This window comes from Streptomyces sp. NPDC001980, assembly GCF_040296885.1.
Classification (GTDB): Bacteria; Actinomycetota; Actinomycetes; order Streptomycetales; family Streptomycetaceae; genus Streptomyces.
Map to the genome: position 1 here is coordinate 228,427 of NZ_JBEOYD010000004.1, position 56,343 is coordinate 284,769.

Annotated in this window: 52 protein-coding genes and 1 pseudogene (2 of these 53 cut by a window edge); 31 read left to right on the forward strand and 22 right to left on the reverse strand. The window is 71.5% G+C overall.

The window, feature by feature from the left end; translation table 11 throughout:
• The 7 genes from ABT137_RS07870 to ABT137_RS07900 all read left to right on the forward strand — a co-directional run.
• Positions 1-663: the 3' portion of a TrmH family RNA methyltransferase gene (locus tag ABT137_RS07870; protein ID WP_351704174.1), read on the forward strand. The gene continues 198 nt to the left of window position 1, outside the view; only the last 663 of its 861 coding nucleotides appear in the window; its start codon lies beyond the left edge, outside the window; its stop codon occupies positions 661-663.
• A 54-nt stretch (positions 664-717) separates the two neighbouring features.
• Positions 718-1,854 (forward strand): sensor histidine kinase, encoded by a 1,137-nt coding sequence (locus tag ABT137_RS07875; RefSeq protein ID WP_351704177.1) that lies wholly within the window; start codon positions 718-720, stop codon positions 1,852-1,854.
• Positions 1,855-2,006: 152 nt separating this feature from the next.
• The gene (gene pheS / locus ABT137_RS07880; RefSeq protein ID WP_351704180.1) at positions 2,007-3,128 is read left to right on the forward strand and encodes a phenylalanine--tRNA ligase subunit alpha; all 1,122 of its coding nucleotides are present in this window, start codon (positions 2,007-2,009) and stop codon (positions 3,126-3,128) included.
• Entirely contained in the window at positions 3,128-5,650 is a 2,523-nt protein-coding gene (gene pheT, locus ABT137_RS07885) for a phenylalanine--tRNA ligase subunit beta (protein WP_351704183.1), read from the forward strand. Before pheS ends, pheT begins: the two co-directional genes overlap by 1 nt.
• Before the next feature lie 270 nt (positions 5,651-5,920).
• Positions 5,921-7,051, forward strand: a complete 1,131-nt coding sequence (locus tag ABT137_RS07890; RefSeq protein WP_351704186.1) for a PP2C family protein-serine/threonine phosphatase — start codon at positions 5,921-5,923, stop codon at positions 7,049-7,051.
• Between the two features lie 211 nt (positions 7,052-7,262).
• Positions 7,263-8,603, forward strand: a complete 1,341-nt coding sequence (locus ABT137_RS07895) for an NsdA family TPR-like regulatory protein (protein WP_351704189.1) — start codon at positions 7,263-7,265, stop codon at positions 8,601-8,603.
• Positions 8,604-8,668: 65 nt separating this feature from the next.
• A complete protein-coding gene (locus ABT137_RS07900) occupies positions 8,669-9,205 on the forward strand; it encodes an NUDIX hydrolase (protein WP_351704192.1) in 537 nt (178 codons plus the stop codon).
• A gap of 7 nt (positions 9,206-9,212) precedes the next feature.
• Here the strand turns inward: ABT137_RS07900 and ABT137_RS07905 are convergent, their stop codons facing one another.
• Both ABT137_RS07905 and ABT137_RS07910 read right to left on the reverse strand, forming a co-directional pair.
• The gene (locus ABT137_RS07905) at positions 9,213-9,470 is read right to left on the reverse strand and encodes a hypothetical protein (RefSeq protein ID WP_351704194.1); all 258 of its coding nucleotides are present in this window, start codon (positions 9,468-9,470) and stop codon (positions 9,213-9,215) included.
• A 221-nt stretch (positions 9,471-9,691) separates the two neighbouring features.
• The gene (locus tag ABT137_RS07910; RefSeq protein ID WP_351704197.1) at positions 9,692-10,552 is read right to left on the reverse strand and encodes a 3-hydroxybutyryl-CoA dehydrogenase; all 861 of its coding nucleotides are present in this window, start codon (positions 10,550-10,552) and stop codon (positions 9,692-9,694) included.
• A gap of 171 nt (positions 10,553-10,723) precedes the next feature.
• Between ABT137_RS07910 and ABT137_RS07915 the strand changes: the two genes are divergently transcribed.
• Positions 10,724-11,956, forward strand: coding sequence for a glycoside hydrolase family 10-like protein (locus ABT137_RS07915; RefSeq protein WP_351704200.1), 1,233 nt, complete (start codon positions 10,724-10,726; stop codon positions 11,954-11,956).
• A gap of 21 nt (positions 11,957-11,977) precedes the next feature.
• Here the strand turns inward: ABT137_RS07915 and ABT137_RS07920 are convergent, their stop codons facing one another.
• Positions 11,978-12,178, reverse strand: coding sequence for a DUF1918 domain-containing protein (locus ABT137_RS07920; RefSeq protein WP_351704203.1), 201 nt, complete (start codon positions 12,176-12,178; stop codon positions 11,978-11,980).
• Positions 12,179-12,191: 13 nt separating this feature from the next.
• Entirely contained in the window at positions 12,192-13,154 is a 963-nt protein-coding gene (locus ABT137_RS07925) for a DMT family transporter (RefSeq protein ID WP_351704206.1), read from the reverse strand.
• Between ABT137_RS07925 and ABT137_RS07930 the strand changes: the two genes are divergently transcribed.
• From ABT137_RS07930 to ABT137_RS07940, 3 genes are all read left to right on the forward strand, one after another.
• Positions 13,153-14,598 carry an aminotransferase-like domain-containing protein gene (locus ABT137_RS07930; RefSeq protein ID WP_351704209.1) on the forward strand — a complete coding sequence of 482 codons (1,446 nt, stop codon included), beginning with the start codon at positions 13,153-13,155 and terminating at the stop codon, positions 14,596-14,598. The genes ABT137_RS07925 and ABT137_RS07930 overlap by 2 nt on opposite strands.
• A gap of 43 nt (positions 14,599-14,641) precedes the next feature.
• A complete protein-coding gene (locus tag ABT137_RS07935; RefSeq protein WP_351704211.1) occupies positions 14,642-15,088 on the forward strand; it encodes a GNAT family N-acetyltransferase in 447 nt (148 codons plus the stop codon).
• A gap of 116 nt (positions 15,089-15,204) precedes the next feature.
• Positions 15,205-15,798: a histidine phosphatase family protein gene (locus ABT137_RS07940; RefSeq protein WP_351704214.1), complete on the forward strand. Its 594-nt coding sequence runs from the start codon at positions 15,205-15,207 to the stop codon at positions 15,796-15,798.
• A gap of 119 nt (positions 15,799-15,917) precedes the next feature.
• Here ABT137_RS07940 and ABT137_RS07945 read toward each other — a convergent pair.
• Positions 15,918-16,355 (reverse strand): annotated as a pseudogene (locus ABT137_RS07945) (DUF6314 family protein); the annotation flags it as partial.
• 181 nt (positions 16,356-16,536) lie between these two features.
• On the opposite strand from ABT137_RS07945, the gene ABT137_RS07950 reads away from it, so the two are divergent.
• The gene (locus ABT137_RS07950; protein WP_351704217.1) at positions 16,537-19,023 is read left to right on the forward strand and encodes an alpha-L-arabinofuranosidase family protein; all 2,487 of its coding nucleotides are present in this window, start codon (positions 16,537-16,539) and stop codon (positions 19,021-19,023) included.
• Here ABT137_RS07950 and ABT137_RS07955 read toward each other — a convergent pair.
• From ABT137_RS07955 to ABT137_RS07965, 3 genes are all read right to left on the reverse strand, one after another.
• Positions 19,010-19,444, reverse strand: coding sequence for a carboxymuconolactone decarboxylase family protein (locus ABT137_RS07955; protein ID WP_351704220.1), 435 nt, complete (start codon positions 19,442-19,444; stop codon positions 19,010-19,012). The two genes, ABT137_RS07950 and ABT137_RS07955, sit on opposite strands and share 14 nt — an antisense overlap.
• Positions 19,445-19,538: 94 nt before the next feature.
• A complete protein-coding gene (locus ABT137_RS07960; protein WP_351704223.1) occupies positions 19,539-20,534 on the reverse strand; it encodes a phosphotransferase family protein in 996 nt (331 codons plus the stop codon).
• 135 nt (positions 20,535-20,669) lie between these two features.
• Positions 20,670-21,578 carry a LysR family transcriptional regulator gene (locus ABT137_RS07965; protein WP_351704226.1) on the reverse strand — a complete coding sequence of 303 codons (909 nt, stop codon included), beginning with the start codon at positions 21,576-21,578 and terminating at the stop codon, positions 20,670-20,672.
• Between the two features lie 81 nt (positions 21,579-21,659).
• Here ABT137_RS07965 and ABT137_RS07970 point away from each other — a divergent pair, with 81 nt between their 5' ends.
• The 4 genes from ABT137_RS07970 to ABT137_RS07985 all read left to right on the forward strand — a co-directional run bounded on the left by ABT137_RS07970 (position 21,660) and on the right by ABT137_RS07985 (position 26,870).
• The gene (locus ABT137_RS07970; RefSeq protein WP_351704229.1) at positions 21,660-22,631 is read left to right on the forward strand and encodes a DMT family transporter; all 972 of its coding nucleotides are present in this window, start codon (positions 21,660-21,662) and stop codon (positions 22,629-22,631) included.
• A gap of 196 nt (positions 22,632-22,827) precedes the next feature.
• Complete coding sequence (locus ABT137_RS07975; protein ID WP_502984488.1) at positions 22,828-25,452, forward strand: YfhO family protein; 2,625 nt, start codon at positions 22,828-22,830, stop codon at positions 25,450-25,452.
• 24 nt (positions 25,453-25,476) lie between these two features.
• The gene (locus ABT137_RS07980) at positions 25,477-26,451 is read left to right on the forward strand and encodes a glycosyltransferase family 2 protein (RefSeq protein WP_351704235.1); all 975 of its coding nucleotides are present in this window, start codon (positions 25,477-25,479) and stop codon (positions 26,449-26,451) included.
• Positions 26,451-26,870, forward strand: coding sequence for a GtrA family protein (locus tag ABT137_RS07985; RefSeq protein ID WP_351704238.1), 420 nt, complete (start codon positions 26,451-26,453; stop codon positions 26,868-26,870). Before ABT137_RS07980 ends, ABT137_RS07985 begins: the two co-directional genes overlap by 1 nt.
• On the opposite strand, the gene ABT137_RS07990 is transcribed toward ABT137_RS07985, so the two are convergent.
• On the reverse strand, positions 26,842-27,636 hold the full coding sequence (locus ABT137_RS07990) for a hypothetical protein (protein ID WP_351704241.1): 795 nt from the start codon (positions 27,634-27,636) through the stop codon (positions 26,842-26,844). The genes ABT137_RS07985 and ABT137_RS07990 overlap by 29 nt on opposite strands.
• A gap of 255 nt (positions 27,637-27,891) precedes the next feature.
• Here ABT137_RS07990 and argC point away from each other — a divergent pair, with 255 nt between their 5' ends.
• From argC to ABT137_RS08025, 7 genes are all read left to right on the forward strand, one after another.
• On the forward strand, positions 27,892-28,920 hold the full coding sequence (gene argC / locus ABT137_RS07995; protein ID WP_351704244.1) for an N-acetyl-gamma-glutamyl-phosphate reductase: 1,029 nt from the start codon (positions 27,892-27,894) through the stop codon (positions 28,918-28,920).
• Positions 28,917-30,095: a bifunctional glutamate N-acetyltransferase/amino-acid acetyltransferase ArgJ gene (argJ, locus tag ABT137_RS08000; RefSeq protein WP_351704247.1), complete on the forward strand. Its 1,179-nt coding sequence runs from the start codon at positions 28,917-28,919 to the stop codon at positions 30,093-30,095. The genes argC and argJ overlap by 4 nt, the downstream gene beginning before the upstream one ends.
• On the forward strand, positions 30,092-30,994 hold the full coding sequence (argB, locus tag ABT137_RS08005; protein WP_351704250.1) for an acetylglutamate kinase: 903 nt from the start codon (positions 30,092-30,094) through the stop codon (positions 30,992-30,994). Before argJ ends, argB begins: the two co-directional genes overlap by 4 nt.
• Positions 30,991-32,187 (forward strand): acetylornithine transaminase, encoded by a 1,197-nt coding sequence (locus ABT137_RS08010; protein ID WP_351704253.1) that lies wholly within the window; start codon positions 30,991-30,993, stop codon positions 32,185-32,187. The genes argB and ABT137_RS08010 overlap by 4 nt, the downstream gene beginning before the upstream one ends.
• Before the next feature lie 7 nt (positions 32,188-32,194).
• Positions 32,195-32,740 (forward strand): arginine repressor, encoded by a 546-nt coding sequence (locus tag ABT137_RS08015; RefSeq protein WP_351704256.1) that lies wholly within the window; start codon positions 32,195-32,197, stop codon positions 32,738-32,740.
• Positions 32,741-32,891: 151 nt separating this feature from the next.
• Positions 32,892-33,479: an RNA polymerase sigma factor gene (locus ABT137_RS08020; RefSeq protein ID WP_351704259.1), complete on the forward strand. Its 588-nt coding sequence runs from the start codon at positions 32,892-32,894 to the stop codon at positions 33,477-33,479.
• A complete protein-coding gene (locus ABT137_RS08025; protein ID WP_351704262.1) occupies positions 33,469-34,215 on the forward strand; it encodes a zf-HC2 domain-containing protein in 747 nt (248 codons plus the stop codon). The genes ABT137_RS08020 and ABT137_RS08025 overlap by 11 nt, the downstream gene beginning before the upstream one ends.
• Here ABT137_RS08025 and ABT137_RS08030 read toward each other — a convergent pair.
• The 7 genes from ABT137_RS08030 to ABT137_RS08060 form a co-directional block, all read right to left on the reverse strand.
• Positions 34,210-36,024: an ABC transporter ATP-binding protein gene (locus tag ABT137_RS08030; RefSeq protein WP_351704265.1), complete on the reverse strand. Its 1,815-nt coding sequence runs from the start codon at positions 36,022-36,024 to the stop codon at positions 34,210-34,212. The genes ABT137_RS08025 and ABT137_RS08030 overlap by 6 nt on opposite strands.
• 76 nt (positions 36,025-36,100) lie before the next feature.
• Positions 36,101-36,268 carry a hypothetical protein gene (locus tag ABT137_RS08035; protein ID WP_351704268.1) on the reverse strand — a complete coding sequence of 56 codons (168 nt, stop codon included), beginning with the start codon at positions 36,266-36,268 and terminating at the stop codon, positions 36,101-36,103.
• A 251-nt stretch (positions 36,269-36,519) separates the two neighbouring features.
• The gene (locus tag ABT137_RS08040; protein WP_502984492.1) at positions 36,520-37,260 is read right to left on the reverse strand and encodes an FAD:protein FMN transferase; all 741 of its coding nucleotides are present in this window, start codon (positions 37,258-37,260) and stop codon (positions 36,520-36,522) included.
• A gap of 55 nt (positions 37,261-37,315) precedes the next feature.
• Positions 37,316-38,101, reverse strand: a complete 786-nt coding sequence (locus tag ABT137_RS08045) for an FMN-binding protein (RefSeq protein ID WP_351704274.1) — start codon at positions 38,099-38,101, stop codon at positions 37,316-37,318.
• Between the two features lie 46 nt (positions 38,102-38,147).
• Positions 38,148-39,530, reverse strand: a complete 1,383-nt coding sequence (locus ABT137_RS08050) for a ferredoxin reductase family protein (RefSeq protein ID WP_217550456.1) — start codon at positions 39,528-39,530, stop codon at positions 38,148-38,150.
• Positions 39,531-39,589: 59 nt separating this feature from the next.
• Positions 39,590-40,081, reverse strand: a complete 492-nt coding sequence (locus tag ABT137_RS08055; protein WP_351704277.1) for an FMN-binding protein — start codon at positions 40,079-40,081, stop codon at positions 39,590-39,592.
• Positions 40,082-40,112: 31 nt separating this feature from the next.
• Entirely contained in the window at positions 40,113-41,468 is a 1,356-nt protein-coding gene (locus ABT137_RS08060; protein ID WP_351704280.1) for a ferredoxin reductase family protein, read from the reverse strand.
• 150 nt (positions 41,469-41,618) lie between these two features.
• On the opposite strand from ABT137_RS08060, the gene ABT137_RS08065 reads away from it, so the two are divergent.
• Both ABT137_RS08065 and ABT137_RS08070 read left to right on the forward strand, forming a co-directional pair.
• On the forward strand, positions 41,619-42,359 hold the full coding sequence (locus ABT137_RS08065; RefSeq protein WP_351704283.1) for a response regulator transcription factor: 741 nt from the start codon (positions 41,619-41,621) through the stop codon (positions 42,357-42,359).
• Complete coding sequence (locus tag ABT137_RS08070; RefSeq protein WP_351704286.1) at positions 42,356-43,852, forward strand: sensor histidine kinase; 1,497 nt, start codon at positions 42,356-42,358, stop codon at positions 43,850-43,852. Before ABT137_RS08065 ends, ABT137_RS08070 begins: the two co-directional genes overlap by 4 nt.
• On the opposite strand, the gene ABT137_RS08075 is transcribed toward ABT137_RS08070, so the two are convergent.
• The 4 genes from ABT137_RS08075 to ABT137_RS08090 all read right to left on the reverse strand — a co-directional run bounded on the left by ABT137_RS08075 (position 43,839) and on the right by ABT137_RS08090 (position 46,995).
• Positions 43,839-44,609, reverse strand: coding sequence for an alpha/beta hydrolase fold domain-containing protein (locus ABT137_RS08075; RefSeq protein ID WP_351704289.1), 771 nt, complete (start codon positions 44,607-44,609; stop codon positions 43,839-43,841). The genes ABT137_RS08070 and ABT137_RS08075 overlap by 14 nt on opposite strands.
• A gap of 101 nt (positions 44,610-44,710) precedes the next feature.
• Complete coding sequence (locus tag ABT137_RS08080) at positions 44,711-45,415, reverse strand: L,D-transpeptidase family protein (protein WP_351704292.1); 705 nt, start codon at positions 45,413-45,415, stop codon at positions 44,711-44,713.
• A gap of 3 nt (positions 45,416-45,418) precedes the next feature.
• The gene (locus ABT137_RS08085) at positions 45,419-46,006 is read right to left on the reverse strand and encodes a pyridoxamine 5'-phosphate oxidase family protein (RefSeq protein WP_351704295.1); all 588 of its coding nucleotides are present in this window, start codon (positions 46,004-46,006) and stop codon (positions 45,419-45,421) included.
• 119 nt (positions 46,007-46,125) lie between these two features.
• The gene (locus ABT137_RS08090; RefSeq protein ID WP_351704298.1) at positions 46,126-46,995 is read right to left on the reverse strand and encodes a hypothetical protein; all 870 of its coding nucleotides are present in this window, start codon (positions 46,993-46,995) and stop codon (positions 46,126-46,128) included.
• Positions 46,996-47,184: 189 nt separating this feature from the next.
• Here ABT137_RS08090 and ABT137_RS08095 point away from each other — a divergent pair, with 189 nt between their 5' ends.
• The 5 genes from ABT137_RS08095 (at position 47,185) to ABT137_RS08115 (ending at position 53,230) form a co-directional block, all read left to right on the forward strand.
• Entirely contained in the window at positions 47,185-48,378 is a 1,194-nt protein-coding gene (locus ABT137_RS08095; RefSeq protein ID WP_351704301.1) for an argininosuccinate synthase, read from the forward strand.
• A gap of 79 nt (positions 48,379-48,457) precedes the next feature.
• On the forward strand, positions 48,458-49,891 hold the full coding sequence (gene argH / locus ABT137_RS08100; RefSeq protein ID WP_351704304.1) for an argininosuccinate lyase: 1,434 nt from the start codon (positions 48,458-48,460) through the stop codon (positions 49,889-49,891).
• A gap of 167 nt (positions 49,892-50,058) precedes the next feature.
• Complete coding sequence (locus tag ABT137_RS08105) at positions 50,059-51,030, forward strand: aldo/keto reductase (protein ID WP_351704307.1); 972 nt, start codon at positions 50,059-50,061, stop codon at positions 51,028-51,030.
• Positions 51,031-51,155: 125 nt separating this feature from the next.
• Positions 51,156-51,707, forward strand: a complete 552-nt coding sequence (locus ABT137_RS08110) for a TetR/AcrR family transcriptional regulator (protein ID WP_351704310.1) — start codon at positions 51,156-51,158, stop codon at positions 51,705-51,707.
• Positions 51,704-53,230: an MFS transporter gene (locus ABT137_RS08115; RefSeq protein WP_351704312.1), complete on the forward strand. Its 1,527-nt coding sequence runs from the start codon at positions 51,704-51,706 to the stop codon at positions 53,228-53,230. Before ABT137_RS08110 ends, ABT137_RS08115 begins: the two co-directional genes overlap by 4 nt.
• A gap of 96 nt (positions 53,231-53,326) precedes the next feature.
• Here the strand turns inward: ABT137_RS08115 and ABT137_RS08120 are convergent, their stop codons facing one another.
• The gene (locus tag ABT137_RS08120; protein WP_351704315.1) at positions 53,327-54,979 is read right to left on the reverse strand and encodes a multicopper oxidase family protein; all 1,653 of its coding nucleotides are present in this window, start codon (positions 54,977-54,979) and stop codon (positions 53,327-53,329) included.
• 208 nt (positions 54,980-55,187) lie between these two features.
• On the reverse strand, positions 55,188-55,859 hold the full coding sequence (locus tag ABT137_RS08125) for a lysophospholipid acyltransferase family protein (RefSeq protein ID WP_089103180.1): 672 nt from the start codon (positions 55,857-55,859) through the stop codon (positions 55,188-55,190).
• Between the two features lie 320 nt (positions 55,860-56,179).
• Between ABT137_RS08125 and ABT137_RS08130 the strand changes: the two genes are divergently transcribed.
• Positions 56,180-56,343, forward strand: partial view of a glycerophosphodiester phosphodiesterase gene (locus ABT137_RS08130; protein WP_351704318.1) — the 5' end (the start) only. It continues 1,021 nt past the right edge of the window; only the first 164 of its 1,185 coding nucleotides appear in the window; the start codon lies at positions 56,180-56,182; the stop codon falls past the right edge of the window.

Here is a 56,343-nt window from a genome sequence, read left to right on the forward strand (position 1 = left end):
GAGCGGTACGCCGACATCGTGGGGGAGGCCAGGACGGCCGGCGCCCGGATCCACCTCGCCTCCGAGGACGTCATCGCCGACATCTCCACCACCGTGACGCCCCAGGGGCTCGTCGGGGTGTGCCGGTTCCTGGACACGCCGTTCGAGGAGATCCTCGCCGCCCGCCCCCGGCTGGTCGCCGTCCTCGCCAACGTCCGGGACCCCGGCAACGCCGGCACCGTGCTGCGGTGCGCCGACGCCGCCGGGGCGGAGGCGGTCGTCCTGACCGACGCGTCCGTGGACCTGTACAACCCGAAGGCGGTCCGGGCCTCCGTCGGCTCGCACTTCCACCTGCCCGTCGCCGTCGGCGTCCCCGTCGAGCAGGCCGTCGCCGGGCTGAAGGGCGTCGGCGTGCGGATCCTCGCCGCAGACGGGGCCGGGACCGACGACCTCGACGACGAGCTGGACAAGGGGACCATGGGCGGGCCCACGGCCTGGGTGTTCGGGAACGAGGCCTGGGGGCTCCCGGAGGAGACCCGCGCGCTGGCGGACGCCGTCGTGCGCGTCCCGATCCACGGGAAGGCCGAAAGCCTGAACCTCGCCACCGCCGCCGCCGTATGTCTCTACGCATCGGCCCGTGCACAGCGCGCCTCCGGAGGGTGCCGTTCCGTCACCGAGAGCTAGTAGGGTGACCAGCTCGGGGGCCTGCTGCGCCGTCTGAGAGGTGGAGTACGGGGTATGAGTGTCGGCACCAGCAACGCGCCGGGGGGCCGCGGCACCGGCCGCGTACCCGCGCCCCGGCACGGCGACCTCACCGGGCTCGGCATCGACCCCGACGAGCTGCCCGACGGCCTGGTGGTCGCCGACGAACAGGGTCTCGTCGTCTGCTTCAACGCCGCCGCCGCCCGCATCACCGCAACCGCACCCGCCGACGCCCTCGGACAGCGCCTGGAGAAGGCTCTCCCCTTAGAGGACCTGGAGGGGCGGCGCTGGTGGCAGCTCACCGACCCCTACGGCGGCCTCGCCATCCGGGTCGGCCAGCCCGAGCGGAACCTGCTGCTGCCCGGCGGACGGGAAGTGCTGGTGTCGGCCCGGTATGTGCGCGCCGAACCCACCGGGCCCGTCCGTCGCGTCGTCGTGTCGCTGCGGGACACCGAGGCCCGCCGCCGTACCGAACGCAGTCACGCCGAGCTGATCGCCACCGTCGCGCACGAGCTGCGGTCTCCGCTGACCTCCGTCAAGGGGTTCACGGCCACCCTGCTCGCCAAGTGGGAACGGTTCACCGACGACCAGAAACGGCTGATGCTGGAGACGGTCGACGCCGACGCCGACCGGGTCACCCGGCTCATCGCCGAGCTGCTGGACATCTCAAGGATTGACAGCGGACGCCTTGAAGTACGCCGGCAACCCGTCGACATAGGCGCGGCCGTCGGACGGCACATCCAGGCCTACGTCGCCGCCGGGCTGCCCGCCGACCGGTTCCTGCTCCGCGTCGAGCAGCCGCTGCCCGCGCTGTGGGCCGACCCCGACAAGGTCGACCAGGTCCTCAGCAACCTCATCGAAAATGCCGTGCGGCACGGCGAGGGAACCGTCACCATTGCCATCACGGCCACGGCGTCCCCGCGCGAAGGGGAGGACGCCGGTACGTCGGTCACGGTGAGCGACGAAGGGCCCGGCATCCCGGAGGAGTCCATGAACCGCGTCTTCACCCGCTTCTGGCGGGGCAGCAAGCGCGGCGGCACCGGCCTCGGGCTGTACATCGTCAAGGGCATCGTCGAGGCCCACGGCGGCACCATCACCGTCGGACGCGCCCCCGGCGGCGGCGCCGAGTTCCGATTTACGTTGCCCGTGAGCGCGCCGGCGTATCTCGCCTGACGGCCCACGGGCTCTTCGTATAGCTCCACCCCGTTAGACTCGGCCTTTGGCACCTTTGTGTCCTTCACACGGCCCAGCAACGGTCACGGGGACCATCCGCCTGGGGGCACCTCCCAGCGTTAGCTGGGGGACAATCGGAAGCACGGGAAGAGATGTCGGCACCGAATAAGTCGTACGACCCTGTCGAGGTCGAGGCGTTGAAACCGGAAGAGATCGAGCGCATGCGGGACGAGGCGCTCGCCGCCTTCGCCGCCGCGGACTCCCTCGACGCGCTCCAGGAGGCCAAGGTCGCCCACACCGGCGGCGCCTCCCCGCTGGCCCTCGCCAACCGCGAGATCGGCGCGCTGCCCCCGCACGCCAAGGCCGCCGCCGGCAAGCTGGTCGGCCAGGCCCGGGGCGCCGTGAACAAGGCCCTCGCGGGCCGGCAGGAGGAGCTGGAGGCCGAGCGCGACGCCCGGGTGCTGGTCGAGGAGGCGGTGGACGTCACGCTGCCCTACGACCGTGTCCCGGCCGGCGCCCGCCACCCGCTGACCACCCTGTCCGACCGCATCGAGGACATCTTCGTGGCCATGGGCTACGAGGTCGCCGAGGGCCCGCAGGTCGAGGCCGAGTGGTTCAACTTCGACGCCCTCAACATCGGCCCGGACCACCCGGCCCGCGGCGAGGCGGACACCTTCTTCGTGCAGGGCCCCGAGGGCGGCACGGAGTCCGGCGTGGTGCTGCGCACCCACACCTCCCCGGTCCAGATCCGCTCCCTGCTCGACCGCGAGCTGCCGGTGTACGTGATCTGCCCCGGCCGCGTGTACCGCACCGACGAGCTGGACGCCACGCACACCCCGGTCTTCCACCAGGTCGAGCTGCTCGCCGTGGACGAGGGCCTGACCATGTCGGACCTCAAGGGCACCCTGGACCACATGGTCCAGTCGCTGTTCGGCCCGGGCATGAAGACCCGGCTGCGGCCGAACTTCTTCCCCTTCACCGAGCCCAGCGCCGAGATGGACATGCTGTGCTACGTCTGCAAGGGCGAGTCCGTCGGCAACCCCGACCGCCCCTGCCGTACCTGCTCCTCCGAGGGCTGGATCGAGCTGGGCGGCTGCGGCATGGTCAACCCGCGGGTGCTCACCGCCTGCGGTGTCGACCCGGAGAAGTACAGCGGCTTCGCCTTCGGGTTCGGCATCGAGCGGATGCTGATGTTCCGCCACAACGTCGAGGACATGCGAGACATGGTCGAGGGTGACGTCCGGTTCACCCGGCCGTTCGGGATGGAGATCTGATGCGGGTCCCGCTTTCCTGGCTGCGGGAGTACGTCGACCTGCCGGCCACCGAGACCGGCCGCGACGTGCAGGCCAAGCTTATTTCGGGCGGTCTCGAGGTCGAGACGGTCGAGCAGCTCGGCGACGGCCTCAAGGGCCCCCTGGTCGTCGGCCGGGTGCTGACCATCGAGGAGCTGGAGGGCTTCAAGAAGCCGATCCGCTTCTGCACCGTCGACGTCGGCACCGCCAACGGCACCGGCGAGCCCCAGGAGATCGTCTGCGGCGCCCGCAACTTCGCCGTCGGCGACAAGGTCGTGGTCGTACTTCCGGGAGCCGTGCTGCCCGGTGACTTCGCCATCGCCGCGCGGAAGACGTACGGCAGGACCTCGCACGGCATGATCTGCTCCAGCGGCGAGCTGGGCATGGGCGACGACGGCAGCCACGGCATCATCGTGCTGCCGCCGGAGACCGAGGTCGGCAAGGACGCCATCGAGCTCCTGGAGCTGGTCGACGAGGTCCTGGACATCGCCGTCACCGCCAACCGCGGCGACTGCCTGTCCCTCCGCGGCGTGGCCCGCGAGGCCGCCATCGGCTACGGCCTGCCGCTGCGCGACCCGGCGCTGATCGACGTGCCGGGACCGAACGCCTTCGGCTACCCGGTCCAGGTCTCCGACCCGCTCGGCTGCGACCGCTTCACCGCGCGCACCGTCACCGGTCTGAGCCCCGAGGCCCGCTCCCCGATCTGGCTGCAGCGCCGCCTGCAGAAGGTCGGCATGCGCCCGATCTCCCTCGCGGTCGACGTCACCAACTACGTGATGATGGAGCTCGGCCAGCCGCTGCACGCCTACGACCGCAAGCTGGTCCAGGGCACCATCGGCGTCCGCCGCGCGGCCGAGGGCGAGAAGATCGTCACCCTCGACGGCACCGAGCGGAAGCTGCACGCCGAGGACCTGGTCATCACCGACGACCGCGGCCCGATCGGTCTCGCGGGCGTCATGGGCGGCGCCAACACCGAGATCGCCGACCACGATGCCGCCGAGAACGGGGCGAACGCCACGACCGACGTGGTCATCGAGGCGGCCCACTTCGACGCCGTCGCCATCGCGCGCACCGCCCGCCGGCACAAGCTGTCCTCGGAGGCCTCCCGCCGCTTCGAGCGCGGCGTCGACCCGCAGGCCGCGGCCGCCGCCGCGCAGCGCACGGTCGACCTGCTGGTGCTGCTCGCCGGCGGCACCGCCGAGGCCGGCGTCACCGAGGTCATCGCGCCGTCCGCGCCGCACACCATCACGGTCGCGGCGAACCACCCCGACAAGGTCGCGGGTGTCGAGTACGGCCGGGAGATCGTCGTCCGCCGCCTCCAGGAGGTCGGCTGCGACGTCTACGGGCAGGACGAGCTGATTGTCACCGTCCCGTCCTGGCGGCCCGACCTGCTCGAACAGAACGACCTGGCCGAAGAGGTCATCCGCCTGGAGGGCTACGAGAACCTGCCCTCCACGCTCCCCAAGCCGCCGTCCGGCCGGGGCCTGACCCACCGGCAGCGCCTGCACCGCCGGGTCGGCCGCGCGCTCGCCGGGGCCGGTTACGTCGAGGCGCCGAACTACCCGTTCGTCGGCGAGCAGGTCTTCGACCAGCTGGGCCTGGCCGCCGACGACCCGGCCCGCCGCGTCGTCCGGCTGACCAACCCGCTCAACGACGAGGAGCCCGCGCTCCGCACCTCGCTGCTGCCGGGCCTGCTCGGTGCGCTCCGGCGCAACGACGGGCGCGGCGCGCACGACCTGGCGCTGTTCGAGACCGGCCTGGTCTTCCTCCCGCGCGCGGAGCAGGGCATCGCCGGTCACCTGCCGGTCGACCGCCGCCCGACCGACGCGGAACTCGCCGCGCTCAACGCCGTGCTGCCCGAGCAGCCGCGCCATGTCGCCGTCGTCCTCGCGGGCGCCCGCGAGCAGGCCGGCTGGTGGGGCAAGGGCCGTCCGGCCGACTGGGCCGACGCGGTCGAGGCGGGGCGCGCGGTCGCGCGTGAGGCCGGGGCCGAGCTGATCGTGCGGTCCGGGCAGTACGGGCCGTGGCACCCCGGCCGGTGTGCCGAGCTGGTCGTCGTCGCCGACGGCGCGGAGCAGGTCGTGGGCCACGCCGGTGAGCTGCATCCGCGCGTGGTCAAGGCCCTCGGTCTGCCGGCCCGCACCTGCGCGATGGAGCTGAACCTGGACGCGCTGGAGCAGGTCGGCGACGGCACCCCGCAGGCGCCGGGCATCTCGACGTTCCCGGTGGCCACGCAGGATGTCGCCCTCGTGGTGGACAAGCCGGTGCCGGCCGCCGATGTCGAGGCCGCGTTGCGCGAGGGCGCGGGTGAGCTCCTCGAAGCGATCCGCCTGTTCGACGTCTACGTCAACGACGAGCAGCTGGGCGACGGGAAGAAGTCGCTGGCGTATGCGCTGAGGTTCCGGGCCGGTGACCGGACGCTGACGGTCGATGAGGCGTCGGCGGCCCGTGACGCTGCGGTTGCCCTGGCGGGGGAGCGTACGGGGGCGGTGCTGCGCGGCTAGGCGTCGTGGGGGCTGCGCGTTTCGGCCGGGTGCGGGTTTCGTCGTGGCTGATCGCGCAGTTCCTCCCCCAGCCTTCGGCCGGGGGTACCCCCAGCGCCCCTTCGGGGCGCTTGCCACCTGCATAAATGCGGGTGTCTCGTGGGTGGTCACTCATTTGGGTGAGATCCATCCGAGACATGGCCCTTTCGGGGCATGCCGTCGACAGAATCGGACCGGCCTTTCGGGGTCGGTCCGTCTGTTCTGTCAGGCGCCTACATGGGGGCCATTGGCATGATCCGCAGCAAAGCTGGAGTTCCCCGCAGCAGGCGGCCCCGGACGAATTCACGGCCCGGGCGCCGTGCTCTCGCCCTGGGGTTGCCCACGGTGTGGGGAGCCGTCGCGGTCGGCTACAAATTCGGATGCCCGCTGGCCGAGCAGACCGGGCTCGGCGCGCGGATCGTCACCAGCGCCGTGTTCTTCGCGGTCGGCACCGGGCTGATACTGCATGTCCGCCGGGCCCTGCTCCGGGAGTTGCGGCAGGCCCGCATGGTCGCCGGCGCCGCGCAGAGCGTGCTGCTACGGCCGCCGCCGCCCCGGCTCGCCGGGCTGAACGTCGCCGCCGCCCAGCTCTCCGCCGACCGGGGCGCGAGCATCGGCGGCGATCTCTACGAGGCCGTCGCCACCGAACACGGCGTACGGGTCGTGATGGGCGACGTACGCGGGCACGGACTGTCGGCGATCGGTACGGTTGCCGCGGTTCTCGGCAGCTTCCGCGAGGCCGCCCACGACGAACCCGAACTGGAGCGCGTGCTCGGCCGCCTGGACCGCGCCCTCGCCAGACACCTACGAGAACGAGCCAGGGCCGAGCATCCGTCCAGCGGCCAGGATCCGGACGGCCCGGTGGCCGAGGAGTTCGTCACCGTGCTGTTGCTGGAGATCGCGGGAGACGGCGGGCTTCGGGCGATCAACTGCGGTCACCCATGGCCGTACGTGCTGAGCGGTGCGCGAGTGGAGCCCCTGTCACTGGCCGATCCACTACCGCCCCTCGGGCCTTTCCCGCTGCCGACGGACCTGACCGCCACCGACTGCGGCCAGTTGCTCGACGGCGAGTCGCTCGTCCTCTACACGGACGGCGCGGAGGACGCGAGAAGCCCGAAGGGCCACTTCTTCTCCCTGCCGGAAGCGCTCAGGGAAGCGGTACGAGACCGCCCGGTCTCCCCCCAGACCATCCTTCGCACGGTCTTCACCGCTCTCCTCCACCACACCAACGGCCGCCCGACCGACGACATCGCACTGCTGGTACTTCACAACGAACGCCAGCACCAACGCCCTTACTTGGGGGCGCGGGGCGAGGACATCAGCGGCTCCGCCGCGCGGGCGCGAGCAACCACCACGCACCCGCAGCCGACAACGCAAGGCTAGCCCCCGAACGTCGGCCGAGCCAGCGGCCAGGCCACCGCACTGTACGAGGGGGAGCCGGCGGCCCGGCCGGCCTCTTGCGAGGCAGTTCAGTCAACCGGCCCGACACGCTCCGCGACAGTGCGCGCACGCTACGGATTCGCGCACTTCGTTCACACCCCGTGTGAACGCACCCGCACTACGCTGACGGCACCAGGCCACTCGGGGGGCATCCATGCAGCCCAACTCTCTGCTCGACGCGATCCTGGACGAGGCGGGGATCTCGCACGCCGGTCTCGCCGCCCACGTCAACCAGGCGGGCCGGGCCCGTGGACTCACGCTGCGCTACGAACACACCGCCGTCGCCCGGTGGTTGAAGGGCCAGCGGCCGCGCGGCCAGGTGCCCGACCTGATCTGCGAGGTGCTCGCGGCCCGGCTGCACCGGCCGGTCACCCTCGACGACATCGGCCTCGGCGTACCCGGCGAGCCCAGCGTCCCGCACGCCACCTCGCTCTCCGGCTTCGTCGAACGGGCCACCGCCCTGTGGCGCTCCGACGAACAGCAGCGCCCGCACATACTCGGCGCCCCCGCCGTCACCGGCACGCCCGCCGTGATGCCGGTGTGGGAGTGGGAGAACCCCCCGGAGGACGTCGACGTCTCGCGGGGCGGGCGGCACCGGGTCACCCCGGCCGACCTGGAGATGCTGCGCGCGGCCCGGGCGCACTACGAGCAGATGTACCGCAAGGCCGGCGGCATGGCCACCCGCACCCGGATCGTCGGCTTCCTCAACGCCGAGGCGGCGCCGTTGCTGCGCGGCAGCTACACCGATGCCACGGGCCGTCAACTGCACCGCGCCACCGGGGGACTGGTGGCGATCGCCGGAATCTGCGCCTACGACTCCGACGCCCACGGCCTCGCCCAGCGCTACTTCCACCAGGCGCTGCGCCTGTCGAAGGCCAGCGGCGACCGGGGACTTGGCGCGTACGTCATCGCGCTCCTCGTCAACCAGGCGCTGTTCATGCGGGAGTTCCGACAGGCCGTCGCCTTCGCGGAGGCCGCCCTGCGCACCGCGGGCAAGCACATCACCCCCGCCCTCGCCTCCGACCTCTACGCGATGCAGGCCAAGGCGTACGCCCACCTCGGCGACGGCACGAGCGCGCTGTCCTGCATCCGGCGGGCCGAGTCGGCCGCCGAACGCATCCGGCGGGGCCACGAGCCCGACGAGACCGGCTATGTCCAGCCCGGCCTGGTCAACGTGCAGGTGGCCGAGGCGCTGCTCAGCCTCGGTGAACTCGCCGCGGCCCGGGAGCATGCCGCGGCCGCCGTCGACAACCCCGCCCACGACCGGGGGCGGGTGCACCGGCTCGCCATGCTGAGCACCATCGAACTGCGCCAGGGAAACGCCGAGAACGCGGTGGCCACGGCCGTGCAGATGGCCGAGCAGGCCCGCGGAATGGAGTCGCAGCGCCTGCGCGACAGACTCCGCGCGGTACGCGAGCACCTGGTGCGCAGCGGCGGTGCCGGAACCGCCGAGGCCGCCGAGCTGATCGACGGCGCACTGCGCGTACCGCTCTAGGCGCGGTAGGCCTTCGAAGCCGCTGCTGCGATATTGCCACTTACTCGGCGGAAGGTGGCAGAACCGTGCAGTGGACGAAACAGAACGAACAAACTGTGTATGAAAACCGCTGGTTCAGCGTGAATCTCGCTGATGTAGAGCTGCCGGACGGCCGGCACCTCGACCACTTCCTGATACGGCTGCGGCCGGTGGCCGTGGCGACGGTGGTCAACGAGGCGGGCGAGGTCCTCCTCCTGTGGCGCCACCGTTTCATCACCGACAGCTGGGGCTGGGAACTCGCGGCGGGAGTCGTCGAGGACGGCGAGGACATCGCCGTCGCGGCCGCCAGGGAACTGGAGGAGGAGACCGGCTGGCGGCCGGGAACCCTGCACCATCTGATGACCGTGGAGCCGTCCAACGGCCTCACCGACGCCCGGCACCACATCTACTGGTCCGACGAGGGCGAGTACGTCGGACACCCCGTGGACGACTTCGAATCGGACCGCCGGGAGTGGGTCCCCCTCAAGCTCGTCCCGGACATGATCGCCCGCGGGGAGGTTCCGGCCGCCAACATGGCGGCCGCGTTACTCCTGCTGCACCACATGAGGCTCGCCGACGACTAGAGCGGGGCTAGTGGGCCAGCGCCTGCCAGACCGTGACGACGAGGGCGCCCAGTGCGGTGAGCGCGGCGAGGGAGGGCAGGGGCCAGCGGGCGTGTTCCAGCGAGGCCAGGCGGGTGTTGAGCTCGTCCAGTTCCTTGGCGGTCTCCTTGGTGCGGTGGCTGAGCAGGTTCAGCCCTCCCTCGACCTGGGCGTAGGCCACATCGAGGCGACGACGTAACTCTGCGAGTTCTCCTTGGACCACGGGATGCTCCGGTTCGGTGGCCACGGGTCCGCTCCTTTGTGTGATCGAGGGTGTAGTTCCGCATCCCTTTGCATGCGCATGAAGAGTGAACTCGCCTGGTGAGCGCGTGGGGAGAGTGTGCGAAGGGCATATGCGTGCCCGGGACGCACACGGAGTGTGAAACACACGGGCCCGGCACCGAAGCAGGTGCCGGGCCCGTGGAGCATCGCTCCCTGTAGTCGGCCGGGTGCAACAGCCGGGCGTGGTCAGCCGTACGTGTAGAAGCCCGAGCCGGTCTTCCGGCCGAGGCGGCCCGCCTCGACCATGCGCTGGAGCAGCGGGGGAGCGGCGTACAGCGGCTCCTTGTACTCGGCGTACATGCTGTTCGCGATGGAGACGATGGTGTCCAGGCCGATCAGGTCGGACAGCTTCAGCGGGCCCATCGGGTGGGCGCAGCCCATCTCCATGCCGTTGTCGATGTCCTCGCGGCTCGCGATGCCGGACTCGAACATCCGGATGGACGAGAGCAGGTACGGCACCAGCAGCGCGTTGACCACGAAGCCGGAACGGTCCTGGGCGCGGATCGCGTGCTTGCCGAGCGTCTTCTCGGCGAAGACCTGGGCGCGGCTGATGGTCCCCTCGGACGTGGTGAGCGCCGGGATCAGCTCGACCAGCTTCTGCACCGGGGCCGGGTTGAAGAAGTGGATGCCGATGACGTGGTCGGGCCGCGAGGTGGCGACGGCCAGCTTCACCAGCGGGATCGAGGAGGTGTTGGAGGCCAGGATCGCGTCCGGGCGGGTCACCACCTGGTCGAGCACCTGGAAGATCTCCGTCTTCACCTGCTCGTTCTCGACGACGGCCTCGATCACCAGGTCACGGTCGGCGAACTCGCCGAGGTCCGTGGTGAAGCTGAGCCGGGCGAGCGTGGCGTCCCGCTCCTCCTCGCTGATCTTGCCGCGCTCGGCGGCCTTGGCCAGGGAGGTGTGCAGCCGGGTGCGGCCGATCTCCAGGGCCTCGCCGGTGGTCTCGGCGACCCGCACGTCCAGACCGGCGCGGGCGGCGACCTCGGCGATGCCCGCTCCCATCTGGCCGCAGCCCACGACTCCGACCTTCTCGATGTCGGTCACATCGTCCCCTTCGCTGATCTACGGGCGGCCGGCAGGACTTCCGGATCCGGCGCCTGCTCCGTTCGAGCACGTTACCCGTAAGTATCGATGATCGATCGTCCGGGTGCGGGCATCCTGTGCCGCGGAGGCGATCCGTGACCGCGCGGATCCGGAGAGTGAGAGGGGCTTGCGATGGCACGAATGTCTCGCAGGGCGTTCGCGTTGGCGGCCCTGTCCGTGCTGGCGTCGGCGGCACCGGGCGCGGCCGCGCCGTCGGAGCGGCGGCCCCGCCGGGCGGTCACCGAGATGCGCGGCATGTGGCTGGCGACCGTCTCCAACCGTGACTGGCCCTCCCGTACCGGACTGTCGGCGTCCGCCCAGCGCAAGGAGCTGACCGCCCTTCTCGACAAGGCGGTCGACCACCGGCTCAACGCCGTGATGTTCCAGGTACGGCCCACCGCCGACGCGTTCTGGCCCTCGCCCTACGAGCCCTGGTCGCAGTACCTCACCGGCACCCAGGGCAAGGACCCCGGCTGGGACCCGCTGGGCACCGCCGTCAAGGAGGCGCACGCCCGGGGCCTGCAACTGCACGCCTGGTTCAACCCGTACCGGATCGCCAACCACACCGACCCGGGCAAGCTGGTCGCCTCCCATCCGGCCCGCAAACACCCGGACTGGGTGGTGCGGTACGGCGGCAAGCTCTACTACAACCCGGGCATCCCGGCCGTCCGCACCTTCGTGGAGCAGGCGATCCTCGACGCGGTCGCCAAGTACCCGGTGGACGCGGTCCACTTCGACGACTACTTCTACCCGTACCCGGTGGCCGGCCAGACCTTCGACGACGACGACGCGTACGACACCCACGGCGGCGACTTCTCGTCCCGGGCGGCCTGGCGGCGGGACAACACCGACAAGCTGGTCACCGGGATCGCCGCCGGGGTGAAGAAGCTGCGGCCCGGCACCCGGTTCGGGATCAGCCCGTTCGCGGTGTGGCGCAACGCCGCCACCGACTCCCGTGGCTCCGACACCAAGGCGGGCGTCGAGACGTACGACGACCTGTACGCGGACACCCGGAAATGGGTGCAGAAGAACTGGATCGACTACATCGTGCCGCAGGCCTACTGGCAGATCGGCAACACCGCCGCCGACTACGCCAAGGTGGTCGACTGGTGGGCGGGCGTGGCCAAGGGGTCCGGGACGCGGCTGTACATCGGCGAGGCGCTCTACCAGGCGGGGGCCGCCGGCGCCGCCTCGGCCTGGCAGGACCCGGCCGAGCTGTCCCGGCATCTCACCCTGGCCGGCCGGTATGCGCAGGTCGGTGGGCACGTGTACTTCGCGGCCAAGGACGTGGCCGCCGATCGGATCGGGGCACTGTCCCGGGTGGTCGCCGACCACTACAAGCAGCCGGCGACCCCACCGAGCTGACCTGCGGGCATTCGCCCGCAGCTAGTGCTGTTCGTGGATCTCCCGGTGCCTGACCTGGCAGTCGGGACCGGGGGACATGATGGCCTCGTGGCCGTCCTCGAAGCGGACCCGGTAGGGCGGGTTGCCCTCGGGGCCGAGTACCTGGACGATCTCCGAGACCTGGTCGTGCTGTCCGACCACCCTGCCGTGCTGGACAAGCTGGTCGCCCTCGGATGCACGCATCTCCAGGGCCTCCTCACGATCGCGATCGTTGGGTGACGGCGATGCACACGAGCACGGCGGCGGCCGTGAGTGGAGCGGCCGCGGTGAGGTGCTCGCCCAGCAGCAGCACCGACCACACCAGTGTGAGCAGCGGCTGGGCCAACTGCAACTGGCTGGCCTTCGGAATGCCGACGGCCGCCATCCCCCGGTACCAGACCACCAGGCCGAGGAACTGCGAGCCCGCCGCCACCCACAGCACACCGGCCACCCCGTGCGCGTTCCAGACGACCGGCTCGTACGACAGCGCGACCACGGCGGCCGGCACGGTCAGCGGCAGGCAGCCCACGAGCGCCCAGCCGATGACCTGCCAGCCCGGCATGATCCGGGCCAGCCGGCCGCCCTCGGTGTAACCGGCCGCGCACACCACAAGGGCCGCGAACAGGTAGCCGTCGGCGGCCGTGAGCTCCCCGCCGCTCTGGGCGACCGTGAACGCCAGCACGGCCGCCGCGCCCGCCAGGGCCGCCGCCCAGAAGGTGCGGGACGGGCGGATGCCCGTGCGCAGGGCCGAGAAGAGGGCGGTGGTGAGCGGGAGCAGGCCCACCACGACGGCCGCGTGCGAGGTGGTGGAGGTCTCCAGGGCGAGCGTGGTCAGCATCGGGAAGCCGAGCACGACCCCGGCCGCGACGACCGCCAGCCCCGCCCAGTGCCGGCGCTCGGGCAGCCGTACCCGCAGGAAGAGCAGGCAACTGCCCGCCATGGCCGCCGCCAGCACGCTCCGCACCGCCACCAGCGCCCAGGGCCCGAAGCCCTCCAGGCCCCAGGCCGTGGCCGGGAAGGTGAGGGAGAAGGCGACGACACCGAGCGCGGCCTGCAGGGTGCCGAGCCGCGGGGAGGGATGGGCGGCCGGGGGAGGGGCCGGGTGCGGGGCCGGGGCGTCGGCCGGGGGAGTGCCGACCGCTATCGAAGTCGGATCGGTAGCGCTACTCTGGGCTTTCATGCAAGAGCGTAGCAGTGTGGCAGAACTGACGGAACAGCTGCGACGGGACCTTGACCGCTACTCATCGGGTGGAAAGCTCCCGTCGAGCCGGGCCCTCGTCGAGCGGTTCCGGGTGAGCCCGGTGACCGTCTCCCGGGCGCTGGCTCAGCTGGTCGCGGAGGGCCTGGTCGTCACCCGGCCCGGCGCCGGCGCCTTCAAGGCCCCGCCGCGCAGCACGGCCGAGCCCGTCGGGGACACCTCCTGGCAGGAAGTGGCGCTCAGTGCCGACGGCGCCCTCGACGTGGTCCCGCGCACCGTCGACGCGTCCGGGGTCACGGTGTGCCTGGCCGCCCCGCCGCCCGGCGTGCTGGAACTCAGCGGCGGCTACCTGCACGCCTCCCTGGAGCCCGAGCGCGCGATGGCGGCGGCTCTGGCGCGGGCCGGCCGCCGCCCCGGCGCCTGGGGCCGGCCGCCGCTCGACGGACTGCCGGAGCTGCGCGAGTGGTTCGCCCGCGACATCGGCGGCACCGTCACCGCCGCCGAGGTGCTGATCGCGGCCGGCGGCCAGTCCGCCCTGGCCACCGCCCTGCGCGCGCTCGCCCCGCCCGGTGCCCCGGTCCTGGTCGAGTCGCCCACCTACCCCGGCATGCTCGCCATCGCCCGTGCCGCCGGCCTGCGCCCGGTCCCGGTCCCGGTCGACCCCGACGGGGTGCGGCCCGCCCTCCTCGCCGACGCCTTCCGGGCCACCGGCGCCCGGGTGTTCGTCTGCCAGCCCCTCTTCCAGAACCCGACCGGTGCCGTCCTGGCCCCCGACCGCCGCGCCGAGGTGCTGCGCATCGCCCGCGCTGCCGGCGCGTTCGTGATCGAGGACGACTACGTGCGACGGCTGGTGCACGCCGACGCGGGCCCGCTGCCCCGCCCGCTGGCGGCCGACGACCCCGACGGAGTCGTCGTCCACGTCGGCTCGCTCACCAAGGCCACCTCGCCGAGCTTCCGGGTGGCCGCCCTGGCCGCACGCGGCCCGGTCCTGGAACGGTTGCGCGCCATCCAGATCGTCGACACCTTCTTCGTCCCGCGCCCGCTCCAGGAGGCCGCCCTCGAACTGGTCGGCTCCCCGGCCTGGCCCCGCCACCTGCGCCATCTCGCGGCCGAGCTGAAGATCCGCCGTGACACCCTCACCGGCGCCCTCGCCCACCAGCTCCCCGAACTCGTCCTCCCGCACATCCCCTCCGGCGGCTACCACCTCTGGCCGCGCCTGCCCGACGGCATCGACGACGCCACCCTGACCGCGGCCGCCCTCCGGGCAGGGGTCGCCATCACCCCCGGCCGCCCGTACTTCAGCGCCGAGGCCCCGGCCGCCCACGTCCGCCTGAGCTTCGCCGCGGTCGCGGGGACGGGGGAGATCCTGGAGGGAGTACGACGGCTGCGGGCCGCGTGCGACGAGGTGCTGCGGACCGGACCCTGAAATCCGATCGACGCCGGCGCGCCCGACCGGCGAGGATCCCCGCATGAGTGACGCACCCGGCCTCCCCGAGGGCTACGAGTTCTCCGCCGACACCGACCGCGTGGACGTCGAGCGCGTCCACCGCTGGCTGTCCACCGACGCCTACTGGGCGACCGGCCGCCCGCTGGACCAGCACGAGCGCGCGATGGCGGGCTCGCTCAACTTCGGGGTCTACGACACCGTCACCGGGGAGCAGGTGGCGTACGCGCGCGTGGTGACCGACCAGGCGCTGTTCGCCTGGCTGTGCGACGTCTACGTCGACCCCTCGGTGCGCGGCAAGGGCGTCGGCACGGCGATGGTCGGCGCGGTCCGCGAGCACCTGCGGCCGAACGGCGTGCGACGCGTGCTCCTGGCCACCCACGACGCCCACGGGGTCTACGAGAAGCTCGGATTTGCCCCGCTCGAACACCCGGACCAGTGGATGGCGCTCTACTACACGTCGCCCGAGTGACATTCCGGCCGACTTGTCGGACTCCTCCTGACCTCTGAGTAACATTTCCTCCACGTCCGACAACTCACAGCCCAATCGCCCTTGACCTGCGCACATGCGCGTCACACCATCGCCGCATGCCACTTCGGGTCACGTTCGTCGCGGCCGCGCGCAGCTCACCGCTGCTCGCGGAGCGCTTCCAGGACGACCGCCCGCTGGACCAGGCGGGCTGGGAAGAGGTGCAGCGCGTCGCCGGTGAGCTGATGCCTCTCGCGGCGGCCGAGCTGCGCTACTGCTCGCCGACTCCGCGCAGCCGCGCGACCGGCGAGGCCCTGGGCTATGCCCCGCTGGTCCAGCTCGCCCTGCGCGACTGCGACATGGGCCGCTGGCGCGGGCTGACGCTGGGCGAGGCGATGGCCAGGGAGCCGGACCAGGTGGACGCCTGGCTCTCCGACCCACGCGGCAACCCGCACGGCGGCGAGTCGCTGCTGGCGTTCATCACCCGGGTCGGCGGCTGGCTCGACACCCGCCCCGTGGACGACGGCGACCGTATCGTCGCGGTCGCCGAGCCCTCGGTGATCCGGGCCGCCCTCGTCTATGCCCTCAAGGCCCCGCCCTCGACCTACTGGAACATCGACGTCCGCCCGCTCTCGACGACCACGGTGACGGGCCGGGGCGGCCGCTGGAACCTGCGCTTCGACACGGCGTCGGCTCAGACGTCCCGTGCGTAGGCGCTCCGCTGGGAGGGCCGACTTGGGGCGTCGGTCGGGTGCGGCGCCGTTGTGGCTGGTCGCGCCCACGCGGCGGTAGCCGCACGTTCGATTCGGCCCAGCGCCCCTTTGGGGCGCTCCTCGCGCACGTAGTCGGTCGTCAGCACCAGGTCCTTCGCCGGGCCACCCACGCGCCACACCGTGCGCCAGTGGTCGGTGTCCTGGACGGTGAACTCGCCGCGGTAGAGGTCGGCCGAGCAGGGGTGGTCGGCGACGTACCGGCCCGACGCCAGGTCCAGGTCGTGGAAGGGGCGGTCGTCGGCGAAGCGCACGTCCGCCGTGCCGGGGCGTGGGCCGGGCAGGAAGCGCAGGGTGCGTTCGGCCGGCCGGGCCACGCCCTGCCAGGTGAAGGTGCCCGACTCCTCGTGCAGCAGGCCGCCGCCGTCCAGGGGCCGGAACACCGTGGCCCCCTCGAAGTGGCCCTCGGCCCCGCTCGCCAGGTCCCGCACGGTCCGGTCCACCCGCCACCGTCCGGCCAGATGGGCCAGTACGTCCGTCACCGGCCAGAACTCGCCCACGGTCGTCCCTTCGTCGGCCCACAACCCTACGCCGCGCCGGCCCGCGGTCGAGGCACGGAACCCCCGCCCCATTGACGCGCTCATGACCCTCTCCCTATCTTGCCGTTCGAAGTACTGATCGTTGTCCGATATTTCGAATGACATGAATGACGTAATCCTCCTCACGAGCCGCGGAGTATCCATGTCACGCACCACGCGCACCCGGCTGAGACTCGGCCTGGGGGCAAGCGCTTTCCTGCTCGCCGCCGGTCTTCTCCCGGCCCCCGCCCACGCCGAGGACACCACCGACTACGCCATCACCGTCGACCCGGCCGCCCAGGGTGCCGAGATCGACAAGACGATGTACGGCGTCTTCTTCGAGGACATCAACCGCGCCGCCGACGGCGGGCTGTACGCGGAGCTGGTCCAGAACCGGTCCTTCGAGTACACGACCGACGACAACAAGTCGTACACCCCGCTCACCGCGTGGACGGTCACCGGCACCGCGAAGGTCGTGGACGACGACGGCCGGCTGAACACCCGTAACCGCGACTACCTGTCCCTGTCCGCCGGTTCGGCCGTGACCAACTCCGGCTACAACACCGGCATCCGCGTCGAGGACGGCAAGAAGTACGACTTCTCGGTGTGGGCCCGCGCCGACAGCGGCACGGCCCTCACCGTCGGCCTCTCGGACTCCGGCGGCCCGCTCGCCACCGCCCGCCGGGTGGCCGTGAAGAAGCACGGCTGGGCCCAGTACAGGGCGACCTTCACCGCCACCCGCACCAGCTCCGCCGGCCGCCTCACCGTGACCTCGGCGGATGCCGCCGCCCTCGACATGGTCTCCCTCTTCCCGCGCGACACCTACAAGCACGAGCCCAACGGCCTGCGCAAGGACCTCGCCGAGAAGATCGCCGCCCTGCACCCGGGCTTCGTCCGCTTCCCCGGTGGCTGCCTGGTCAACACCGGCTCGATGCAGGACTACAGCGAGGCCTCCGGCTTCCAGCGCAAGCGGTCGTACCAGTGGAAGGACACCGTCGGCCCGGTCGAGACCCGCGCCACCAACGCGAACTTCTGGGGCTACAACCAGAGTTACGGCCTCGGCTACTACGAGTACTTCCGATTCGCGGAGGACATCGGCGCCATGCCGCTGCCCGTGGTACCCGCGCTGGTGACCGGCTGCGGCCAGAACCAGGCCGTCGACGACGACGCGCTGCTCGAGCGGCACGTCCAGGACACCCTCGACCTCATCGAGTTCGCCAACGGGCCGGTGACCTCGAAGTGGGGCAAGCTGCGCGCCCGGATGGGCCACCCCAAGCCCTTCCACCTCACCCACATCGAGGTCGGCAACGAGGAGAACCTGCCCCAGCAGTTCTTCGCCCGCTTCACCCGGTTCCGGACCGCCGTCCAGGCGAAGTACCCCTCCATGCAGGTCATCTCCAACTCCGGCCCGGACGACTCCGGCACGACCTTCGACACGGCCTGGCAGCTCAACAAGGACGCCAAGGTCGACATGGTCGACGAGCACTACTACAACAGCCCGCGGTGGTTCCTGCAGAACAACGACCGCTACGACTCCTACGACCGGAGCGGGCCGAAGGTCTTCGTCGGCGAGTACGCCTCCGGCGGCAACGCCTTCAAGAACGGGCTCGCCGAGGCCGCCTACATGACCGGCCTCGAACGCAACGCGGACGTCGTGAAACTGGCCTCCTACGCCCCGCTGTTCGCCAACGAGGACTATGTCCAGTGGAGCCCGGACATGGTCTGGTTCAACAACCACGCCTCCTGGGGCTCGGCGAACTACGAGGTCCAGAAGCTGTTCATGAACAACGTCGGTGACCGGGTGGTCCCGAGCACGGCCACCACCACGCCGGACGTCAGCGGCCCCATCACCGGCGCCGTCGGCCTGTCCACCTGGAACACCAGCGCCGCCTACGACGACGTCAAGGTCACGGACGCCGACGGGAACACGCTGCTCACCGACGACTTCTCCGGTGACGCGTCGCAGTGGACGCACACGGGCGGTGGCAGCTGGGCAGTCCAGGACGGGCAGTACGTCGAGACCTCCGACACCGCCGAGAACACCATGGTCTCCGCCGGAGACACCGGCTGGCACGACTACGACCTGCACGTGAAGGCCGTCAAGAAGTCCGGCAGGGAGGGCTTCCTGGTCGCCTTCGGGGTCAAGGACACCGGCACCTACTACTGGTGGAACATCGGCGGCTGGAACAACACCCAGACCGCCGTCGAGCAGGCCGTCGACGGCGGCAAGTCGACGCTGATCGCCAAGCCGGGGTCGGTCGACACCGGCCGTGCCTACGACGTCGACATCAAGGTGCGGGGCCGGCAGGTGACCCTGTACCTCGACGGGCAGGAGTGGGGCAGCTTCACCGACGACAAGCCGGCCGAGCCGTTCCGGCAGGTCGTCACCGAGGACCGGAAGACCGGCGACCTGATCGTCAAGGTCGTCAACGCCCAGTCGGCGGCGGCCCGTACGGCCGTCGACCTCGGCGGCGCCAAGGTCGCGAAGAAGGCCGAGGTGACCACGCTCGCGGCGGCGCCCGACGCGGTGAACACCGAGACGTCCACCGCGGTCGCCCCGGTCACGTCCACCTTCACCGGGGTCGCCGACAGGTTCACGTACACCTTCCCGGCGAACTCGGTCACCTTCCTGCGGATCAGGCAGAAGTAGCGTCCGGCGCGGGCTGCTGCCCGACCGGCAGCAGCCCGCGCTCCGCGAAGACCTTCTTGGCGACGAAGGTCGCGTTGAGCGCCTTGGGGAAGCCGCAGTACCCGGCCGCGTGCATCAGGGCCTCGACTATCTGCTCCGGGGTGAGGCCCACGTTGAGGGCCGCGTTGACGTGCACCTCCAGCTGGGGCTCGCAGCCGCCCAGCGCGGTGAGCATGCCCAGGGTCACCAACTGGCGGTCACGCGGCGCGAGTTCGGGCCGGGCGTAGATCTCGCCGAAACCCCAGGAGACGATCTGGTGGCCCAGTTCGGGGCTGATGTCGGCGAGCGAGTCGATGACCCGCTGCCCGGCCTCGCCGTCGACCTTCCGCAGGACCTCCAGACCACGGGCGAAACGCTCTTCACGGGTGGTGCTGTCGCTCATGTCAGCTCTTCCGTTCTCCTCGGGAGCGGCTGTCCGCCGGTCATGGCGAGAACGCTAGGAGTTGGAGTGTGCTCCAGGTCAAGCCGGCGCCAGGTCACCCCAGGGCGCGCAGTGCGGCGACCCGTTCGGCCAGGTAGCCCCGGGTCCAGCCGGCATGGTCCCCGTCGTAGCCGCGCGGGCCGCACTCCACGACGAGGATCAGGCCCAGGTAGAGGCCGTACAGCGCGAGGCGATGGCGCAGGGCGGGGGAGAAGTCGAGGTGGCCGCCCGCCGCCCGGTACCCGGCCACCAGGTCGCTGTCCGGACCGATGTCCCCGCCGAACTCCAGGGAGACCAGTTCGGCGGCCGGGTCGCCCCAGAAGGCCCGTTCGTGGTCGATGAGGCCGGTGATCCGGGGCGCGTCCGCCCGGTCGTCGACGAAGATGTTGCCCGGCCAGAGGTCGAAGTGGACGAGCCTGGGCTCGGTTACCTGGTCGAGCACCGGGCCGCCCTCGGCCACCAGGGTCCGTATCCCGGCGGCGGGCACCCCGAGGTCGGCGCCCCAGTGGGCCGCGTCCGCCAGCAGGGCGTCCACCATGGCCGTGAAGGCGGTGCGCCAGTCGGGGGCGGAGAGCTCCGCCTCGGGCGCCGGATAGCCGAACCGGCCGTCCTCGGAGGTCAGGGTGTGCAGCCGGGCGGTGATCGCGCCCAGCTCGCGGCGCAGCGCCGAGGCGGTGGTCGCTGCGAGGTGCTCGGCGGCCTTGTCCCAGGGGGTGCCCGGCAGCACGGAGACGGCGAGGAAGTCGTCGCCCCGGTACAGCAGTTCGGGGGTCGGCACCGCCCCGGCGGCCAGATCGGGCAGGTCGGCCAGGCGCCGGTAGACCAGGGCCTCGGTCGCCATGATCCCGCGCTCGTAGCGGAGCACGGGAGCGTCGGGGGGCGGCGCGAGCTTCACGACGGCCGCGCGGCCGTCGTCGAACCGCACCCGGTAGGCGGTGTTGAACCAGCCGTCGGTCAGCTCCTCCTCCAGCCGGCATCCGACGCCCGTCGCCTCGCGGAGGAGGATGTCGAGTCCGGCGGCGGACAACCGGCGCTTGGTCAGGCTCTGCATGCGGCGACTCGCTCTCGTCCGGCGGTGCGGTGCGGGCGTGTGGTGCGGTGCGTGCGGGTGGGCGCGTGCGGTTGGGTGCGTGCGGTGGGTGCGCGGCGCAGTGTGTGGGAGCGCTCCCGAAGATACGGGATCCGGTCAGCCGTGATCCCTGCTTCGGATGACCTCCGCGGCCTCGCGGAGTTCGCCGAGAACGGTTCGCACCGCCCTGCGGGCCGTGCGTTCGGGGCGGTGGAGCGCGTCGATGTGGCGGTGCGCCTCGATGCCGGCGAGGGGTCTGAGGGTGACGCCGGGGTGCGGGCGGGACGTCCAGCGGGGCATCAGGGCGACTCCGCCGCCCGCGGCGACCACCTCGGCGACCACGGCGATCTCGTTGACGCGGTGCACGATGTCGACTCGGCGCCCGGCCGCCGCCGCGACGGCCTCGACCGTGGCCAGCAGCGGGAAGCCGTCGTGCACGGTGATCCAGGGCTGGTCGGCGACGTCGTGCGCGGTCAGGGCGGGCCGGGCGGCCAGGGGATGGCCGACGGGCAGGGCGATGTCGAGCGGTTCGCGCAGCAGCGGGGTGGCCGTGGCGGTCCGGGGCCAGGGCGGGGCGTGGTCCAGGCGGTGGGCCAGGACCAGGTCGTAGGTGCGGGTCAGGGGCGGGAAGTCGGCCTGGGCCACGTCCTCGTCGTGGAGGGTGAGCCGGGGGGATCCCGGCCCGCTCAGCCGTCGTAGCAGCAGGGGGAAGAACGCGGCGGCCCCACTGTGGAAGGCCGCCAGCGACACCGTGCCGTCGGGTTCGTCGACGTACGCGTCGATGGTGTGGCGGGCCCGGGCCAGTGCCGTCTCCACGCCGATCGCCGCGTCCGCCAGGGCCTGCCCGGCCGGTGTGAGGACCAGCCGGCGGCCGGCCCGCTCGGTCAGCGGCACCGGGATCGAGCGCTGGAGCAGCCGCAGTTGCTGCGAGATGGCCGAGGGCGTCACCCGCAGCGCCTCGGCGGCGGCCGTGACGCTGCCCAGTTCGCCCAGCTCCCGCAGGACCCGCAGCTGCCGTTCGTCCACGGCGTGAGTGTAGCTCTGCTAAAGGGTTGTTTGAGAAGGTCGTCGTTTACTTCAACATGCAGGTCGTGGATCGTGAACGGCATGCCGACCACCCGCCGTATCGACGTGGTGCTCCTGGCTGTCGCCGTCGTCTGGGGCTCCAGCTACCTGACGGCGAAGACCGCCACGGACGCCCTCCCCGTCCCGACCGTTCTCTTCGTGCGGTACGCCGTCGCCGCGCTCGCGTGCGCTGCCGTGCTGCGCCGGTTCGGCGGCACCGCCGGTGGCACCATCAGTGGCCCCACCGGCGGCTTCACCGGTGGCCTCACCCGGGACGAGAAGGTCTACGGCGGTCTGCTCGGTCTCACCCAGGCCGCGGTCCTCGTTCTGGAGACGTACGGCGTCGCCCACACCAGCGCCGGGAACGCGGGCCTGATCATCAGCCTCACCCTCGTCCTCACCCCGGTCCTGGACCGGGTCGCCCTGCCGGGACGGTTCTTCCTCGCCGCCGGGGTGTGCCTGGCGGGTGTCGGACTGCTCGTCTCCGGCAACGGGCTGCGTGCCCCCGGAGCCGGTGACCTGCTGATGCTCGCGGCCGCCGTGGTCCGCGCCGGTCATGTGGTGCTGGTCGGCCGGGTGACCGCGGGCCGGGCCCTGCGCCCGCTGCACCTGACCGCCGTACAGTGCGCCGTCGGCGCCGTCCTGTTCCTGCTGCCCGCGGCCCCCGGGCTGCCGGCGCTGGCCCGGACCGGCGCCGTCACCTGGGCGCAGCTCCTCTACCTGGCCCTCTTCTGCGGCCTGTTCGCCTTCCTCGCCCAGACCTGGGCGGTCCAGCGCACCTCCGCGACCCGGGCCGGGCTCCTGCTGGGCACCGAACCGGTGTGGGCCCTGCTGGTCGGCACCGCCCTCGGCGGCGAGCGGCTCACCGGCCTCTCCGTCCTCGGAGCCGCTCTCGTCGTCACGGGGACGTACTGGGGTCAAGCCGTCGAACGCGCACATCGTGGACCCTCCGCGGCGGCGACTCGCGACGCGGCCCCGCACGGTGCCGCTACAGGCGTCACACAGGGGAGTTAACCTGAGAAACACTTTCAGGAAAGCTTTTGTTCGCTTTGAAGTCATGAATTCTTTCCCGTAGCGCACACGGATTCGGAATTCGACTTATTACTTCACAGGCGTGGCACAACCATCAGGAACCTCTACCCGTCTAAGTCGGCGAAACACCGACCTGCGGGGAGCGACGACCCCGTTTTTTATCTGGGGGCCGTACAGAATGAATCGCACCGTCCTGGCCGGGCGTGAACAGGGGGCGAAACCGGCGGGGGGCCGAGCGGAACGGGAAACCGGCACCGTGAAATGGCGGCGCGCTCATCCGAGAGCGGCCGCCGCGCTGCTCGCGGCACTTCTCACCACCGTGGCGTTCTGTGCCGCCGACGTGATCGCCCGCAGCTACCCGTTCGGGCCCCGTACCCGCAGCGTCAACGACCTCGGCAACCAGTACGTGCCCTTCCACGCCCACCTCTGGGACCTGCTGCACGGCAGGGCCGACGGCGGCCTCCTCGTGAACTGGCAGTCCGGCTACGGCTCCAGCTTCCTGCCAGACCTCGGTACCTACCTCAGCAGTCCGTTCGCGGTCCTTGTCGCGGTCTTCCCGCGCGACGAGATCGACCTCGCGGTGTACGCGATCACCGTGCTGAAGACGGCGGTCGCCGGTGCCGCCATGGCCTGGCTGCTGCTGAGCCTGCGCCGCGGCCGCTGGTGGGCGGCCGGCGTCCTGGGCGCCTCCTACGCCCTGTGCGGCTGGAGCCTCGCCCTCGCCTCGTACAACCCGATGTGGCTCGACGGCCTGATCGCCCTCCCGCTGTTCTGCCTGATCGGCGAGTGGGCGATGACCGGCCGGCGCCCGCTGCTCAGCGTGCTGATCGTGGCGCTCGCCTGGATCGCCAACTTCTACACCGCCTACATGGCCACCCTCGGCGCCGCCCTGGTGCTGCTGCTCCGGCTGGTGCTCGCCGAGCTGCCGTGGCGGCGCGCCCTCGCGGTGGTGGGCCGGGCCGGGGTGACCGTCGGGCTGGGCATCGGCCTGGCCGCGCCGCTGGTGATCGTCGTGTACTCCGGCACCAAGCACGCCTACCCGGGCCGCGAGGGCCACTTCGCCCCGGTCGGCACCGAGGACCTGCTCGCCCGCCTGCTGCCGACGACCTACAGCTACAGCTCCCCGGCCCTCTACGTCGGCATCACCGCGCTGGTGCTCGCCCTCGCCCTGCCCTTCCACCGGAAGGTCCCGGTCCGGGTGCGGGCCGGCTGGACGGTCCTGGTGCTCGCGGTCGCCCTCTCCCTCCAGTGGGCGCCGACCAGCCTGGCCTGGCACGCCTTCGCCGCCCCGAACGGCAGCTCCTACCGGCAGGCCTTCGTGCTCTGCGCCCTGCTGGTCATCGCCGCTTGGCATGCACTGGCCTACGGGCTTCCGGACCTGCGGGCACTCGGCGCGGCCGCCGTGCTGCTGGTCCTGATCGCCGCCGCCGCGAGCCGCAGCACCCTCACCCAGCAGCACAGCCACCACACCTGGCCGGTGGTGCTGCTCGCGGTCGCGGGCGCGCTCGGCGGGCTCGCGCTGCTCAGCCTGCGGCACGGCAGGCCGGTGCTGGCCGGGCTGGCCGTGGCGCTGCTGATCGGCGCGCAGTTCGGCGAGGCCGCCGCCACCTCGGCCGTGGCCACCCGGATGCGGCTCGGCCAGATGGACGACTACGCCCCCTGGGGCGACCGCCAGCAGCAGGAGGCGGACGCGGTCGCGAGCGCCGACGCCTGGCCCGCGTACCGCACCGAACCCGGCCGCGACCAGACCGTCGCCAACGACCCCATGATGGTGGGCGGACAGGGCTCCCAGTACTACAGCAGCCTCACCGCCGACGTCCTCAGCCGTACCCTCACCGCGCTCGGCGACGGCTGGACCTCGCGCGGCCGCAGCCTGCAGAGCCTCGACAACCCCGTCACCGACGCGGTCTTCTCGGTGGGCGCCCGGGTGCACAACCCGCCGGACCCGCACCAGAAGTGGCTGCCCCAGGGCGGCGGCCCGTCCACCGTCACCCGCGAGGACGTCCCGCCGCTGGTGACCGTACGGCCCGCCGCCGCGCACTCCACCCCGGCCGCCTTCGGCCCGTCCCCCTACCGCAATCAGGAACTCCTGCTCGGCGCCCGCGTCTACACGCTGCCCCGCACCACCCTCAGCGGTGTGCGCAAGGGCGACGCGGCGCGGGGCCTGCTGGTCGACGGAGTGCAGACGATCACCGCCCAGTGCCGGCCCGGGAGTTCCGTCTTCCTCTGGGCACCGCACTACTCCGGCACCGCCCAACTCGCCAGCGGCGGCGAGCAGAAGCTGTTCCGGTCCGACGCCGAGAACACGAAGATCGCCGCGATGCAGCCGCTCGGCACGGTACGCGCCGCGGGACAGGTCCGGATCGACCTGAAGCCCAACCGGCTCAGCCGCGTCCCGGCACAGGGCGCGGTCGGCTGCCTCGACACCGCGCGGCTGCGCACCGCCGTACAGCACCTGAAGTCCACCGGCGCGACCAAGGTGACCGTCTCCGACGGCACCCTGCACGCCCAACTGCCCGCCGGTAGCTCGGGAACCGCCGTGGTGGCCGCCCCGCGGATCGCCGGCTGGCGCTGTTCCGCGGGCGGCGACGAGGTCGCGGCGGGCGAGTTCTACGGCCTGATCGCCGTCCCGCTCGGCGCCTCCGCCACCAGCCTCACCTGCACCTTCCACCCGCCCGGCCTGCGCCTGGGCACCGCCGTCGGCGGCGCCTCGCTGCTGACTCTGATCCTCATCGGCACCGTCTCGGCCGTACGCCGCAGAACCGCCACCCGCTCCGGCGAGCGCACGACCACCGCTCACTGACCCGTCCCCAGGGGGAAGAAACCCATGCTGATATCGATCGTCGCGCCCTGTTACAACGAGGAAGACGTCATAGAGCGCTTCCACGAGCAGGTCCAGAAGATCGCCAACGAACTCCTGCCGCTCGGCCACGACATGGAGTTCGTGTACGTCGACGACGGCAGCCGTGACCGCACCCTGCCCCTCCTCAGCAAGATCGCCGACGGCGACTCGCGCGTCCGGTACGTCTCCTTCAGCCGCAACTTCGGCAAGGAGTCGGCTCTGCTGGCCGGCCTGAAGCACGCCACCGGCGACGCGGTGATCGTGATGGACGCCGACCTGCAGCACCCGCCGGAGCTCATCAAGCGCATGGTCGAACTGCGCGGCGAGGGCTACGACCAGGTCATCGCCAAGCGCACCCGGCAGGGCGACCGCTTCACCCGCACCCTCACCGCCCGCCTCTACTACCGGCTCATCAACCGGATGGTCGACGTCGAACTCGTCGACGGCGTGGGCGACTTCCGGCTGATGTCCCGCCGGGTGGTGGACGCCGTCGTGAGCCTCACCGAGTACAACCGGTTCTCCAAGGGGCTGTTCGCCTGGGTCGGCTTCCCCAGCACCACCTTCGAGTACGAGAACGCGGTGCGTGAACACGGCAGCAGCTCCTGGTCGTTCCGCAGCCTGCTCAACTACGGCCTCGACGGGCTGCTCTCCTTCAACAACCGCCCGCTGCGCGCCGCGCTCTACCTCGGCCTGACCCTGTTGGCCCTCGCCGGCGCGTACACGGCGTGGATCGTGGGGGGCGCGATGATCAACGGCGTCCAGACGCCCGGCTATGTCACCATCATTACAGCCGTCACCGCCCTGGCCGGCGTACAGATGATCATGCTCGGGGTCATCGGCGAGTACACCGGCCGGATCTACTACGAGGTCAAGGGGCGTCCGCACTTCCTGGTGAAGGCGACGAACGTGGACCGAACGGAAGACCGCAGCCGCGGCACGACGAAGGACCTCATCCCCTGATGCCGAACGCCACCCTGCCGACCGCCACCGGACCCACCCGCCCGATATCCGGGCAGATCATCACCTTCGCGGTGGTCGGCGTCGTCAACACCGCGACGTACTACGGCCTTTACCTGCTTTTTCTGAGGAGTTTGCCGTACCTGGCCGCGCATATTCTCGCGTTTTTCCTGAGCATGATCGGCTCCTTTTTTCTCAATGCGAAGTTCACTTACCGGACCCGTCCCACCTGGCGGAAATTCCTGCTGTTCCCGCTGACCAACGCCACGAATTTCGTGATCACCACCGTGGGGGTGTACGTGATCGTCGACGTGCTGCATGCGGGAAGCAGGTTCGCTCCGCTGATGGCGTCGGCGGCGGCGATTCCGGTGACGTTCGTGGTGTCGCGGTGGGTCATGCTGCCGAAGGTGGAGGCGGCGTAGCCGCGCCGCCCTCTCCCAGGGCGAGCACCTCGTCGATTGCGGACCGGATCTCCTCGTCCTGCAGGAACGCGCGGTAGTCCCGGTACGGGGACAGCCGCCGGTCCGCCCCCCCGGACTGTGGGTCGCCGATGCGTGCCAGCGCCCAGCGGGCGTGGTCGCCGACGGTGCCCTCCAGGAACTCGGCCTCGCCGGGGTCGTCCAGGAGTGCGGCCAGCCCGTCGGCGTAGGGGGCCGCCCGTGCCCCCAGGACCGCGAGCAGGTGGGCCGCCCGGTACCGCACACCGGTGTCCGGGTCGGCGAGCAACTCGCCTGCGAGAGGCAGCAGCTCGGGCGCCGCGGAGGGCCGGACCACCAGCAGCCGCCAGGCCTCGTCCAGCGCGGCCCCGCACAGCGGCGCGTCGCCCGTCCGGCGCGCCGCACCGACGAGCCGGACGAGGAAGCGGAGCGCGGCCGCGGGCGCGTCCTCGAACAGAAAGGCCGTCCAGGAGGCCACGTCCGAACGACTGAAGGCGTCGTCGATGTTCGGCACGTACCAGATGTCCTCGAACCGGGGACGCAGGGTCGGGTCGGAGAGGATCTCCACCAGCAGGTCCACCTCCCGGACCGGTGCCTGGGCGTCGAACGCGCTCCAGGCGTGCACGGCCGCGACCCGCATGACGGCGGGACCGGCTCGCAGGACCTCCTGCACCACGGCACGCACCCGGGCCTCGGCCTCGGCGGAGTCCGCCGCGGCGGTACCCAGCGCGAGCAGCAAGGGCAGCCGCACGGTCAGGTCCGTCTCGGCACTCCGCCACTCCCCATCCCCGTGATCCCGGCAAGCCGGCTCCCCGCCGGACATCCTGTCATCGAGGACAGCCGCGGAGCACGAGGGAGGGTGTGAGGGTGTAGGGGGAGGACGTTCTCCGTCGTCGCCTCATGGGCATGATCAGGGTGCCGTCGGCTGTGGTCGCGTGCGCCGATGGAATGCGTTGCATAAAAGTGCAGGGAACCGTATAGTCATGCCATCTGGAGGAGGATGGACATGGCGGTACGTGCGGCGGTGGCCGGAGCGAGCGGGTACGCGGGCGGAGAGGTCCTGCGGCTGCTCCTCGCGCACCCCGAGGTCGAGATCGGCACCCTGACCGGCAACTCCAACGCGGGCCAGCGCCTGGGCGCGCTCCAGCCGCATCTGCTCCCGCTGGCCGACCGGGTGCTGGCGGAGACGACCGCCGAGGCCCTCGCCGGGCACGACGTCGTCTTCCTCGCGCTCCCGCACGGACAGTCCGCCGCCGTCGCCGAGCAGCTCGGCCCGGACGTCCTCGTCGTCGACATGGGCGCCGACTTCCGGCTGACCGACCCGGCCGACTGGGAGCGTTTCTACGGCTCCCCGCACGCCGGCACCTGGCCCTACGGCCTCCCCGAACTTCCGGGTGCCCGTGCCGCGCTGGAGGGGTCCAAGCGCATCGCGGTGCCCGGTTGCTACCCCACCGCCGTCTCCCTCGCCCTGTACCCGGCCTACGCCGCCCGGATCGCCGAGCCCGAGGCGCTGATCGTCGCCGCGTCCGGCACCTCCGGCGCGGGCAAGGCGCCCAAGCCGCACCTGCTGGGCAGCGAGGTCATGGGCTCCATGTCGCCGTACGGCGTCGGCGGCGGCCACCGGCACACCCCCGAGATGATCCAGAACCTGAGCGCGGTGGCGGGGGAGCGCGTCGCCGTCTCCTTCACGCCGACGCTCGCGCCGATGCCGCGGGGCATCCTCGCCACGTGCAGTGCCAAGGCCGTGGCCGGGGTGACCGGGGAGTCCGTGCGCGCGGTCTACGAGAAGGCCTACGCCGACGAGCCCTTCGTCCATCTGCTCCCCGAGGGCCGGTGGCCCGCCACGGCGTCCGTCCACGGTTCCAACGCCGTTCAGGTGCAGGTCGCATACGACGAGTCGGTGGGCCGCATCATCGCGATCAGCGCCATCGACAACCTGACCAAGGGCACCGCCGGCGGTGCCGTCCAGAGCATGAACCTCGCCCTGGGTCTCGCCGAGACCACCGGGCTGACCACGATCGGAGTTGCGCCGTGAGCGTGACGGCAGCGAAGGGATTCACGGCCGCGGGCATCGCCGCCGGGATCAAGGAGAGCGGCAACCCGGACCTGGCCCTCGTGGTCAACACCGGGCCCCGCCTTGCCGCCGCGGGCGTCTTCACCTCCAACCGCGTGAAGGCCGCGCCCGTGCTGTGGTCCGAGCAGGTGCTCAAGAGCGGTGAGCTGACCGCCGTCGTCCTGAACTCGGGCGGCGCCAACGCCTGCACGGGTCCCAAGGGCTTCCAGGACACGCACGCGACCGCCGAGAAGGTCGCCGAGTCGCTCAACACCGCGGGGTACGACGAGACCGGCGGCCATGCGGCCGGCCTGGTCGCCGTCTGCTCCACCGGCCTGATCGGTGTACTGCTGCCCATGGACAAACTGCTGCGCGGCGTCGACAAGGCGGTCGCCCAGCTCAGCCCGCACGGCGGCGAGAAGGCCGCCATCGCCATCAAGACCACCGACACCGTGCACAAGACGTCCGTGGTCACCAAGGACGGCTGGACCGTCGGCGGCATGGCGAAGGGCGCCGGCATGCTCGCCCCGGGCCTCGCCACCATGCTGGTCGTGCTCACCACGGACGCGGTCGTCGAGAGCGACGTACTGGACCAGGCACTGCGGGCCGCCACGCGAACCACTTTCGACCGTGTCGACTCCGACGGCTGCATGTCCACCAACGACACCGTGCTGCTGCTCGCCTCGGGCGCCGCCGACGTCACCCCGGAGTACGAGGAGTTCGCCGAGGCCGTCCGCGCCGTCTGCGACGACCTCGGCCAGCAGCTGATCCGGGACGCCGAGGGCGCCAGCAAGGACATCAAGGTGGAGGTGGTCAACGCCGCCTCCGAGGACGACGCCGTCGAGGTGGGCCGCTCCATCGCCCGCAACAACCTCCTCAAGTGCGCCATCCACGGCGAGGACCCCAACTGGGGCCGCGTCCTCTCCGCCATCGGCACCACCAAGGCCGCCTTCGAGCCGGACCAGCTCAACGTCGCCATCAACGGCGTCTGGGTCTGCAAGAACGGCGGTGTCGGCGAGGACCGCGAGAAGGTCGACATGCGCTACCGCGAGGTGCACATCGTCGCCGACCTCGCCGCGGGTTCCGAGACCGCCACCATCTGGACCAACGACCTGACCGCCGACTACGTCCACGAGAACAGCGCCTACTCGTCATGAGCGTCACGCGTAAGCACACCGCGCTGCCCAAGGCGCAGATCCTCATCGAGGCCCTGCCCTGGCTGGTCCGTCACAACGGCAGGACCGTCGTGATCAAGTTCGGCGGCAACGCCATGATCGACGAGGACCTGAAGGCGGCCTTCGCCCAGGACGTCGTCTTCCTGCACCACGCCGGCCTCAAGCCGGTCGTCGTGCACGGCGGCGGCCCGCAGATCAGCGCCGCCCTCGACAAGCACGGCATCGTCAGCGAGTTCAAGGCCGGGCTGCGGGTCACCACCGAGGACGCCATGGACGTCGTACGGATGGTGCTCGCCGGGCAGGTCCAGCGCGAGCTGGTCAACCTGCTCAACCAGCACGGGCCGCTAGCCGTCGGACTGACCGGCGAGGACGCCCACACCATCACCGCCACCAAGCACCGGCCCGAGATCGACGGCGAACTCGTCGACATCGGGCGGGTCGGCGAGATCACCGCGATCGACACGGGCGCGATCGAGGCACTGCTCGCCGACGGCCGGATCCCGGTCGTCTCCTCCATCGCCCGCTCCGAGGACGACGGACATGTCTACAACGTCAATGCTGATACGGCGGCTGCGGCACTCGCTGCTGCTCTGGGCGCCGAGACCCTCATGGTCCTCACCGACGTCGAGGGCCTCTACGAGGACTGGCCGAACTCCGACGAGGTGATCAGCCGCCTCACCGCTTCCCAACTGGAGAAGCTGCTGCCGGAACTCAGCTCCGGCATGGTGCCGAAGATGGAGGGCTGCCTGCACGCCGTACGCAACGGCGTCACCACCGCCCGCGTCATCGACGGCCGGGTCCAGCACTCGATCCTGCTGGAGATCTTCACGGACGAAGGCATCGGCACGATGGTCGTGCCGGACCAGGAGGGGGAGTCATGAGCAACCAGGAACTGACCGCGCGGTGGCAGGGCGCGCTCATGAACAACTACGGCACCCCGCGACTGCCGCTCGTCCGCGGCGAGGGCGTCAAGGTCTGGGACACCGAGGACCGGCAGTACCACGACTTCGTCGGCGGTATCGCCACCAACGCGCTCGGCCACGCCCACCCGGCGGTCGTCGAGGCCGTGACCCGGCAGATCGCGTCCCTCGGCCACATCTCCAACTTCTTCATGGCCGAGCCCACCGTCGCCCTCGCCGAGCGGCTGATCCAGCTCTTCGGCCGGGAGGGCAGGGTCTTCTTCTGCAACTCCGGCGCCGAGGCCAACGAGGCCGCCTTCAAGATCGGCCGGCTGACCGGGCGGACCCACATGGTCGCCACCGACGGCGGCTTCCACGGCCGGACGATGGGCGCCCTCGCGCTCACCGGACAGCCCGCCAAGCAGGACCCGTTCCGCCCGCTGCCCGCCGACGTCACCCACGTGCCCTTCGGCGACGCGCAGGCGCTGGCCGCCGCCGTCACCGAGGAGACCGCGCTCGTCGTCATCGAGCCGATCCAGGGCGAGAACGGCGTGGTCGTGCCCCCGGCCGGCTACCTCAAGGCGGCCCGCGCGATCACCGCCGCCACCGGCGCGCTGCTCGTCCTCGACGAGGTGCAGACCGGGATCGGCCGCACCGGCACCTGGTTCGAGTACCAGGCCCACGAGGGCGTGCTGCCCGACGTCGTCACCCTCGCCAAGCAGCTGGGCGGAGGGCTGCCGCTCGGCGCGACCGTGGCCTTCGGCCGCGCCGCCGAACTCCTCCAGCCCGGCCACCACGGCACCACCTTCGGCGGCAACCCGGTCGCCTGCGCCGCCGGCCTCGCCGTGCTCGACACCATCGAGAACGAGGGGTTGCTGGAGAACGTCAAGCGGCAGAGCGGGAGGTTGCGGGACGGAATCGAGGGTCTCGGCCACGGGTTGATCGATTATGTCCGGGGCGCGGGCCTCCTCCTGGGTATCGTGCTCACCGAGCCGCTGGCAGCGCAGGTGCAGCAGGCGGCTCAGGAGGCCGGGTTCCTGGTGAACGCGCCCGCTCCCGACGTCGTACGGCTGATGCCGCCGCTGAACCTCCGCGACGCCGAGGCGGACGCGCTGCTGAGCGCCCTGCCCGGCATCCTCGACGCAGCGAGCGGGGACGGACGATCCGGAGAATGAGACGACGATGAGCCAGGCGCAGGAGTTCGACCAGTCGGGCGGGGCGGGGCCTGCGGTGCCGCAGACCCGGACCGCCCGGCACCGCCGGATCGTGGACATCCTCAACCGGCAGCCGGTGCGCTCGCAGAGCCAGCTCGCGAAACTGCTGTCCGACGACGGGCTGACGGTGACCCAGGCGACGCTCTCCCGGGACCTCGACGAGCTGAACGCGGTGAAGATCCGCAACACCGACGGCGAGCTGATCTACGCGGTGCCCAGCGAGGGCGGCTTCCGCACACCGCGCGCCCCGCTGGGGGAGTCGGCGAAGGAGGAGCGGATGCGCCGCCTCTCCCAGGAACTCCTGATCTCGGCCGAGGCCTCGGCGAACCTGGTCGTCCTGCGCACCCCGCCCGGCGCTGCCCAGTTCCTCGCGTCCTCGATCGACCAGGCGGAACTGCACGACATCCTCGGGACGATCGCCGGCGACGACACGGTGCTGCTGATCAGCAGGGAGCCGACCGGCGGGCAGGCCCTCGCGGACCACCTGCTGCGCCTGGCCCAGAACGGCCACTGACGGCCCCCGAGGGGCACAGGGGGCCGCCGAACCCGCCGCCGACCCGCGTGCGGGGCCCGGTCCGCCGACGGACAATGGCCGTGTGATCTTCCGCGGCGAGCGGTCAGGCGGGCGGGCAATCCCCTGGCGGCCGTCGAACGTACACAGGGGTGTGTCGGGATTCCGGTTCCCTGTCGGCCGGCTCCCGGACGAGGCTCTGCTGTCCGGGCTGGCCACCGGAGACCCGGAGCTCGCGGAGATCTTCGTACGGAGATTCCAGCACCGGGTCTTCGGGGTCGCGATGGCCGTCACCCGGGACCAGCAGCTCGCCGAGGACGTCGCCCAGCAGACGTTCGAGCGCGCATGGCGGCATGCCCAGATCTACGACTCGCGCCGCGGCTCGGTCGGGACCTGGCTCACCACCATCGCCCACAACCTCGCCGTCGACGCCGTCCGGGCCCGGCGGACCGAACCGATGGCACCCGAGGACCTCGACCCCCTCCTCGACGCGGTCACCGAGACCCCTGAGCGGTGGGCGCTGGCCGACGAGGCCTCCACCCAGCTCCGGGCCGCGCTGGCCCGGCTGCCGCGGGAACAGGCCCGGGCCCTGATGATGGCCGGCATCTACGGCATGACGGCCCAGCAGATCGCCGACGCGGAACGGATCCCGCTGGGCACGGCCAAGACGCGGATCAGAGCGGCGATGGCGAAACTCCGCACCGCGCTCGCGTCCCCGAAGGGAGGCGACCATGTCCGGTGACGCGCACTGCGAGAAGCTGCGCGAGGTCGGCGCCGAACTGGCGCTGGGCGTCCTGCCCGGCCGCGAGCGGGCCGAGGCGGTCGCCCATCTGGACGGGTGCGCGGCCTGCCGGGAGTACGTACGCCAACTCACCGGGATCGGCGACCGGTTGATCGGCCTGCTGCCGGAGAGCGACCCGCCGCCCGGCTTCGAGACCCGGGTGGCGCGCAGCCTGGCCGAGCAGGCGGCGGGGGCCGAGGGGGCCCGTGCCGTCCGGCGTGGCCATGTCCGGGTCCGACGGCTCCGGCTGCGGCTCGCCGCGGTCGCCGCCACCGCCGCGGTCGCCGTCGGCTTCGCCGGCTGGGCGGTCGGCAGCGCCGTCGAGGGAGCCGTCACCGCCTCGGCGCCCGCGGTCGAGTCCGAGCCCGTGCTGGTCGGGGACATGATCCCGGCCGGCGGCGGGCAGCCCGTCGGCGAGGTCTACGCCCACCCGGGCAGCCCCGCCTGGATGTTCGTCTCCGTCGCCCTCCCCGGCACTCCCTACAACGGCAGGGTCACCTGCCTCCTGGCCCGCGCCGACGGTACGAGCACGCGGGTCGGTGACTTCCCGCTGCGCGACGGACGCGGCAACTGGGGCGTGGCGGTCCCCGTGGACCTCACCAGGTACTCCGCCGCCCGCCTCACCTCCGCCGACGGCTCCGTCCTCGCCACCGCCCAGCTGCAGAAGGGCAAGGTGGTGACCCCGGAGGTGTCATGACAGCACCGCCCCCGAGCCGAGCCGGTGCAGCAGGGCGTACGGCCCCTGTCGCCCGAGAAGATCCGCGTGCGCGCCGTCCTCGACGACCCGGCCGTGGTCGAGCACCACGATCCGGGTCGCGTCGCGGACGGTCGGCAGCTGGTGCGAGATGACCACGGTGGTCCGCCCGGCCATGAGCCGGCGCAGCGGCTCCATGATCCGCCGCGCCGAGCGGACGTCCAGTCCGGCGGTCGGCTCGTCCAGGAGGAGCACCGGGGCGTCCCGGACCATCGCCCGGGCGATCGCCAGCCGCCGGCACTGTCCGCCGGAGAGCGTCCGGCCGCGCTGTCCGACGAGCGTGTCGTAGCCGTCCGGGAGCCGCTCGACGAACTCGTGGGCGTCCGCGGCCCGCGCCGCCGCGACGATCTCCGTCTCCGTGGCCGACGGCCGGCCGTAGGCGATGTTCTCCCGCACGGTGCCGTGGAAGACGAGCGTCTCCTGCAACACCACCGCGATGTTCTCCCGGACGTCGGTCAGGCTGAGCTCGCGCAGATCGGTGCCGTCGAGCCGGACCGCGCCCCGGTCGGGGTCGTAGAACCGCAACTGCAGTTTCGCGAGCGTGGACTTGCCCGACCCGCTCGCCCCGACCAGCGCCAGCGTCTCCCCGGGAGCCGCCCGGAACGACACGTCGGACAGCGTCCAGGCCGCCGTGCCGGGATAGCGGAACCACACCCCGTCGAACTCCACCGCGCCCCGGGCCCGGCGGAGCCGACGCGCGCCGGCCGCCTCGGTCACCTGGGGCCGCTCGTCGAGCAGTTCGATGATCCGTTCCGCGGCGGCGGAGGCCGTGTAGAAGGTGGTGCCGAGCCCGGACAGCCCGTGGACCGGGCCGTACAGCTTGCCGATCAGCGCGAGGAAGACCAGCAGCCCGCCGAGCGTGAGCTGGCCCTGGGCCAGTTTCCAGGTGCCGAGAGCCAGCACCGCGAGGCCGCCGGCCACCTCCACGAACTCGACCGCGGGCGCGTACACGGCATGGATCCGCGCCGAGGCCATCGCCGCCCGGAACCGGCCGGCGTTCTCCCGCTCGAACCGGCGTGCCTCCCACGCCTGCCGGTTGTACGCCTGCACGAGGACGACGTTGCCCAGCGACTCCTCGGCGATCGCGCCGAGCGCCCCGCCGCGCCGCCTGCGCTCCCGCGAGACGTCCCTGACCAGCCGCGAGAAGTACCGGGCCGCACCCCAGAACAGCGGTACGACGACGAGGGCGAGCAGGGTCAGGTCCCAGCGCAGGTAGAACAGCATGCCGAGGTAGACGCCCAGGCTGATCACGTAGTACAGGGCGTCCGCGACACCCGAGAGCAGGAACGTCTCCACCGCGTCGACATCGCCCGTCACCCTCGACAGCACGTCCCCGAGCCGTCGGCGCTCGAAGAAGCCGAGCGAGAGCCCCTGGACATGCCGGAAGACGTCGGCGCGCAGCGTGAGCAGGAAACGTTCGCCGACCCAGGTGGAGGTCACGTCGTCGGCGAAGCCGAGCACGCCGGAACAGAGGACGAGGCCCAGGTAGGCGGGCGCGATCCACAGGAAGGGCCGCAACTCCCGCCCGACGAGCACGTCGTCGACGACGAACTTGAAGAGCCAGAGCTCCGCGGCGTCGACGACGGGGCCGGTCAGGCTCAGCAGGACGAGCGGCACGAGCCAGCGGCGGCCGCCTCGGGTGTACGGCCAGAACCGCCGGAAGACCTCGCGTGGGGAGACCCGGGGTGCGGTCGCGACCACGGTGTCCGAGGGGTCGCCGGCCGACAGCAGACGCCGCAGCACTTGCGCCATGAGAGGGGTTCCTCGGAAAACACCGGCGGAGCGGACCGGCTGACCCGGCGCCGGTCCGCTCCGCCTTCAGGTGTGGTCAGTAGCGGTTGCCGTGGTCGTGCCGGTCGCCGTGGTCGTGACCGTGGTCGTGCCGGTCGCCGTGGTCGTGCCGGTGCCCGTGCCGCGAGAAGTCGTCGCGGTCGTGGTTGTGGTCGTGGTCGTTGTGCCGGTTCTTGAACGGCATCAGGTTGCTGAAGACGGCCATGGTGTTCCTCCCGAAACTTGCGTCACAGGGGGTACGGCCGGGGAAGGGATCGGGATGGCGTTTTACGGGACAAATCTGGAAAACTTCTCGGAAATGTCCTGACCGTTGTTCGGCTGCGTGCCGGTGGGGGCTTGTCGCGCAGTTCCTCCCCCAGCCGTTTCTCTCAAGCCGCGGGCAGTCGTGCCGCTGGGGCGGCACGGGTGGGCGCGGGCGGCACCCGGCAAGCGCCGGTGAGCGTCCCTACCCTCACCTCAGCCCAGGCGCGCGGCCAGCCCCCCGGTGCACCGCACCTCATCACCAGCCGTGATCAACAGCCCTTCCACATCCGGCAGCGACTCCAGCCAGGCCAACCCGGCCCGCGACCCCATCGCGAACGCCGCCGTGGCCCAGCAGTCCACCCACGTCAGCCGCGGCCCCACCACCGTCACCGCCACCAGATCCGTCACCGCCGACTTCCCGGTCCGCGGATCGACGATATGGGCGCCCCGCTCCGCCGTACCGGACGTGGCGACCGCCAGTTCCGCCACCCCCGCCGCCGAGATCACCGCCGCCAGCCCACCCGGCCGCAACGGGTCGGCGATCCCCACCCGCCACGCCCGCGTCGGCTCGGGTGCGCCGAACATCTGGACGTCGCCGCCGCCGTTCACGCTCACGCCGCTCACCCCGGCCACCCGGGCCAGCGTCTGCGCCGCCCGCTCCGCGGACCAGCCCTTCACGATCCCGGTGGGATCGAGTCGCCCCCGGTAGCGCGTGCTGAACCAGCCGTCGCTCACCCGCTCCGCCTCGGCCGCCAGTTCCAGCACCTCGGCGACCTCGGGATCGCAGTCGCCGACGCCGATCTCCTCCCGTGCAAGCCGGGACAGCTGGCTGTCCTCGCGGTACGTGCTGAACACCTCGTCGACCTGGTGCAGTCCGGCGACCGCCTCGTCGAGGGCCACCCGTACGGCATCCGGATCCCCGCCGCGGACGTCGAAGGAGAAGACGGTCCCCATGACCTCCTCCGCATGACGCACCGCGGCGGGAGCCTCCGCGGACTCGGCCACCGCCTCAGCCACCGGCCTGGTCCAGCGCCGACTGCAGGGACTGCTTGTAGCCGGTGCTGGTGTAGGTGGCCCCGGAGACGGAGTCGATGTTCGCGCTGCCGGCCGCCACCGCCTCCTGGTTGAGCTTCGGCACGGAGAGCGCCGTCTTCTGGTCGCTGGTGCCGCCGCTGGGCGCCTGCACCGCCTCCGCCTTGGTGATCTTCCCGCCGGAGACGGTGATCCTGACCTGGACCGGCCCGTACTGGGTCTGCGCGACCTGCCCGGTCACCGTCTTGGCCTGCGCCTGCGCCGCCCCGGAGGAGGACGAGCCGGACGAGGAACCGGACGACGCGCTCGCTTCCTTCAGCTTGTCCAGCGCCGACTGCAGCGACTGCTTGTAGCCGGTGCTCGTGTACGTCGCCCCGGAGACCGAGTCGATGTTCGCGCTCTGCGCCGCCACCGTCTCCTTGTTGAGCTGCGGCACCGACAGCGCGGTCTTCTGGTCGCTGGTGCCGCCCTTGGGCGCCTGGATCGCCTGGGCCTGGGTGATCTTGCCGTTGGCGACGGTCAGCCGGACCTGTACGACTCCGTACTGCGTCTGGGTCGCGTCCCCGTCCACCGTCGTGGCCCCGGCGGCCCCGGTGCCGCCCTGCGGCGACTCCTGCCCCGCCGCCGCGGCCGACGGGGCCGCGCCCGCCGCGGACGCGGACGCAGGGTCCGACGACGGCTTCAGCGACAGCAGCAGCACGACACCGGACACGGTCGCCGCGGTGGCCAGCACCACACGCCTGATGGGGTGACTCTTCCTCATCGCTTACGAACTCCCGATTCCCTGGATTCCCGTGTGGTCCCGTCGCTCACATCTCGAACGACTCGTGATGGATGCGGCGGGCGGGAACTCCCGCGCCGCGCAGTGCTTCGTACACGCCCTGCGCGAACCCGGGCGGGCCGCACATGAAGACGTCGTGGTTGTCGATGTCCGGGATCTTCCGCTGGAGGTTCTCCGCGGAGATGTCCGGCCGCTCGCCCTCCGGGCTGTTGACCGCGTACATCAGCCGGGCCCCGCGCTCGTTGGCGATCTTCGCCAGTTCGTCCCAGAGCGCCAGGTCCTGCGTGGTGTTGGCCCGGTAGAGCAGGGTCAGGTCGCCCGCGGCACCGGGCAGCGTCTCGAACAGCGCCCGCATGGGCGTGATCCCGACGCCGCCCGCCACCAGCAGGACCTTGCCGCGGCTGCGCCGGGACGCGGTCATCGCCCCGTACGGCCCTTCGGCCCACACCTTGGTTCCGGGCCGTAGTTCGCGCAGCCGCGCGCTGTGGTCGCCGATCGCCTTGACGGTGATCCGCAGCATGTCGGGGCGAGGCGCCGCCGACAGGGAGTACGGGTGCGAGCTGAACCGCATTCCGGGAGCCATGAACCGCCAGCGGAAGAACTGGCCGGCCTCCGCGCCCATCCGGTGCAGCTTGCGCCCGCCGATCAGCACGGACACGATGCCCGGCGTCTCCTCGATGACCGCCTCGACCCGCATCCGGTGCCGCAGGTTGAGCCGGATCGGGGTGAGGATCCGGTACCAGACCACCAGCGCGGTGACCGCGCCGTACAGCCCGTACCAGAAGGTCTTGGCCATCGGCGTGAGCGCGAAGTCGTTGCCGGTGGTGATCTGGTGCCAGAAGGTCAGGAACACCGCCGCGTACGTCAGCAGGTGCACGTGGTACCAGGTGTCGTACGGCATCCGGCGCCGCACCGGCCCGATCGAGGTCAGGCCGATGACGACGAACAGGCCGGTCCCGATGGCCGCCTTGCCCATGTCGGGAAGCTGGTTCACGGAGTCGATGGTCTGCTGGACGATGTCGTTCAGCGTCTTGCCGGCCTGCAGCGCGTAGCCCCACATGATGAGGAAGACGTGCGCGAAGACCAGGCAGAGCGTGTAGCGGCCGCTCATCGCGTGCCAGCGGGCGACCCGGTCGGAGCCGACCCGCCGCTCCAGCGCGGGTACCCGGGCCATCTGAAGGACGACCAGGGCCATCAGGTAGCCGGCCAGCAGACCGGTGATCCGGCCGGCGTTGAGGATCTTGCCGTTCTGGTCGGCGATGGACGGGGTGTTGTGCCACCACAGCCAGAGCACGGCCGCCGCGCCCGCCCATACGGCGAGCAGCAGCGGTACGGCCGGGGAGCGGCGCGGGCGGATGCGGCGCATCGTCTGGCGGCGGGCGGCACGTCCGCCTGCGAGCGTGGTGGTCACGGTTCCTCCGTAGGGACTTGACCCTTGGCCCACAGGTACGTGGCGTATTGCCTGAGCGTTCAGAGTCCCGCGGAGTCCAGTGCGGACTGGAGCGACTGCTGGTATCCCTCGCTGGTGTAGGTGGCTCCGGAGACGGTGTCGATGCTCGCGCTCTGCGCGGCCAGCGCCTCGCTGCGCAGCTGCGGGAGGGCGTAATCGTTGATCTCCTGGTCCCGGGGGTTGTCCGTCGGGTACTGGACCGCCGTGACGTCGGTGATCTTGCCGTTCTTGATGGTCACCTTGACCTGGACGGGACCCCAGCGGGTCTGGACGGTGTCCCCGGTGACGGTCTTGGTGCCGGTGCTGCTGCTCCCGGACTTGCCGGAGTCGCCGGTCGCGCCCGGGGAGGCGCTCGCGCTGCTCGACGGGGCCGGGGCCTGGGCCGCCGAGTCCGTGATCACCGTCGGGCTGGTGTGCGGCTTCAGCGCCAGCAGCAGCACTATCCCGGACACGGTCGTGGCGCCGGCCAGCAGGATGCGGCGCAGGGGCCGGTTCTTGTTCAGTGCGTGCACGACAGGGGCCTCACAGCTCTCGCGGTTCGTCTCACAGTTCGAATGACTCGTGGTGGATGCGGCGGTCGGGCACCCCGGCCGCGCGCAGCGCCCCGTACAGCTCCTGGGCGAAGCCGTGCGGACCGCAGATGTACACGTCGTAACCGGCGAGGCCCGGGAAGGTCGCCCGCAGCGACTCCGCCGTGAGGGCGGGGCGCTCGCCCCGCGGACCGTTGAGGGCGTACAGCAGCTGGGCGCCGCGCCAGCGCGCGATCGCCTCCAGCTCGCCGGCCAGCGCCAGGTCCTCGGCCGTACGCGCCCGGTAGAGCAGCGTGACCTCGCCGGGCAGGGTCTCGAAGAGCGCCCGCAGCGGGGTGACGCCGACGCCGGCCGCGATCAGCAGGGTCCGGTGGCTGGTGACCCGGTCCGCGGTGAGGGAGCCGTAGGGGCCCTCCGCCCACACCCGGGTACCGGGGCGCAGCAGCGGCACGGCCGCGCTGTGGTCGCCGAGCGCCTTGACCGTGATCCGCAGCAGGTCGCCGCGCGGCGGCGCCGAGAGCGAGTACGGGGTCGACGTCCGGCCCATGCCGTCGCCGCCGAAGAAGCGCCAGCGGAAGAACTGCCCGGCCTGGGCGCCCAGTTCCCCGATCCGCCGGCCCTGGACGACGACCGAGTACACGCCCGGCGCCTCCTGCTGCACGGAGTGCACCCGCAGCCGGTGCCGGAGGTTGAGCCGCACCGGCGCCAGGATCCGGAACCACACCACCAGGGCGGCGACCCCGAGGTACAGCGCGTACCAGAAGGCGGTGGCGACCGGCTTGCCGTTGAGGTCGTTGCCCAGCGTCAGCTGGTGGAAGAAGGCGAGGAAGACGGCCGCGTAGGTGAGCAGGTGGACGTAGTACCAGAACTCGTAGCTGGTCCGGCGGCGCGCGGCGCGCATCGAGGTGATGCCGACGGCGAAGAGGATCACCGTGCCGGCGGTCGCCTTGAGCATGTCGGGGTAGTCCAGGACGACGTTCAGCGTCTCGTGGACGAGGGAGGCGTGGTCCTGGGCCGCGTACCCGGTGAGGATCAGCACGACGTGCGCGACCAGCAGGCAGACCGTGTAGCGGCCGGCCATCGCGTGCCAGCGGGCGACCCGGTCCGAGCCGACCCGCACCTCCAGCAGCGGCACCCGGGCCATCAGGCCGACGAGCACCGCACAGGCGTACCCGCACAGTAGGCCGGCGATCCGCCCGGCCCCGGTCAGCCAGCCCGCCGCACCCACGACGGAGCCGGTGTCCGACCACCACAGCAGGATCACGGCCCCGGCCCCGGCCCACAGCACGGCGAGCACGGCGGCGGGGGAGCGGCGCGTGGCCACGGCGGGTACGGCCGGAGTCGTGCGCCGTTCGTCCACGGTCGTCATGAGTCGCGTCCTTTCTCCGGTCAGGACGCCACTGTGCAGCCCGAACCTCTGAGCACCTTCTGAACCGGGACCGTCTGAGCGGGCTCAGAGGAAATTCAGAGGGCGGGCGGCCGCTCATCGCTCCCGTGGGGAGGGATGCTGGGAGACGCGATGAATACGACCCGCTCCGGCCGCCCCGCCCTCACCCGCCCCGACGGCACCCAGCTCCGCGTCCTCGTCGTCGACGACGACCCCGACCTCGCGGAGGTCCTCACCGGTGCCCTGCGCTACGAGGGCTGGGAGGTCCGCGCGGCCGGCGACGGCGCGAGCGCGCTGGCCGCGGCCCGGGAGCTGCTGCCGGACGCGGTGATCCTCGACGTGATGCTCCCGGACACCGACGGCTTCGCCGTGCTCCGCTCGCTGCACCAGGTCAAGCCGGACGTCTGTGTGCTCTTCCTCACCGCCCGGGACGCCGTCGAGGACCGTATCGCCGGCATCACCGCGGGCGGCGACGACTACGTCACCAAGCCCTTCAGCCTGGAGGAGGTGGTCGCCCGGCTGCGCGGCCTGCTGCGCCGCGCCGGCATGGCCCGCCAGCAGGAGGACGGCCCGCGCCTCGTCGTCGGCGACCTCGCCATGGACGAGGAGGCCCGCGAGGTGACCCGGGCGGGCGAGCTGATCGAGCTCTCCCCGACCGAGTTCGAACTCCTGCGCTTCCTGATGCGCAACCCGCGCCGCGTCCTCAGCAAGGCGCAGATCCTCGACCGGGTGTGGTCGTACGACTTCGGCGGCCGTGCCCACGTCGTCGAGCTGTACATCTCCTACCTGCGCAAGAAGGTGGACGCGGGCCGCGAGCCCATGATCCACACGGTCCGTGGCGCCGGGTACGTCCTCAAGCCGGTGACCCGGTGAAGCCGCTACGGCGGCTACGGCACCTGCCCCGCCTCCGCACCCTCCGCGCCCGTCTCACCGCGGGCCTGGTCGTGCTGCTCGCGGTGAGCTGCGCGGCCGTCGGCGTCGCGGCCGTGGTCGAACTGGACGGCTTCCTCACCGGCCGCCTCGACCAGCAGCTCCAGCAGACCGGCCCCAGCTTCCCGCAGTCCCTCGAACACGGCACGTACAAGCCCAGCGACCGGGACGGCGACGAACACGGCGACACCCGCCGCCAGGCCGCCGGCACCTTCGGCGCCCGCCTGCTGAAGGGCCGGGTCACCAACGCGGCCCTGATCCCCTCCGGCGCCGACCCGGACCTGACCGTCACCCTCACGGCCGGCGACCGTGCGGCCCTGGCCGGGCTGCCGGTGGACGCGCGCGGCCACACGGTCCACCTCTCCTCGATCGGGGACTACCGGCTGCTGGCCTGGACGGGCCGCGACGGCGACGTACTGATCACCGGTCTGCCCCTGGAACCCGTACGGGCCACCGTGCACCGCCTGGAACTGGTCGCCGCCGCCGTCTTCGCCCTGGCCCTGGCCGTGGCCGGAGTGGCCGGCGCCCTCTGGGTCCGCTGGTCCCTGCGCCCGCTGAGCCGCGTCGCGGACACCGCGGCCCGGGTCAGCGAACTCCCGCTCGCCAGCGGCGAGGTGGCCCTGCCGCCCCGCGCCCCCGAGTCCGACCCCCGCAGCGAGGTCGGCCGGATGGCCGCCGCCTTCAACCGCATGCTGGGTCACGTCGAGGACGCGCTGACGAAGCGCCATGCCAGCGAGGAACGCCTGCGCACCTTCGCGGCCGACGCCAGCCACGAGCTGCGCACCCCGGTCGCCTCGGTCCGCGGCCACGCGGAACTGGCGCTGCTCCACCCGGGCCCGGTGCCTCCCCAGGTCACCCGCGCCCTGGAACGCATCGCCGCCGAGTCCTCCCGGATGGGCGAGATGGTCGACGACCTCCTCCTCCTGGCCCGCCTGGACGCGGGCCGTCCCCTGGAACGCCACCCGGTGGACCTCACCCACCTGGTCCTGGACGCGGTCACGGACGCGCGAGCCGCGGGCCCGGACCACCGCTGGACCCTGGACCTCCCCGAAGAACCGGTGACGGTGACCGGCGACACCCACCGCCTGCAACAGGTGCTGGCCAACCTGCTGGCCAACGCGCGTCTGCACACACCGGCCGGCACGAAGGTGACGGTGACACTGGAGACGGACGGCGGCAGGACACTCCTTCACGTCCACGACGACGGCCCCGGAGTTCCGAAGGACATCCAGCCGGGCGTCTTCGAGCGCTTCACCCGGGCCGAACACCGCCGTCGCGCGGATGCCCCCGGCGGCGGAGCGGGCCTGGGCCTGTCGATCGTGGCGGCGGTGGTGGAGGCGCACGGGGGGACGGTGACCATGGAGAGCCGCCCGGGTGCGACGACGTTCTCGGTCGGACTTCCGGGAACCGGTCCGCGGAGCGCTACAGAGCTGTGAGGGGGACCGGCCGGCCGGCCCGCGCGGCGGCGTTGGCCGAGGCGAGGACCGCGTTGGCGGCGGCCCGCCAGTCGCGTGCGGGCTGCCAGTCCGGCAGCCCGAACGATCCGTGGACGTGGCCGGGCAGGGTCCGGCCGACCGCCTGGACGCCGGCGTCGGGCAACCGGGCCGCACAGGCCTCGCACTCGTCCCTGCGCGGGTCGAATTCCGCGTTGATGAGGTAGGCGGGTGCCACGCCGTCGAGGCTGGGGGCGAAGAGCGGGGACGCGGAGGGGTGGGCCCGCTCGGCGAGCGAGGAGAGACAGAGGTCGATCATGGCGAGGTCGGCCTCGCGTGTCGTGTCGTGTTCGGAGCGAGGGTGCCGCCAGGCACTCGATGTCTTGGTGAGGTCGGTGCCGGCGGCCTCCAGCAGTTGCAGGGCGATGGCGGGGCCGTCGAGGTCCCGTGCCATCAGCGCGACCACGGCCGCGAGGCTCCCGCCCGCTGACACGCCGCCCACCGTGACGGCGTCGCGTGCGATGCCGAGGAATAGGTCTCCTCGCCGACGAGCAGGCCGCTCTCGTCGAACGGCCAGGAGATGAGCATCCGCATCCTGGCGGGTCGGGGAGATCGTTGCGAGGAGCGCGTCCACGTCCTCGTCGACCTCGGCCAGCATGTGCGCGCGCAGCACCTTCAGCTGCCGGACGTGCTTCGGGTCGCTGGTCTGCGCGATACGGGAATCGACGAAGTCGATCATCGCGGTGCGGTTGATGGTCATCTCAATCTCCCAGATCAGGTCTTCCTGGAAGCCGGATGCGCGGCTGGCCCCATTGAACGCGCGGGCCCGCACACTGCCCATCTCCGAACGGAGAGGCGGACTCAGTACCGCGTGAGGGCCGTGTCACCGCTCACCGTCCCGACGGCGATGTGCGGTGCCTTTCCCGGATCCACCCACCGCAGGATCTCCCGCATCGCGTCCACCGGCACGGACACACACCCCGCGGTGGCCCCGTTCCCGTTGACGTGCAGGAAGATCCCGGCCCCGCGCCCCCGGACCGGACGCTCGTAGTTGAACCCGATGACCAGTGCATACGCGTACTGCGTCCCGTACGACGACAGCTGCTCCGCCTCGGTGGCCCGGCAGTCGGCCGGCAGTGGGTCCACCCAACGGTTGTAGGACGTCGAGTCGTTGTCCTGGCACCACCAGGAGGTCGCCGTCACCGCACGGTACTTGACGGAGGTCCCCGTCGGCGCGGCCTGGAGGCCGAACCCGAACGGAAGGTCGTACAACCCCGTCGGAGTCGTGTTCGTACCCTGCTGCCGCGCGGCCCCCTCGACCAGCCCCTTCGCCCCGAACCGGGCCGCGGCCGAGCCCACCTGCACCCACTGCCCGTCCCTCCGCTCCCACCAGGTCAAAGTCCCCGAGGTCGCGTTCAGGGCGGACGCCTCCGCCGTGATCAGCTGGTCGCCGCCGCCCGTGTCGGCCATGCGCGCGGGCAGCGGTGAGGCGTCCCCGTCCCCCGGTGCCGCACCGAGCAGCAGCAGGGACGCGGAGACAAGGGTGACGAGGGCGCCTGTACGCATGGCTCAGACGGTAGACGGAGGCAGCGGCAACGGCAGCCCGGGTAGGCCGTCCAGGCTCACCGCGATGTGGTCCTTCTTCTCGAAGTACGCGCTCAGTGAGGCGTCGTCCTCGCGCGCGAAGCGCTTCCCGTGCAGCTCACGGTCGGCCTCGTACGCCATGTAGGGGACCGCGTAACCACAGCTGTCGCGGATGAGTTCGGCGTGTACGACGATGATCGCGCGCAGGCCGTGCAGGGCCGGGTCGATGTCCGGGAAACGGGTGAGGAGTTCCGCGAAGCGCGGGTCGTCGCGGAAGACCGCCTCACCGCGGCCGTGCACCCGCACGATGTTCGGCGGGCCCTGGAACGCGCACCACATCAGGGTGATGCGGCCGTTCTCCCGCAGATGGGCGATGGTCTCGGCGTTGGAGCCGGCGAAGTCCAGATAGGCGAAGGTGAGTTCGTCGAGTACGGCGAAGGAGCCCTTGAGGCCCTTGGGGGAGAGGTTGACCGTGCCGTCGCCCGCGAGCGGGGCGGTCGCGGTGAAGAACAGGGGCTGTTCCTCGATGAACGTGCGGAGCCTGCCGTCGATGCGCTCATAGGTCTTTCCCATACCTGGAAATTATCGGCGCGGTTACTTCGCACGTCTAAGGAGTTCCGGGATCCGGACAGGCCCCACTGCGGCCGCCCCGGCCGGCGCTGTACACGGGGCGGCCACAGCTGCCTGTCACGTCACTTGGTGAGCGTGCAGGCGGCCAGGGAGTCGAGGCCGGTCGGCTTGGTCGACGTCCGGCCGATCGCGATGGCGATCCGGTCGATGGTCGACTTCCGCTTGTCCTCCAGCGGGCCGAGGATCGCGTTCTGGACGAAGTTCGGGCCGCCCTGGCCCACCGTGGTCTGGAGCCGGTTGTTGGCCTCGGAGATCTGAGTCTGGAGCAGGGTGAGGTTGCGGTCGACCTCGGCCTGCGCGGAGGCGGGGATCGCCGGCAGCTGGGAGGCGACGTCCGGGCAGGTGATCGTGCCGACGGCGCTGCTGCTCGTGTTTCCGGTGCTGCCCGTCGACTGCTGCTGGGTCGCCGCCGTGCTCGGCGTGGCCGAGGCCGAGGCGGTGCCCGTCGCCGTACCGCTGCCGGTGTTCGTGCTCGTCCCGCTCGCGTTCAGGGTGCACGGCGCCAGCGAGTCCAGGCCGGTCGGCTTGGCGGCCGTACGGCCGATCGCGGTCGCGATCCGGTTGATGGTCGCCACCCGCTTGTCCTTGAGGGGACCGAGGATCGCGTTGTTCACGAAGTTCGGCCCGCCCTGGCCCACCGTGTCGACCAGCCGCTTGTTGGCCTCCTGGATCTGCGTCTGGAGGAGCGTGAGGTTGCGGTCGACCTCGGCCTGCGCGGAGGCGGGGATCGCCGGGAGCTGGGAGGCGACGTCCGGGCAGGTGATGGTGCCGGGCGAGGCGGCGAGGGTGCGCGCGTTGCTCGTGCCGCTGCTCTTGTCGGGCGTACCGGCGAGGGCCGAACCGGCGATGACCGCGCCGGAGAGTGCCACGGCGGCGGCACCGCCGATGAGCGCGACACGACGCTTGTTGTACTTCGGAAGAGCCCTGGACATGCGGATGCCTCACTTGGGTCAGAGGTGGGTTTACAAACGCGGCGCCGGCGTTCAGGGATGGGTACGAGTAAGCGGTTTCGTTTGTTCAAACCTTTTTCATATCGGTCAGCCGAACCCGGCTGGATTGACGAATCATGCAGAGCTCTGCATACTCATGCATAACAAGCGGATGTACGTGAGGAGGGACCCATGACCGAGCGCGTCGTACTCGCCTACTCGGGCGGGCTGGACACCTCCGTCGCCATCGGCTGGATCGCCGAGGAGACGGGCGCCGAGGTCATCGCCGTCGCGGTGGACGTCGGCCAGGGCGGCGAGGACCTGGACGTCATCCGCAAGCGCGCCCTGGCCTGCGGCGCGGTCGAGGCGGAGGTCGCCGACGCCAGGGACGAGTTCGCCGACGAGTACTGCCTCCCGGCGATCAGGGCCAACGCCCTCTACATGGACCGCTACCCGCTGGTCTCCGCCCTCTCCCGGCCGGCCATCGTCCGGCACCTGGTCGCCGCCGCCCGCAAGCACGGCGCCACGACGGTCGCCCACGGCTGCACCGGCAAGGGCAACGACCAGGTCCGCTTCGAGGCCGGCATCGTCGCCCTCGCGCCCGACCTGACCTGCATCGCCCCGGTCCGCGACTACGCGATGACCCGCGACCGGGCCATCGCCTTCTGCGAGGCGAAGAACCTCCCGATCGCGACCACCAAGAAGTCCCCGTACTCCATCGACCAGAACGTCTTCGGCCGCGCCGTCGAGACCGGCTTCCTGGAAGACATCTGGAACGGCCCGATCGAGGACATCTACGAGTACACCCGGAACCCGGCCACCCCGCGCGAGCCCGACGAGGTGGTCGTCACCTTCGAGGCGGGCGCCCCGGTGGCGATCGACGGCAGGCCCGTCACCGTCCTCCAGGCCATCCAGGAGCTGAACGAGCGCGCGGGCGCCCAGGGCGTCGGCCGCATCGACATGGTCGAGGACCGTCTCGTCGGCATCAAGTCCCGCGAGGTGTACGAGGCCCCGGGCGCGATCGCGCTCATCACGGCCCACCAGGAGCTGGAGAACGTCACCGTCGAGCGCGAACTAGCCCGCTACAAGCGGCAGGTGGAGCAACGCTGGGGCGAACTCGTCTACGACGGCCTGTGGTTCTCCCCGCTCAAGCGTGCCCTGGACGGTTTCGTCAACGAGGCGAACCGGCACGTCACCGGAGACATCCGCATGACGCTCCACGGCGGCCGCGCGGTCGTCACCGGCCGCCGTTCCGACTCCTCCCTCTACGACTTCAACCTCGCCACCTACGACACCGGCGACACCTTCGACCAGGCCGCGGCCAAGGGCTTCATCGACATCTACAGTCTGTCGTCGAAGATCGCCGCCAAGCGCGACCTGTCTTAAGCAGTAGCGTGACGACCGCCTCCCCGTTCATGGCCGGGGAGGCGGTGCCACATCCGTATCTCTTCTAGGAGCAACGCAAGTGAGCAGCAACAGCGGTGACGTACGGCTCTGGGGCGGCCGTTTCGCCGACGGTCCCGCCGAGGCCCTGGCGAAGCTGTCCGCGTCCGTCCACTTCGACTGGCGGCTCGCGCCCTACGACATCGCCGGTTCGCGTGCCCACGCGCGCGTGCTCCACAAGGCGGGCCTGCTCACCGAGGACGAACTCCAGCGCATGATCGCCGGACTCGACCAGCTCGAAGCCGACGTCGCCGACGGCTCCTTCGTGGGCACGATCGCCGACGAGGACGTGCACACCGCCCTGGAGCGCGGCCTCCTGGAGCGCCTCGGCGCCGACCTCGGCGGCAAGCTGCGCGCCGGCCGCTCCCGCAACGACCAGGTGGCGACCCTCTTCCGGATGTACCTGCGGGACCACGCCCGCACCATCGGCGGCCTGATCGCCGACCTCCAGGACGCCCTGATCGGCCTCGCCGAGGCCCACCCGGACGTGGCGATGCCCGGCCGCACCCACCTCCAGCACGCCCAGCCGGTCCTCTTCGCCCACCACGTCCTGGCCCACGTGCAGTCCCTGACCCGGGACGCGGAGCGGCTGCGCCAGTGGGACGAGCGCACGGCCGTCTCCCCGTACGGCTCCGGCGCCCTCGCGGGCTCCTCCCTCGGCCTGGACCCGGAGGCGGTGGCGAAGGACCTCGGCTTCGAGCACGGCAGCTCCGCGAACTCCATCGACGGCACGGCCTCCCGCGACTTCGTCGCCGAGTTCGCCTTCATCACCGCGATGATCGGCGTGAACCTCTCCCGGATCGCGGAGGAGGTCATCATCTGGAACACGAAGGAGTTCTCCTTCGTGACCCTGCACGACGCGTTCTCCACGGGTTCGTCGATCATGCCCCAGAAGAAGAACCCCGACATCGCGGAGCTGGCCCGCGGCAAGTCCGGCCGCCTGATCGGCAACCTGACCGGCCTGATGGCCACCCTCAAGGCGCTCCCGCTCGCCTACAACCGCGACCTCCAGGAGGACAAGGAGCCGGTCTTCGACTCCTGCGACCAGCTGGAGGTCCTGCTCCCCGCCTTCACCGGCATGATGGCCACCCTCACCGTCAACCGCGAGCGCATGGAGGAACTGGCCCCGGCCGGCTTCTCCCTCGCCACCGACATCGCGGAGTGGCTGGTCAAGAAGGGCGTACCGTTCCGCGTCGCCCACGAGGTGGCCGGCGAGTGCGTCAAGGCGGCGGAGGCCGAGGACAAGGAACTGGACGAACTGACCGACGAACAGTTCGCCAAGATCTCCGCCCACCTGACCCCGGAGGTACGGACGGTCCTCAACGTCCCGGGCGCGCTGGCTTCGCGCAACGGCCGCGGTGGCACGGCCCCGAGCGCGGTGGCGGTACAACTGGCGGAGGTCAAGGCGAACGTGGCGGACCAGCACTCCTGGGCAACGGCTCGGCAGCAGGCTTAAAGGGGCGCTGGGGGTACCCCCGGCCGAAGGCTGGGGGAGGAACTGCGCGACAAGCCACAGGGCGTCCGCACCCGCCACCACACCGCACCGTCCGAGCTCTCGGGCGAAGGCCATCGCGGGTTACGTTGGTCAGGAGCCGAACCGGAGCCGACCCGACGGAGCCCGCGATGCCCTTCGCCCGCCTAGCGACCGTAACGACGCCGACCTCCCACCTCGGCCTCGGCCTCGCCGCGGTCGGCCGCCCCGGCTACATCAACCTCGGCCGCGAAGAGGACCTCGGCACCGATCGCAGCGAAGCTGCGCTGCGCACCCGCGCGCACGAACTCCTCGACGCCGCCTACGCCCAGGGCGTCCGCTACTTCGACGTGGCCCGCTCCTACGGCCGCTCCGAGGAGTTCCTGGCCGAGTGGCTGACCGCCCGTCCCGACGTCACCGACGTCGTCGTCGGCAGCAAGTGGGGCTACACCTACACGGCCGGCTGGTCGACGGACGCCGAGACGCACGAGGTCAAGGACCACAGCCCGCAGACGTACGACCGTCAGCGCGCCGAGACCGCCGCGCTGCTCGGCGACCGGCTCGACCTCTACCAGATCCACTCGGTGACCCCGGACAGCCCCGCCCTCACCGACAAGGAACTCCACGCCCGCCTCGCCGAAGCGGCGGCCGGCGGCCTCACCATCGGCTTCTCCACCAGCGGCCCCGCCCAGGCCGACGCGATCCGCGCCGCCCTCGCCGTGACGGTCGACGGCGAGCCCCTCTTCCGTACCGTCCAGTCGACGTACAACGCCCTGGAGACCTCGGCGGGCCCGGCCCTCGCCGAGGCGCACGACGCCGGGCTCACGGTGATCGTGAAGGAGGGCATGGCCAACGGCCGGCTGGCCGCCCCGCACGCCCCCGACGCCCTGCGGACCGTGGCCGAGGAGACCGGCCTGGGCTGCGACGCCGTCGCCCTCGCGGTCGTACTCCGCCGGCCCTGGGCCGGGGTCGTCCTCTCCGGCGCGGCGACGGTCGCCCAGCTCACCTCCAACCTGCACGCGGCCGTGGTCGACCTCGACGCGGACCAGCTGACCCGCCTCGCCACCCTGGCCGAGGAGCCGCGCGCCTACTGGGAGCGCCGCGGCAGCCTGCCGTGGCACTGACACAGAATGGGGCGTAATGTCCCAAAAATGCTCTTAACGGCACAGAAGCGCACTCGATGCGCTCTCCCTGATCCGCGCGTGCCTATTGTGAGACAGGGATGTCTCACATGGTCTATCCTTGTCTCATGGCTCTCGATCGCGACCACGTCCTGCGCAGCGCGGCCGCCCTGCTGACCCGGAAATCCACCGCGACCATGGACGAGGTCGCCAAGGCCGCCGGGATCAGCCGGGCCACCCTCCACCGGCACTTCGCCGGACGGGACGCACTCGTCCGTGCGCTGGAGGCGCTCGGCATCGCGGAGTGCGAGGCGGCCGTGGACGCGGCCCGCCTGGACGAGGGCCCCGCGGCCGACGCCGTACACCGCCTGGTCCGCGAGATCGAACCGGCCGCCGGCCTGCTCGCCTTCCTCTACACCGAGAACCAGCTGTTCGAGGGCGAGAGCCAGAACCAGGGCTGGACGCGGATCGACGACCGCATCGCCGCTCTCTTCCGGCGCGGCCAGCAGAGCGGCGAGTTCCGTATCGATCTGACGCCCGCCTGGCTCACCGAGGCGCTGTACGGCCTGCTGGCTTCCGCCGCGTGGGCGGTCTCCGAAGGCCGCGTCGCCCCCAAGGACTTCACCCACATGATCGTCGAGCTGTTGCTCGGCGGCGCACGACGAAGAGAGGAATCATGACCAGCACCCTGCAGCCGGCGCGTGCGGCGGAGACGGAGGAGAAGCGGCCGGGCCGCTGGCTCGCGCTCTCCGCCCTCGTGCTCGCCGTGCTGCTGGTGGCCGTGGACGCGACCGTCCTGGGCCTTGCGACCCCCTACATCAGCGAGGACCTCAACCCCTCCGGCACCCAGCTGCTCTGGATCGGCGACGTCTACTCGTTCGTCATCGCCGGTCTGCTGGTCTCGATGGGCAGCCTCGGCGACCGCATCGGCCGCAAGCGGATCCTCCTCGTCGGCGCGACGGCGTTCGGCGCGATATCCGTCCTGAACGCGTACGCGACGACGCCCGGGATGCTGATCGCGGCCCGCGCCCTGCTGGGCGTCGCGGGTGCGACCCTGATGCCGGCCACCCTCGCCCTGATCCGCAACCTCTTCCACGACCCGCGCGAGCGCAGCCTCGCCGTCGGCATCTGGGGTGCGGCGGCCTCGGCCGGCACGGCCGTCGGCCCGATCGTGGGCGGCTTCCTGCTCGAACACTTCTGGTGGGGCTCGGTCTTCCTGATCAACCTGCCGGTGATGGTGGTCCTGGTCCTCGTCGGCCTCAGGACGCTCCCGGAGTCCCGCAACCCCGCCCCGGGCCCCTGGGACCTGATCAGCGTCGTCCTGTCACTGGTCGGCATGATCGCCGTCGTGTACGCGGTGAAGGAAGCCGCGACCCACGGCCTCACCGGCGTGACCGCGGCCGCCGCCCTTCTCGGCGTCGTGGCCCTCTGCGGCTTCGTCCGCCGCCAGCTCACCATGCCCAAGCCCCTGTTGGACATGCGGCTGTTCCGCAACCGCGGCTTCAGCGGCGCGGTCCTGGCCGACCTGCTGACCGTGCTCGGCATGTCCGGCCTGGTGTTCTTCCTCTCCCAGTACCTGCAACTGGTCCAGGGCAGGCACCCGTTCGAGGCGGGCCTCGCCGAACTCCCGGCCGCGGTCGGCGCGGTGGCGGCGGGCCTGGTGGCCGGCCGGGCGGCCCGCCGATACTCGGTACGGGCGGTGGTCTCCGGCGGCCTGGCGGCCGTGGGCGTGGCCCTCGCGGCTCTCACGACTCTCTCCAGGTCCACCGGCTACCCGATTCTCGGTGTCGCCCTCCTGGTGGTCGGCATCGGCGCGGGCTTCTCCTTCACGGTCACGGCGGACGTCATCCTCTCCGGCGTCCCCAAGGACCAGGCCGGTGCCGCCTCCGCGGTCTCCGAGACGGCGTACGAACTGGGCGCGGCGCTCGGCATCGCCCTGCTCGGCTCGATCGTGATGGGCGTCTACCGCGGTTTCACGGCCCCGCCGGGCACCCCGGCCGCCGCCCACGAATCGCTGGGCGCGGCGCTGGAGGCGTCGAAGACCATGCCCGCACCCACGGCGACCGACATGCTGACGGCGGCCCGCGACTCCTTCACCCACGGCCTCCACCTGGCCTCGGGCGCGGGCGCCGCGGTCCTGCTGGCGACGGCAGCGGCAGCCTGGTTCCTGCTGAGAGATCAACGGCTGGAGAGCGCCCCGTAAGGGGCGCTGGGGGTAGCCCCGGCCGAAGGCTGGGGGAGGAACTGCGGCTCAACCACGTCGCACCCGCGCCCGAGGTACCGCCGAAGCCCCCACTCCTCACTTCTTATAACCCAGCACCGTCATCATCCCGCTCTCCGAGTGGTACTGGTTGTGACAGTGCAGCATCCACAACCCGGGGTTGTCGGCATCGAAGTCGAGCACCAGCTTGCGATGCGGCAGCACGATCGTCGTGTCCTTGCGCGCCCCCGCCGAGCTGATCCCGGTGACCGAGAACGTGTGCCCGTGCAGGTGCATCGGATGCCACATGTCGGTCGCGTTGACGAGCGTCAGCCGCACCCGCTCACCGGCCCGCACCGCATGCCGCTGCCGCACGTCGTACTGCGTGTGGTCGAACCCCCAGTCGTACCTCTGCATCGTGCCCGTGATCCTGATCAGCAGGTCCCGGTCGGGGACCCGGTCGTCCATGGCGACGGACTCGGCCGGCAGCAGGCGGCGCGCCGGCACGATCTCGCGGTCCAGCTCGGTCGGGCGGACATCCGGCGCCGGAAGGTTTCTGCCCTTGTCGGTGCGGAGGACCGCGAGCGCCTTGCCCTTCTTGCCCTCGGCGAGCGCGACGAGCGGGAAGACGCCGTCCTTGGCGGTGACGAGGACGTCGTACCGCTCGGCCATGCCGACGAGCAGCGCGTCGGTCCTCTTGTGCTGCACGGGGTAGCCGTCCGTGTGGGTGACGGTCATCTCGTGGCCGCCGAGCGCGACCCGGAAGGCCGTCTCGGAGCCCGCGTTGATGATGCGGATCCGGACCCGGTCGCCGGGGCGGCAGCGGAAGACGGAGGGGTCGGTGCGCAGGCGCCCGTTGGCCAGGTAGTGCGGGTAGGCGACGTTGCCGCCCTCGCCGTGGAGCAGCTGGCTGTGGGAGTTGTGCAGGACCCGGTCGGGGCCCGTCGGCGTCTTCGACTTGGCCTTGGACGTGGGCTTGGACGGCGATGCGGAGGCGTGCGCCGATCCGTGCGGGCCCGGGCTGCCGTGGCCGGGGCCCATGCCCATCCCCATCTTCATCGCCATGGACCCGCCCGGCTTGAGCTGGTCGAGCACCTGCTCGGGGTTGGACCCGTCGATGTCGTCGACCCAGTCGTCCAGGACGACGACCCATTCCTGGTCGTAGGCGAGCGGCTCTTTCGGGTCGTCGACGATGAACGGCGCGTAGAGGGCCCGGTCGGGCTGCATGCCGACGTGCGAGTGGAGCAGATACGTGCCCGGGTGGGCGGCGACGAAGCGGTAGATGAAGTCCGTGCCCGGCGCGATGGCCGGCTGGGTCAGGTCCGGAACACCGTCCATGTCGCAGCGCAGGCGCACCCCGTGCGCGTGCAGTGAGGTCTTCTCGGCCAGCTGGTTGGAGAGGGTCAGACTGAGGACGTCGCCGGCGGTGACGCGCACCAGCGGCCCCGGGACCGACTCGTTGTACGCCCAGCTGTGGACCGTTCGGCCGCCCAGGTCCAGCATGCTCCTGGCGGCCGTGAACCTGATCATGCGGACGGGGCCGGACCCGCGCTTCCGCTCGGTCGCGAGCACCTCCGGGTCCGACGGGTTTACGTACCCCTTGGGCCCCTGCGGGACGAACGCCGCGGTGCCGGCCGTGTGTTGCGGGCCGGAACCGGGTTCAGAGCCCGAGTCGGTACATGCCGCGAGGAGTCCCGCGCCGGCGGCAGCGAAGGGAGCACGGAGCAGGGTACGCCGAGAAGGTTTCTGCATGTCTGAATAAGACATGCTGTGTACTCATATGGCTGGTAAATGCCGATGAACAACTGAAGTGTCGGGGCAGATTCCACCGGCAGGCGGACGCCGGACGGGTGTCAGGCAGATGGCAGACAGACGGCAGAGGGAAGGGCACGGACCACCGGTCCGTGCCCTTGCGCCGAAAGAGTGCCGGCCGGTCTGCTGCGTGAGCCGGCCTCCGCCGTCAGGCGGCCTTCGCCTTCGTGGCGTACATGTCCACGTACTCCTGCCCGGACAGCCGCATCACCTCGGCCATCACCGAGTCGGTCACCGCCCGCAGCACGTAGCGGTCCCGGTCCATCCCCTCGTACCGGGAGAACTCCATGGCCTCGCCGAACCGGACGGTGACCTTGCCGGGCCGCGGGATGCCCGCGCCGCCCGGCTGCAGCTTGTCCGTGCCGATCATCGCGAACGGGACCACCGGCGCGCCGGTCATCAGCGTCAGCCGCGCGATGCCGGTACGGCCCCGGTAGAGCCGGCCGTCGGGGGAGCGGGTGCCCTCCGGGTAGATCCCGAAGATCCGGCCCTCGTCCAGGACCCGCTTGCCGGTCATCAGCGCGGCGACGCCGCCGCTCGCGCCGTCCCGGTCCACCGGGATCATGCCGACGCCGGTGAAGAACCAGGCCATCAGCCGGCCCTTGAAGCCCTTGCCGGTGACGTACTCGTCCTTGCCGATGAAGAACACCTGCCGCTTGCTCACGAGCGGCAGGATCATCGAGTCGATGAACGTGAGGTGGTTGCCGGCGAGGATGACAGGACCGTCCCCCGGGATGTGCTCCACGCCCTCCACCTGGGGGCGGAACATCAGGCGCATGATCGGTCCGAGCACTGCCTTGATGAGCGCGAAGCGGGACAACGGGTCCTCCGATGTCGAGGGGCGGTATGAGTCTGTGCAGGTGAGGACATTACTCGCGGCTCCGTGGGAAGCGCACATCGGGTGCGGCCGGTTCACCGAGGTCTTACGTACTGTTGACGCTGGTTTACCTGCGGTGACGCCCCGGAGTCAGGTCGTGACGAGCCCGCGGCGGTGTGACGGATGTCGCCGACGGACCGTCATGACTCGCCGTTCATCAGCCATACGGCGTCACCCGACCGTTGGGTCGACGGTCTCCCTTCGGTCACATCCGCAGCCCTACGATCAGCCGGCATCAAAGGGCGAAGGTCAGGAGGGCGCTCATGAACGCGCATGACTCGAACGAGCGGACGCAGATGAACGGTACGACCGGACGGCGGGCGCTGCTCGGCGCCGCGGTGCTCGGCGCGGGCGGCGCGGTCCTCGGACTGCCCGGTGCGGCCAGAGCGGCCGAGGCGAAGCAGGCCGGTCACGGCAACGGCGGCCT

What these genes read in the sequence shown, in the direction of transcription:
- ABT137_RS07875 (WP_351704177.1), top strand. Translation starts at nt 718, where the DNA reads ATGAGTGTCGGCACCAGCAACGCGCCGGGGGGCCGCGGCACCGGCCGC.
- pheS (WP_351704180.1), top strand. Translation starts at nt 2,007, where the DNA reads ATGTCGGCACCGAATAAGTCGTACGACCCTGTCGAGGTCGAGGCGTTG.
- pheT (WP_351704183.1), top strand. Translation starts at nt 3,128, where the DNA reads ATGCGGGTCCCGCTTTCCTGGCTGCGGGAGTACGTCGACCTGCCGGCC.
- ABT137_RS07890 (WP_351704186.1), top strand. Translation starts at nt 5,921, where the DNA reads ATGATCCGCAGCAAAGCTGGAGTTCCCCGCAGCAGGCGGCCCCGGACG.
- ABT137_RS07895 (WP_351704189.1), top strand. Translation starts at nt 7,263, where the DNA reads ATGCAGCCCAACTCTCTGCTCGACGCGATCCTGGACGAGGCGGGGATC.
- ABT137_RS07915 (WP_351704200.1), top strand. Translation starts at nt 10,724, where the DNA reads ATGGCACGAATGTCTCGCAGGGCGTTCGCGTTGGCGGCCCTGTCCGTG.
- ABT137_RS07920 (WP_351704203.1), bottom strand. Translation starts at nt 12,178, where the DNA reads ATGCGTGCATCCGAGGGCGACCAGCTTGTCCAGCACGGCAGGGTGGTC.
- ABT137_RS07930 (WP_351704209.1), top strand. Translation starts at nt 13,153, where the DNA reads ATGCAAGAGCGTAGCAGTGTGGCAGAACTGACGGAACAGCTGCGACGG.
- ABT137_RS07925 (WP_351704206.1), bottom strand. Translation starts at nt 13,154, where the DNA reads ATGAAAGCCCAGAGTAGCGCTACCGATCCGACTTCGATAGCGGTCGGC.
- ABT137_RS07935 (WP_351704211.1), top strand. Translation starts at nt 14,642, where the DNA reads ATGAGTGACGCACCCGGCCTCCCCGAGGGCTACGAGTTCTCCGCCGAC.
- ABT137_RS07940 (WP_351704214.1), top strand. Translation starts at nt 15,205, where the DNA reads ATGCCACTTCGGGTCACGTTCGTCGCGGCCGCGCGCAGCTCACCGCTG.
- ABT137_RS07950 (WP_351704217.1), top strand. Translation starts at nt 16,537, where the DNA reads ATGTCACGCACCACGCGCACCCGGCTGAGACTCGGCCTGGGGGCAAGC.
- ABT137_RS07955 (WP_351704220.1), bottom strand. Translation starts at nt 19,444, where the DNA reads ATGAGCGACAGCACCACCCGTGAAGAGCGTTTCGCCCGTGGTCTGGAG.
- ABT137_RS07960 (WP_351704223.1), bottom strand. Translation starts at nt 20,534, where the DNA reads ATGCAGAGCCTGACCAAGCGCCGGTTGTCCGCCGCCGGACTCGACATC.
- ABT137_RS07970 (WP_351704229.1), top strand. Translation starts at nt 21,660, where the DNA reads ATGCCGACCACCCGCCGTATCGACGTGGTGCTCCTGGCTGTCGCCGTC.
- ABT137_RS07975 (WP_502984488.1), top strand. Translation starts at nt 22,828, where the DNA reads ATGAATCGCACCGTCCTGGCCGGGCGTGAACAGGGGGCGAAACCGGCG.
- ABT137_RS07980 (WP_351704235.1), top strand. Translation starts at nt 25,477, where the DNA reads ATGCTGATATCGATCGTCGCGCCCTGTTACAACGAGGAAGACGTCATA.
- ABT137_RS07985 (WP_351704238.1), top strand. Translation starts at nt 26,451, where the DNA reads ATGCCGAACGCCACCCTGCCGACCGCCACCGGACCCACCCGCCCGATA.
- argC (WP_351704244.1), top strand. Translation starts at nt 27,892, where the DNA reads ATGGCGGTACGTGCGGCGGTGGCCGGAGCGAGCGGGTACGCGGGCGGA.
- argB (WP_351704250.1), top strand. Translation starts at nt 30,092, where the DNA reads ATGAGCGTCACGCGTAAGCACACCGCGCTGCCCAAGGCGCAGATCCTC.
- ABT137_RS08010 (WP_351704253.1), top strand. Translation starts at nt 30,991, where the DNA reads ATGAGCAACCAGGAACTGACCGCGCGGTGGCAGGGCGCGCTCATGAAC.
- ABT137_RS08015 (WP_351704256.1), top strand. Translation starts at nt 32,195, where the DNA reads ATGAGCCAGGCGCAGGAGTTCGACCAGTCGGGCGGGGCGGGGCCTGCG.
- ABT137_RS08025 (WP_351704262.1), top strand. Translation starts at nt 33,469, where the DNA reads ATGTCCGGTGACGCGCACTGCGAGAAGCTGCGCGAGGTCGGCGCCGAA.
- ABT137_RS08030 (WP_351704265.1), bottom strand. Translation starts at nt 36,024, where the DNA reads ATGGCGCAAGTGCTGCGGCGTCTGCTGTCGGCCGGCGACCCCTCGGAC.
- ABT137_RS08035 (WP_351704268.1), bottom strand. Translation starts at nt 36,268, where the DNA reads ATGGCCGTCTTCAGCAACCTGATGCCGTTCAAGAACCGGCACAACGAC.
- ABT137_RS08040 (WP_502984492.1), bottom strand. Translation starts at nt 37,260, where the DNA reads ATGGGGACCGTCTTCTCCTTCGACGTCCGCGGCGGGGATCCGGATGCC.
- ABT137_RS08045 (WP_351704274.1), bottom strand. Translation starts at nt 38,101, where the DNA reads ATGAGGAAGAGTCACCCCATCAGGCGTGTGGTGCTGGCCACCGCGGCG.
- ABT137_RS08060 (WP_351704280.1), bottom strand. Translation starts at nt 41,468, where the DNA reads ATGACGACCGTGGACGAACGGCGCACGACTCCGGCCGTACCCGCCGTG.
- ABT137_RS08065 (WP_351704283.1), top strand. Translation starts at nt 41,619, where the DNA reads ATGAATACGACCCGCTCCGGCCGCCCCGCCCTCACCCGCCCCGACGGC.
- ABT137_RS08075 (WP_351704289.1), bottom strand. Translation starts at nt 44,609, where the DNA reads ATGACCATCAACCGCACCGCGATGATCGACTTCGTCGATTCCCGTATC.
- ABT137_RS08080 (WP_351704292.1), bottom strand. Translation starts at nt 45,415, where the DNA reads ATGCGTACAGGCGCCCTCGTCACCCTTGTCTCCGCGTCCCTGCTGCTG.
- ABT137_RS08085 (WP_351704295.1), bottom strand. Translation starts at nt 46,006, where the DNA reads ATGGGAAAGACCTATGAGCGCATCGACGGCAGGCTCCGCACGTTCATC.
- ABT137_RS08090 (WP_351704298.1), bottom strand. Translation starts at nt 46,995, where the DNA reads ATGTCCAGGGCTCTTCCGAAGTACAACAAGCGTCGTGTCGCGCTCATC.
- ABT137_RS08095 (WP_351704301.1), top strand. Translation starts at nt 47,185, where the DNA reads ATGACCGAGCGCGTCGTACTCGCCTACTCGGGCGGGCTGGACACCTCC.
- ABT137_RS08105 (WP_351704307.1), top strand. Translation starts at nt 50,059, where the DNA reads ATGCCCTTCGCCCGCCTAGCGACCGTAACGACGCCGACCTCCCACCTC.
- ABT137_RS08110 (WP_351704310.1), top strand. Translation starts at nt 51,156, where the DNA reads ATGGCTCTCGATCGCGACCACGTCCTGCGCAGCGCGGCCGCCCTGCTG.
- ABT137_RS08115 (WP_351704312.1), top strand. Translation starts at nt 51,704, where the DNA reads ATGACCAGCACCCTGCAGCCGGCGCGTGCGGCGGAGACGGAGGAGAAG.
- ABT137_RS08120 (WP_351704315.1), bottom strand. Translation starts at nt 54,979, where the DNA reads ATGCAGAAACCTTCTCGGCGTACCCTGCTCCGTGCTCCCTTCGCTGCC.